This window comes from Robertmurraya massiliosenegalensis JC6 (assembly GCF_000311725.1).
Classification (GTDB): domain Bacteria; phylum Bacillota; class Bacilli; order Bacillales; family Cytobacillaceae; genus Robertmurraya; species Robertmurraya massiliosenegalensis.
In genome coordinates this window covers 27,089-71,897 of record NZ_HE978511.1, presented here as the reverse complement: position 1 = coordinate 71,897, position 44,809 = coordinate 27,089, and the positions used below count along the sequence as shown (strand labels likewise).

The following is a 44,809-nucleotide window of genomic DNA, read 5'->3' as shown; positions in this document are numbered from 1 at the left end:
GGAAAAGGAAAGAACGAAGCACCTCAATCCATATCAGCATAATGAATAAAAGTTATAAATGAGCAGTAGGAATCGTTCCTACTGCTTTTTGTCTTATATAATCTTTACACTTACTAATATCTCAAGAACTTTTAGTAGGATATATTCTTTTCTAATTGGTGTGTATAGAATCAAATGCTTTTCGTGACTATTGTACTGATCGAAATGTCGAATTTAAATGAAAGTTGAAGCGAAAAGACCATTTTAAAAAGAAGAGAATTTTATTATTTATTAGGGTCTTTTCGCAAACGTTGCTGTTAAGTCATAGATAGGAGAATAAAGCCCTAGTATTCCTCGTTAAATGAGGAGCAAGGAAGCGAAAATTTCCGCACAAAAACAATGTGTGTTCTTTAAACCTCATTTACGAAAACAGCGATTTATTAAAACGAGTACATAACATTTACATATTAAAACGTGTGAATAGATTATTGAAACCAAATCATGTATTCTTTATAAAGTGAGAACACGCAGGAAAGAAGGAATGTTATGCAGAATGTAGAATTCAACAGGAAAACGATTGTCATCCTTTTACTCGCTGGATCATTTATTGCGATTTTAAATCAAACGTTAATGATTACAGCAATCCCGCCGATTATGGTAGAGATGGGCATAACCGCAAATACTGCTCAATGGTTGACGACGGTATTTATGTTAGTAAACGGGATTATGATTCCTATCAGTGCTTTTTTATTAGAACGGTTTTCGACTAGACAACTATTTATCACAGCGATGAGTATTTTTGCAGCTGGAACATTAGTGGCAGCAATTGCTCCGAATTTTCCAATGCTCCTGATTGGTCGAGTGATACAATCTGCTGGTGCAGGAGTAATGTTACCGTTAATGCAAACTGTATTTTTAATGATTTTCCCTGTTAATAAGCGTGGGGCGGCAATGGGACTAATTGGTCTCGTTATTTCTTTTGCACCTGCCATTGGTCCGGCGTTATCAGGGTATGTGACAGAACATTATTCGTGGAGAGTGTTATTCTATATCATTTTACCTATTGCTATTATCGATATCATTATCGCCTTTTTTGCATTAAAAAATGTGACAGAACTACGGAAACCAAAGCTCGATATTCCATCGATTATTTTGTCTTCCTTCGGGTTTGGCGGACTTCTTTACGGATTTACGTCGGCAGGTAATAATGGCTGGTCCTCTATGCTGACGATTTTGACACTTACGGTTGGAGTAGTGTCACTTGTTGCGTTCATATTCAGACAATTAAAGCTAAAATATCCAATGTTGGAGTTCCGAGTTTTTACTTATTCGATTTTCCCATTTGCAGTGGCGATTGGAATGATCGCATTCATGGGGTTAATTGGGGTTGAAACGCTAATCCCTCTTTATATGCAAAACATGCGTGAATTTACAGCGTTTGAAGCGGGGCTTACCTTATTACCAGGTGCTGTCATTACCGGAATAATGTCCCCAATAGCTGGTAGAATTTTTGATAAATTTGGACCAAAGAAATTAGTGATGGTGGGCTTAACGATCATGACGCTTGCATCCTTGGCATTTGTCCGATTAGATACTTCAACTTCGTTAGTGTACTTGACTACAATGTATGGTTTCCGCATGTTAGGATTATCGATGGTGATGATGCCAATTGCGACGGCAGGCTTAAATCAACTACCGAAACGATTAATTCCACATGGAACAGCAATGGATAATACAATGAGACAAATTGCTGCTTCAGTTGGAACGGCCATTCTTGTCACGGTTATGACGACTTCTGAAGTGTCAGCAGCAAGAAGAGAAATCGTTAATCCTGATATCTATGGAGCGAATGTAGCTTTTATCGTAGTGGCAGTCTTATCATTTTTAGGACTGATTATTTCGTTTTTCATAAAAGACAAGAAAGTTTCCCAGGAAGAGCTGGAAGAAAGAGATAAAGAATTAGTAAGAGAATAAAAAATGACTTTCTTAAAAGGACCAGTTTCCAAGCATTGTACAGCTTCACAATGATGGAACTGGTTCTTTTTACGTAATGGTAGCTATATCAGGTACAATAATGTGTATAGTGATAGTCAAAATGACATTTCATGAATAAACTGTAAGAAGCAGTAGCTGACTTTAATCAAGAGGTGATGTCATGTTTTCTGTTTCCCAAATGCAAGAATTTTCTATGTTTTCATTTCCTCATATCATTACATTTTTACTATTCCTCTTTCTTTGTTTAGGATTAATAATGTACAGAATCAAGCTTAAGCCATTTCACTTATCTATTAAATGGACTTTGTTTAGTATTTTACTATTATGTGAGCTATCTTTTCACACTTGGTTAATTCTAACTAATCAATGGGACGTCAAGGATTTGCCACTACAGATGTGTTCACTAAGTACGTTTTTAGCGTTGTACTTATTCATAAAGAAAGATGAAAGAGTTTTTAATCTTCTGTACTTCATTGGTCTCCTTCCTGCCATTTTAAGTATGGTAACACCAGAGCTTGAATACCAATTTCCTCATTTTCGTTTTTTAAAATATTTCCTTCATCATTCCGCTATCCCACTAGCTGTTCTATATTTCATCTTATACGAGAACTACAGAGTACCGAAAATGGCAATTGTAAAAAGCTTCTTGATGTTGAACATTATTGCTTTCCCCATCTTTTTCTTAAATCAGCTTCTAGACACTAATTTCTTCTACTTAGCTAGTCCCACTGAATCGGAAACCATTTTATCCTTCTTCGGAAGCGGAATTTGGTATTATATCAATCTTGAAATCATCGGCTTACTGGTCTTTTACATTACTTATTTGCCTATGGGGATGTTGATCAAAAAGGAAGGCTATAATTTGTAACTACATTATAACGACCGTAATTATTTGCTATAATGGAACAATAACCCTATAGTGCTTATAGGAATAATCAAGAGTGCTCTAATGTAAAGGAGAGAAATTATGTCTTTAGAAGAAGGATTTATAGATGTTACTGGTGGGAAAGTCTGGTACCAAGTTCATAATAGTCATGTAGAAAATATCCCTGTTATTATTCTTCATGGCGGACCGGGCTCTTCCCACTATTCCTTACAAGGTTTAAGAATATTAGGGGAAGAGCGTCCGGTTATTTTTTATGACCAGCTTGGCTGCGGGAAATCCGATCGTCCGAAAAACCCCGAACTATGGAATCTTGATCGCTTTGTAGAAGAATTAAGTCAAATAAGGAAGGCTCTACATCTCGATAAACTACATATTTTAGGGCATTCATGGGGGACGACATTAGCTGCTGCCTATCTACTAACTAAACCTAAAGGAGTCGAAAGTGTCATCTTTTCCAGTCCATGTTTAAGTGCTCCACTTTGGGCAGAAGATCAGGAACGTAATCGAAAGCTTCTGCCCAAAGATGTACAGGAGACATTAATGGTTTGTGAAAAAAATGGCACAACAGATTCAGAGGAATATAGTAGTGCTACGAAAGAATTTAATAAACGATTTGTATGCCGTCTTGACCCCATGCCAGTCTTCTTAAAAGAAGGAGCTAAGTTTAAAAATCCTGAAGTATATAAGATTATGTGGGGACCATCAGAATTTCATGTTACTGGAAATTTAAGAAACTTTGATTGTACGTCTGAACTTAAGAATATTGACATACCAGCGCTCTATACATGTGGACGTTTTGATGAAGCTACGCCTGAATCTACTGCGTATTTTAAAAGCCTTACACCAAACGCCAAATTTCATGTCTTTGAAAAAAGTGCTCATATGCCATATCTAGAGGAAATGGAAGAATATGTACACGTGGTGAATGAATTTCTACACAATGTTGAAGAGTAAATAGATTAACGTGGGGAAAGAGGATACAATATATGAAAATTGATGCGCCCAAAATCACACCAGATTTACCGTCAAGGAATTTCTATGACATATTTAACAGTGAAGAACTAGAATTAGAAACCTGTGAAGTAGTGGATGCGACTTTTGAGTACGAAAAGACGGATCGGATTCGTTTATATGATGTGGTGTTTAAGAATGGTAGTTTTATGAATACAGATTTTAGTCAAATTGATATGACTGATGTGATCTTTGAGAATTGTGATTTATCGAATGCGAAATTGAATAAATCTTCTATTCATCGAGTGATTTTTAGAAATTGTAAGCTAGTTGGAGTAGACTTTACTGATTCTCGTTTTGGAAATGTGAAGATCATTGATTCTGTTTTAAATTTTGCATTATTTGGAGATTCAAAATTTGAAAAGGTACTTTATCTTAATAGTAGCCTAAAGGGAACAGATTTCTACAACTGCAAATTTAAAAAAATTCAATTTCAAGAATGCCAGCTTGATGGAGCGAATTACAGTGAAACCTCTTTAAAAGGGATTGATATCAGTACATCAACATTCGATGAACTAACGATTGATATAAAGGACTTAAGAGGATGTAAGGTCTCAAGTTTCCAGGCAATACAATTTGCAACTCTATTGGGGTTAATTATTAAAGACTGACAAAAATTTGAGTCAGTCTTTTCTAATGATTGTTTTCACATAGATTGTCGTAAATGTTTACGTTACGTTTTGGAGTTGGTGGACCGAAGTGGTGTATTTTGGTGGATTGATTGGGGACAATCAGGTATTTAATAGAGTCTAGTGACTGAGAAATTTCTGTCAGAGGCTCTTAATCAAGTCATTGAATCATTGTATTTTAGGCAAAAGGGAAGTGGAAAGATGTTAACTGGTTTTTTAGGTATTGGTATTGGATTTGGTTTGGCGACACAAACTGCCATTAATTCGCAATTAAGAAAATTTGTAGTTTCTCCATTTTTAGCTTCATTTATATCGTTTTTAGTCGGGACAGTTTTCTTGGCTATTGCGACATTCATGAGTGGTTCACGATTGGGAATTCCTTTAAGCATGTTCACAAGTCAGCCTGTTTGGATTTGGTTTGGAGGAATTTGTGGTGTTATTTTTCTAACGACCAATATACTGCTTTTCCCGAAATTAGGAAGTGTTCAAACAACGGTAATGCCTATTTTAGGGATGATTGTCATGGGGATGTTAATTGATCATTTCGGTTGGTTTCACTCGATAAAACAGCCATTTGAATGGAGTAGAATTTTCGGTGTTTTCTTTGTTTTATTAGGAGTTATTTTAGCTGTGGTTTTACAGGAAGTCATTCTTAATCGTCGTGAATCAGCTTCGCTCAAACATAATCATTTAAATCAGTGGATATGGCGTGTTGCTGGAATTGGAGCAGGAATGTTAGTAGCCATCCAAGCAGCAATCAATGGACAATTAGGTGTGGTTCTTGAATCACCTTTTCAATCATCTTTTATTTCATTCTTTATTGGTTCTTTAACATTATTAATTGTAGTGGTTATTAAAGAACGCAAATTTACGAATATGAAGGAACCTATTAAACAATCTGCACCTTGGTGGGTTTGGATTGGAGGATTAATCGGTGGACTATATGTATTAATTAATGTTTATCTTGTTGGTCAAATTGGCACAGGACAAACCGTAGTTCTTGCTCTTTTCGGTCAGATTGCTGGAAGTCTTATAGTGCAGCAATTTGGATTATTTAAATCGATTAAGAATTCCATTGCTTTCATCCAAATATTAGGTTTAATGATTATGCTTGTTGGAGTATTTTTAATAAAAATGGTCTAATGAATCGGAATGTAGAGTAGATCTATTTATATTCTTTTTTTATGTTGGTTTGAGGTTATAGTAATAAAGAAGTATTTAAAAAATACATATTAATCCATTTTTAAAGCTAGGCTATCATCTGACGAATTTGCTCATTTGAAACTTATCCATCTATCATCCGTACTAGCTTATATAGGTTCATTACAGGAGGAATATCTTATGAGTAATATCTATCTGTTTTCACTAATCGCTGGATTAGCTTCTGCACTAGTGCTAATTCCCTTTACGAGTAAAAAAACGAATAAAAAAGAAGAAAAGAAATCAAAAACGAAACTGCTTATTATCGCAATAATTTTTATTATCATGGCTATTTTTGCCTTCTATTATCTGACAAATCTAGACCGAAACTTTACGTCTTTATGGGGATTAGCGATTCCTGTTACCCTTTTGGGGACGCTTCTTGCTTCAGGTAAGGAAAGAATGATTAAAGGAGTATTATTCCTTGGAAGTTTAGTTGTTGGTGCAGTGTTCTTATCCGCATTCTTGTTTAATGCTGACGACAAATATGAGATTGCAAAGATGAACGAAAAAACTGAAATAGAAACATTTGATGAGACAGAAACACCAGCAAGTGTCCCACCAAAATTTGCGCGTAATAAAATGAAGAAAGCTTTTGGCCAAGTACCAAACACGAGCTATTATGAACTTGGGAACTTACAAATTCAAAAAGTTGATGGAAATTATGTTTATATTGCACCTGTTGAATTTTCTGGTTTCTTCAAATGGATGAATGGAGATACGACACCAGGTTATTTCACGATTAGTGCGACTGACTCAAGTGATAATCCAAAATTTATGAAAGCAGAAATGGAATACACACCATCCTCGTATTTTCATAAGAATTTAGAACGCCATATTCGGATGAAGTATCCAAATTACATTTTCTATGGGGATGTACAATTAGAAATTGATGAAGAAGGAAAGCCATTTTATATTCGTTCTTATGGTCAATTCATCTCTGGACGCAATGGTTTTGATGTGCAGGGAATTGTTATGGTAGATCCGAAAACAGGGCAAGCTAGCAACTATTCATTATCAGAAATTCCAGCTTTTATTGATGGGGCCGTTTCACCAGAAGTCGTCAGCTTACAAAATAGTTACTATGGTAATTATATTCATGGTTTTTGGAATAGTAAATTTGGCAAAAGAGATGTCAAACTTCCTTCTGATGAAGGGACAGAGGCAAATGTGAGCCCGATTTTTGATGAAAATGGGGAAATGTATTACTTCACTGATTTTACAAGTCCTAAAGAAGGTGTAGACTCAATGCTTGGCTACTCCCTTACGAATTCTAGAACAGGTGAAGCTACTTATTATACCGGTGATCTTGAACAATCCTATATGGATTCACAAGGTGCTCTACAAATTATTGATAAGCGATTTATTGAAAAGAAATGGAATGGCGAAATGCCGGTCCTATATAATTTTTATGGAGAGGCCAGTTGGTTGACCCCAGTACTTGATTCAAACGGGTTCTTACAAAATTATTTTATTGTGTCCGCTGCAAACCCTGAAATTTCGGTATATGCGAATACACCAAATGAAGCATTAAAGCTGTATAAAACAGCATTGCAACGAGGCGGTGGAAGTGTGGATGGAACTTCGAAAGCTGAGGAAAAGCAAGTAAGCGGTACGGTCGTCCGAGTCTACAAGGAAAAGGTTGGCGATTTTACGACTATCACTTTCTTGTTAGATAACAAGAAAAGTTATGTTATTTCATCTGAAAATAGTCCATTTGTTATCTACTTGCAGGAAGGCGATAAAGTGAATGTCCGCTACTTGGATACTGGAGAAGTGTTTATGCCAGCGAAAGAAGTTGTGATTGAAGGATTGGAATAAATTTTTGGAAGAAAGGCTGTTATCTCAATTGGGATAGCAGCCTTCGTATTTTATAGCAAATTTGCAATAAATGTGTAGGGAGGTATAAAAGAAGGAGAGTCAATATGTTATTTGACTCTCCAAATTTATCCCTGTTTAGGAAATGATCAGCCGTTTAATGATTTCTATTTGTTACGAATCTTTAGCACGTACTGTAAATTTGAAACGACTAAAATGAACACGATAATAAAAATCCCAAATAATTGTGAGACGCCTGTGATTACAGAGTAGGCAATCATTAAAAACAGCGCGAATAATAATAGAGCGTTCATACTTGTGAATGCCCCATATAAACCTTGAAGCATAACATGTCGTTCGCCTTCATCACTCATTTCCAATAACTTCTTTGCGTACTGTTTATCGTTTACAGAAGGGAGATTTCGTTCAGGTGAAATTTTATTTACCATTTCTAAGTAGACAAAATTTAGTATCATGCACAATAAAGAAAGAGCAAGGGTTATGAAAATAAATGCATTATGTTGTTCTGTCACTGCTACAATGGCTAACGTCAAGATAGAGAAATACAGAGCGGTGTTGATAGCAAAAGAGATATCACAATATGTTCGATATTGTTGTTCTTCACGGTTGTCTTCTTCCTCCCCAGACAACTCCTTCTTATTCATTCTCTTCATTCTGACATAACCACTCAAACTAAAAAGAATTAATAAAATGGTAATCACCATGAAAATAATCATTAATTCAGTGGACATAAATGGAATGTTTACATCCAGCTGAAAATCAAGCAATATATACATCAAAATAAATCCGACTGCGGCACCTGCTAACATCTGTCCAATTGTTTTTTTCACAATTCATCCTCCTCGAAAAAGAAAATATTCTCTATTGATTCATCGAAAATCTTTGCTATTCGAACTGCGATTAATAATGATGGAACAAATTCCTCACGTTCGATAAGACTAACTGTTTGCCGTGATATTTTGGCAAGTTTGGCAAGTTCTGTTTGATTAAGTCCATCTCGTGCACGAAGCTCCTTCAACCTTGTTTTCATTTCCTCACCTCATATGGCTATTGTAAGGTATCTTTTTCAATTTGACAAGTATATTTGTCAAACTGAATATTTAATTAGTCAATTTATTATCTATTGATAAAACAGATACATATCTATCGATTCTATTTGAATTTTGAATGAAACAATCGGATTTATGAATGTTAGAATTTGAGAATGTGAGGATCAACGTATAAAGGAATAGAATTTTTATCATCGGCATAGAAATCATCCAAGGAGAGGGATAACATGGAAAACAAAGTAATCTTATTATCATCAGATCAGCTCGGGATGGGAGAACCTGCGCTAGGAGAGAATATACTAGAAACGTTCTTTGCCATTCTTAAGCAAAAAGAAAAACTACCAAAAGCTATTTTCTGTATGAACAGAGGTGTTTTTACACTAACCGAAAGTTCGTTCGTATCCCTTCAGTTAGTTGAAATAGAGAAGAAGGGCGTCGATATTTTAGCATGTAAAACGTGTGTAGATTACTATGAGCTAGGGGAGAAGCTTGTTGCTGGAAATATCAGTAGCATGGCCCATTTTATTGAATTAGCTTCAAAATATGAAGTCCTGACTTTATCATAATTAAGTCTTTTTAAAAGGAGAAACATGAAAATGAATCTATACAACAAGATATTCAAACAATACTGGAATCCCTATTTTGCGATTGGAATTGCAGGATTACTAAGTGCACTGTATTTTGGTATAACCGGAACTGTATGGGCAGTCACAGGAGAGTTTACTAGATTAGGAGGACATGTTCTGCAGTTGTTCGGAGTTGATGTATCTGAATGGGCCTATTTTGAGTTAATCGGACTAAATGGCTCGCCTATTAACCGTACAGATGGTTGGATAGTGATCGGAATGCTTGTTGGAGCATTGATGATGATTTTGTTAAGTGGTAGTTTTAAAATCCGTATGCCTAAGCAAAAACGTCGTCTTGTACAAGGCTTTATTGGTGGGATTATCGCAGGCTTTGGCGCAAGGCTGGCAATGGGATGTAATTTAGCTGCCTTCTTCACAGGAGTTCCTCAGTTTTCCTTCCATGCTTGGATTTTTATGGTCATGACAGCGATTGGAACATACTTTGGTGTAAAAGTCGTTAATACGAAATGGTGGCTGGGAAAGCCGAACTTACAAAGCAATAAGGGAAAAAAAGTGATTAGAAAGAATCACGTTAAACAATCCAATATCCAGCCCATCTTAGGGTGGAGCGTAGCTATCTTGTATGGAGCAATTATTATTTATTTCCTAGCTACTGGAAAGGTTCTTCTTGCGGTGGGCGCACTTGCTGGGGCATTATTTGGTATTTTAATTGAACGTGGCCAAATTTGTTTCACATCCGCTTTCCGTGATCTATGGATTAGCGGGCGTGCCGTAATGTCAAAGGCGATTGCAGTAGGAATGATGGTGAGTGTTGTGATTACGTTCATTTTTATCCAAACAGGTTCTGCCCAAATTATCAAAATGGCTGCACCAAGTACGGTGATTGGGGGACTTTTATTTGGTTTCGGAATTGTTCTTGCTGGTGGTTGTGAAACTGGAATGATGTATCGTGCTATGGAAGGACAAGTGCTATTCTTCGTTGTCGGAGCGGGGAATATTGTCGGTGCTACGATACTATCTTACGGCTGGGATCACCTTGGCATCTTCAACGCACTGGCTGCTGGATGGCCACGGGTCAATTTAATCAATGAGTGGGGAGCAACTGGAGCCCTTTTTGGCACATTAGCGATGCTAGTACTCTGGTTCTTGTTCTCTAACTGGTGGGAAAAACGCTTCCGTTATGGCAAAGGGATCAAACAAGAACAAACAAAGCATATTGTCGTAAAGGAGGGGTAATTCATGTCTCAAGAGTTAGAAATTGACTATACTTTAGATATTCGCGGTGAGCCTTGACCATACCCAGTCATTTATGCGCTGGATGCGCTGAAAACCATGAGAATCGGAGAAGTGCTGGAGGTCATTGCGGATTGTCCTCAATCCTTCCGCAGTGTTCCTGAAGAAGCTGTTAAACATGGATATGAACTAGTCGAAGAGCCGGAAAAGGATGGACAAGATATTTACTTTTATATAAAAGTGGTAAAGTAGGACAAGGTGGGACGAAGAGCCCACCTTGTTTTTTTATTGTCAGGAATTTATAAATTCCCTCGACTTGTGGATAACGTATTCGTATAAACAGTTGGCGTATCGGCATGAAAAAATAACAGGAGAAATTCCGCTTAATGAGCAAGCATCATGAAAAAGAGCCAAAATAACAGGAAAATTTCCTGCTACTCCCTCAAAAAATGCCAAAATAAACGATTTTGCTCTCCATAAGCGGAAAATCTTCCGTTATTTCTCCTAAAAGGGGCTCCATCGAGGAGATAACAGGAAAAATTCCGCTTAAGGGGGAGAGATGGTTGGAACGAATGAGACAAATCGGAAGCTTCCTGCATTTTGTAGGAGCTTTGTTCGTAAATTTGAAAAACGTTCAGAATAACTTAACAGATTTTTTATAAGGTGAGTGAAAAGTTGAAGAAATGGATCAAAAAAAGGTTAGCTTATTTATATTCTGAGATATTATCTGCGATCATCGTCTTAATTCTTGTCAGCTGCTTATTACACGGTGCATTCCCCAATCTAGAATTGTATTGGTTACCCTCATTTTGGGCATTATTTATCCTTTTAGAATTTCTGCTTATACTAAAAATTTAAGAGTACTGCCCATTGGATATAAAAAAACTATGGTAAAATATTGGTGCGATGAACCTGAGAATAGGAGAGAAGAAATAAGTGAAGACAGTAGTAGTAATTGGCGGAGGTATAACAGGGTTATCCGCTATGTATGAATTGCAAAAATGGAAGAAAGCAAGTGGAACAGATGTCAGGTTAGTACTGATTGAGGCGTCCAATCAGCTTGGTGGGAAAATTCGAACAGTAAAGCAAAATGAGTTTTTGATGGAAACAGGGGCAGATTCGATTGTGGCTCGTAAACTGGATATAATGCCTGTGATAGAAGAACTTGGTTTGGAAAAAGAAGTTGTCTACAATGCGACGGGCCTTTCTTATATATACACGGATGGAGAAATAAAGCCCATTCCAGAGGATTCTGTCTTCGGTATTCCTGCAAGCATTGAATCACTCGTGAACAGCACGATCGTATCTGCCGAGGGAAAAGTGGCGGCATTGAAGGATTTGTATACACCTAACGAAACCTTCACGAAGAGCGATTCGGTCGGTCGATTTCTAGAATACTTTCTTGGGCAAGAATTAGTTGAGAAACAAATTGCTCCTGTTCTTTCCGGAGTCTATTCGGGAACACTTAATGACTTAACGATTGCCTCAACTCTACCTTATTTACTTGATTATAAAAATAAATATGGAAGTATGATACGAGGACTTGAAAAAAATAAACAGAAGTTTATAAGTGGCGAAAAGAAATTTCTTTCATTTCAAAATGGCCTAGATTCGTTAATTGATGCGTTCGAGGAAAAGCTTGCTGATGTAGAGATTTTAAAGAATACAGAGGTTCAAAAAATCAAAAAAGAAAACCGTCACTATCAGGTGTATGTGAACAATCAGGAACCAATAATAGCGGACAATATGATTCTAAGCATCCCACATTCAGGCGCTCAATCATTGTTTCATGCCCCGGAATTAAAGAGAGAATTTGCGAACCTCAAAAGTAGTTCACTTATTAGTGTGTACCTTGGTTTTAACGTATCTGACAGCATCCTTCCTGCAGATGGTACGGGCTTCATCACTGCGAATACTGAGGAATTATCCTGCAATGCTTGTACGTGGACAAGCCGGAAATGGAAGCATACCACAAAATCAGGAAATCTGCTTATTAGACTTTTTTATAAAAGTAGTCATCCTTCCTTCGATTCATTAATGAATATGAATAATGAAGAACTGCTTAAAATTGCTTTAACTGATATTCAAAAGAGCCTAGGGATAAAAGCTGAGCCCGTCGCCACTGAAGTTACCAATTGGACTAACCAAATGCCGAATTATTTGATTACCCATCCACAAAGTGTCGAAGCTCTGGAAAGAAAAATGGCAGCTGACTACCCAGGAATCATTCTTGCTGGTTGTTCTTATTATGGTGTAGGAATCCCAGACTGTATTAAAAACGGAGCAGATTCAGCCACGAAGATCATACAGAGAATTTAATAAATGGGGAATAGAAGTTTTACAAATGAGAGATGCGTGCAAAAGCCAGAAAGAAGAAATAGAATTTAGTAAAAAACACAAGTATGTGTTTATGATGGACCTAGGAAAGGTTGGATAGGATTAAAAAAGGGAGGCCTTTTCACCGACGCTGTGAAATATACATGGGGGAAAGGTTCCTTTAATAATCCTCTTTCTGTTTTGTGGTATTTTCCTGTTTTGCATCAAAAAGGTCGTGCGAAATTTCATTCAGTTTATTGAGAAATCGGTTAAAGCCAAACCCCACGAAAAAAGCGACACTTACTTGACCGTACGGAGCATCGATATGCTCTGTAAATTCAATTAAAAAAATTCCGCTTTGCACTAGGGTAACAGCGATGACGGACGTACCAGTTGCAAAAATCGGATAAAATATATACATCACCCAATCGCGATAATTGGTTAATTCACCCTTCCGATAATGCGAACAAAACATATAGAGATGCCGTAATGAGCCACCAATTGCCCCAGCTAAAAAGTAATACAAGAATACCTCAATCTTTGAAAGGATGGGAAACAACTCTTCAAGTGCACCCACCCATAATAACCCTACAGCAAAAAAACTTCCAAAGAACAAAAACGATAGGTAACCTAAAATCACAATTTTTAACCAACGTTTCAAATGATCACCCCATACCATTATGTTATGGGCGTTCGTTGCAAATGGTTCAAATTGATGTACTGAAAAATAGCAGGAGCTGGGTATTTTTAAAAGAGAGTTAATATGTCACTAAAAACATAAATTGCTATCTGCTATTGAGTCTGGACTTCAGTAATTTATTTGTATTTCGATTAGCAGGAAACGTTTGTTCTTATTTTTGGTTTTTGTTATAATGTGTTAAATGAATGACGTATAGAGCGATAAAATTTCTCATTAAGATATTTTTAAGGTAATAAATGAAAAGATTAAAATATGAAAGATTATTTTAGAAAAAACCTTTATAATATATTAATGAATTGTGGGGGTTTAGATAATGACTTTAAGTATATTGGAAAAAGAGTTACAAGATTCCGAAGAAAACATTGTAAAGAATAGAATTAAGACCCAAAAAGATATAAATCTATTATCTTTATTTTCTGGATGCGGTGGAATGGATCTTGGCTTTGAGGGTGGATTTAAAGTGCTTAAAGATTCACTTAATAAAGATATCAATCCTCATTGGTTCACGAAAGAAATTGATGAAAATTGGTCTATTCTTAAACAAACTAGATTTAAGACTGTATTCGCAAATGATATACGACCTGATGCAAAGTTAGCTTGGCAATCATTTTTTGGAAAAAGAGGAATTTCTAGCAAAACTTATCACTTAGAGAGTATTGTTGATCTTGTGAAAAAATATCATGATGAGGGTAATAACTCTTTTCCAGAGAATATTGATGTGGTTACAGGTGGATTCCCATGTCAAGATTTTTCAATAGCAGGTAAAAGGCAAGGTTTTAATTCGAATAAATCGCATACAGGGCTATTGTATGAGGCGTCTGAGCCGAGTGTTGAAAGTCGTGGACAGCTATATATGTGGATGAGAGAAGTCATTTCCATTACGAAACCGAAAGTATTTGTGGCTGAAAATGTAAAAGGGTTAGTTAATTTAGGTGATGTAAAAGAAGTGATTGAAAATGACTTTAGAATGATAGGCGGGAATGGATATCTCGTAATTCCAGCTAAAGTTCTTCATGCAGCAGAGTACGGTGTTCCACAATCAAGGGAGAGAGTCATTTTCTATGGTTTTAGAAAAGATGCATTAAATACCGGTACTTTACAAGAATTATCGAAGGATTTTATTTCAGATATGTACGATCCCTACCCTAAAAAAACTCATTTCTTACCAAACGATCAACCTAATATTTTTGCGATCAACGAAGAAGATCAACGGCGAAAGTTTGTTACCGTAAAACAAGCGTTTGTCGATTTAAAAGAACCAGAGGAAAGTGATGATTTAGCACAAAGAAGTTACTCTAAAGCTAAATTTATGGGAAAGCACTGTCAAGGCCAAACAGAAGTTAATCTTTCAGGGCTTGGACCAACCATTCGCTCAGAACACCATGGTAATATTGAGTTTAGAAGGTTATCAGAAGAAAATGGTGGAAAAATAGGAGAAGAACTTTCAAAAGGGATGAAGCAGAGACGTTTAACGGTTAGAGAATGCGCTAGAATACAAACATTTCCAGATGATTATGAATTTGTTTGGAAAAAGAATGAAAATACTAATGGTTTATCTGCATCTAGTGCCTATAAAATTATTGGAAATGCTGTACCGCCATTACTAGGATATCATATTGCAAAAAGATTGGAAGATAACTGGGACCTTTATTTTAAAGGGGAATAAACTATATGTTGATCTCAACTAACAACAAGCCTTCATATGAAGCATTTACCGAACTTGTGCATAAAACTTGCAAATATTTGAATGAAGATGCTGTCAGACGACCAGATTATTATTTAAGTAGAAATGGAACTAAGTTAGAGGAAGATATTTTTGAACTAATGGTAAGATTTGCTAAAGAAACCGTTTTTGAAGATACAATTGAATTAATATCTAATCAACGTTTTCCTGATATAATCGCATCAAAATATTATGGTGTTGAGGTAAAAACTTCGAAGGGGAAAAATTGGACAAGTACTGGAAGTAGTATTGTTGAATCTACAAGAATACAGAGTGTAGAACGAATATTTTTGCTTTTTGGCAAGTTATCAGAACCAGTTGAATTTAGAGCCAGACCCTATGAAGAATGCCTATCTGATATCGTTGTTACCCATTCTCCTCGGTATAAAATTGATATGAGTCTAAGCTCAGAAGATACAATATTTGAAAAAATGGATGTTGAATATGATCAATTTAGAAACAGTGAATCTTCGATAAATAGAGTTCAAGAATACTACAAAACTCAATTAAAACAAGGACAAAAGCTTTGGTGGATAACAGAAGGCGACCTTAAAGAAGAAAGTTCAGTATCTCCGATTGTTAAATTGTGGAGCTCTCTTGACGCAGAAGAAAAAAAGAGACTCCAGATCGAAGCATTTGCATGGTTTCCAGAGATTTTTGGAAGTAGCCAATTGAAATACAATAGATTAGCTTTATGGCTTGCTACACATAAATCAACTCTTAACACCTCACTGCGGGATCTTTTTTCTGCTGGTGGAAAACAAAATATTAATACGAATAGAAAAAAATGGGTATCTCAACCGCAAATATTTCATCAATTATTTTTGGTAAAAGACGATGTAATCGAATTGATTATTCATGCTGATGAAGAATGGTTAAGAGATATTTGGGAAATAGGTGAAAATCCTATTCAAGCTGATCGATTAAAGCAATGGATTGATCTAATAGTTTGTTATTCAGAAGAGTCTAGGGACATGTTGTATGATATCTTTGAATTATAAGAGGAGTTTATTCTCAATTATTTGGTGTTTGTACTTTTGAAGATGTTTTGTGAATAATGATACCTCCCAAACGATATCTAGTGTAAAATGTAATCAAAACCATATTTCGTTAGGAGGGTCGTTATGACTGGAATGATAACTGTCATCATGATTTTCTCTATCCCGCTGGTTGCGATTGTAACAGATCATTTTCAAAAACAAACGAAAATGAAACATAAAATGCTGAAGGACCAGTTGGAATTAGAAAAATTAAAGCATGAAAACTTTTTAATTGAGACAGAGAAAATGAGACTTGAGTTAGAACAGATGGTGAGCGAGGATAAGTTTGAGAAGAAAAAAATATTGTAAACCATTAGGCCACTCTATTATTTAGAGGGCTCTTTTCATGTTTCCATACAGTTAAAATATATCTGCCTATTCAATTTTGAATCTGACATGTCACAAATAGTACAAAAGTATTCAGAAAATGAGGTTGGGGCTTGAACAGATGGTAATAGCTGACCTTAAAGTCAAACTGGAGCATTTGTAGTCTGTGTGGCACTCTTGATTACAGGGTGGTTTTTGTTTTACTACTCCTTCATCAAGAAATATGCTACTATGATAGTAACGGAATAAAAGAGGTTCTAGCACCCCTCTCTAAAAAAACTAAGATGAAGCAGTACTTCGATCTTGGGGTACTGCTTTTTCTTTTGAAAAAAGGAGTTTTTTTAATGTTGAAAGATGAAAAAGCGATTGTTGTTTTTAGTGGTGGTCAGGATAGCACAACGTGTTTGTTTTGGGCTCTAGAAACATTTAAGGAAGTGGAGGTCGTTACGTTTAATTATAATCAACGGCATATCGAAGAAATTGAATGTGCCAAGGCGATTGCGAAAGAATTAAACGTCAAGCATCATCTATTGGATATGAATTTATTAAATCAGTTAGCGCCAAATGCGTTAACAAGAGATGATATTGAAATAAAAGAGGGCGAGGAAGGGGAGCTTCCATCTACTTTTGTTCCAGGAAGGAACCTCATTTTTTTATCCTTTGCAGCTGTCCTTGCTAGTCAAGTGAATGCAAAACACATCATTACTGGTGTTTGTGAAACAGATTTTAGCGGGTATCCTGATTGCCGCGATGCCTTTATTAAATCATTGAATGTAACCATTAATCTTTCCATGGATAAGCAGTTTGTGATTCATACACCATTAATGTGGTTAGATAAAGCTGATACGTGGAAAATGGCTGATGACTTAAATGCCTTGGAATTTGTCCGTGAAAAAACTTTAACTTGTTATAACGGTGTCATTGGTGATGGTTGTGGAGAATGTCCATCTTGTAAGCTAAGAAAGAAGGGACTTGACCGTTATCTTTCAACTCGAGTGGGTGTGGCAGAATAATGGATACATCTATGTTTGGTTTTCGTATCGTAGAACAATTACAAAAAATAGAACAAGATATCCAAAAAAATGAATTGAAGTATCACCAAAAACGTGTTCTTGTCAGCAAGGAGTTTACATTTGATGCAGCCCATCATCTTCATTGCTATGAGGGGAAATGCAAAAATCTCCATGGCCACACTTATAAAGTGGTACTAGGTGTGAGTGGCTTTGTCGATGAGATTGGCATTGTCATCGATTTTGGTGACTTAAAAAAAATCTGGAAAGAGAGAATTGAAGTTCATCTTGATCACCGATATTTGAACGAAACTTTGCCAAAAATGAATACAACAGCAGAAAATATGGTGGTATGGATTTATGAACAATTACAAGATGCACTCGTAAATTCACATCCTGATACGAGAGTAGAATTCATTCGTTTGTTTGAAACTCCAACAAGCTATGCAGAAGCAAGACGGGAGTGGATGGAACATGAGTAAAATTCCTGTCATGGAAATCTTCGGTCCAACGATTCAAGGCGAAGGAATGGTTATTGGGCAAAAAACGATGTTTGTCCGCACAGCTGGGTGCGATTACTCTTGCGCTTGGTGTGATTCTGCTTTTACTTGGGATGGTTCAGGTAAAGGGTTAATTAAACAAATGACCGCAGAGGAAATTTGGCAAGAGCTTAAAAGAATTGGCGGGGAAGGGTTTTCCTTTGTTACTTTATCTGGTGGAAACCCTGCTCTATTGAAAAACCTTACGTATTTAATCGATATATTGAAAGAAAATCAAATCGAAATTGGTTTAGAAACGCAAGGGAGTAAATGGCAGGAATGGTTCTTACAGATTGATCAGCTAACGATTTCACCAAAGCCTCCAAGCTCTAGTATGGTCACTGACTTTGATGCGTTAGACAAGATTATCAGCAGATATATTAATACCGATTCAGGCCATATTAGCTTAAAAGTTGTCATCTTTGATGACGACGATTTCTCTTATGCCAAAGAGATTCATCTTCGATATCCTAGTCTACCATTCTACTTACAAGTTGGAAATAATGATAGTCAAACAACTAATAAGAGTACACTTGTTCAACATTTATTAAATCAGTATGAATGGCTGATCAATAAAACGATTGAAGATAACGAATTGAAAAATGTGAGAGTACTCCCGCAACTCCATACTTTGATATGGGGAAATAAGCGTGGAGTGTAACTTATAGGTAACGAAAAGCTTATGAAAACCTATTGGTACTACAAATGTATCAACTTCTTTGATTTAATAAGGGAACTGTTGTTCTTCTTAAGAAATCAGGGGCCATTATTTGATGATGGAGGAGTTACGATGACAAGGAAGAAATTAAGAGAATTGGGGATCAAAGTTGGACAATTACCGCCTGGGAGCAAAAATTGTATTACAGATGTCAAAGGAGTACATATTGGCCATGTAACCCTCCATTATCCTCTAACTGAAGATGAGAATGAGTGGGCTTGTACAGGTGTTACAGCCATTCTTCCACATGGTGGAAATCTGTTCAGTAAAAAGGTGATTGCAACGAGCTTTGTTTTTAATGGATTTGGCAAGTCAACCGGATTCGTACAGCTAAACGAATTAGGAAGATTAGAATCTCCAATCATGTTAACCAATACGTTCGCAATTCCCGCTGTTACCCAAGGGACTTTAGAGTATGTGTTAGAGAAAAATCCCGAGATTGGTGAAACAACCGGTACTGTAAATATCGTGGTAGGAGAATGTAACGATAGCTATTTAAATTCGATTCGAATGATGCCGGTAAAACCAGAGCATGCAAAAGAGGCGATTAGAAAAGCTTCAACAAGTAAAGTTGAAGAAGGAGCTGTTGGAGCAGGGACTGGAATGGTGTGTCTCGGTTATAAAGGTGGAATTGGTTGTTCTTCCCGATTAGTCACAATAAATGACAATGAAGAAACGTACACGCTCGGTTGTTTAGTATTAAGTAACTTTGGCACTCAAGAAGAATTACACACGTATAATCGTTTTGTCGGAAACGAAATGAGCGATGTTGGTACTGATTCACAAACAGATGGTTCCATTATGATTGTGTTAGCGACAGATGCTCCAGTCAACGAACGGCAACTACAAAGAATCGCCAAAAGATGTGGGATTGGTTTGGGGAGAACAGGAAGTCATATGAGTCATGGTAGTGGAGACATTGTGATTGCTTTTTCAACTTCACAAACAATTCCTCATTTTTCAGAACAAAATAAGGAGCAACAGTTCCTTTTAAGAGAAGATAAATCTGTAATGAATTCTCTATTTAAGGCTGCAGCTGAAGCAACTGAGGAAGCCATTTTAAATTCATTAACTAAAGCAGAAACTAAAAAGGGTAGAAAAGGGAGAACAGTGAAAGAGCTTCCTTTTCATTTGTTGAAAAAGTAGTATAACAATTAGCTATATAAGTCTATTCATAAATAAGTATCGCTATTTTTCAAAAATAAGTGTATCATTAGAATAACAGGATTTTTGCTCTAAGCTTGCAGGCTAGTTTAATGAAAACAGGTCTGCAAGCTTTTTTATTATAAGAAATAGCTCCATTGTTAAGGTAATATCACCATGATAAGACAGATTTAGATGGAGGAATGTTTCCGCTGATTCGTTTTGGGGATACTGATTATTAATAAGATTCAAAAATATGGTTTGGAAATGGAGACTGTGCATATGAATGAGAAGGAAATTATCATTGAAATTGATAAAATTAAATCAGGCAAAGCGAATATCATTTCTTTTTACCGCAAAAATAGATTAATTGATCGTGCTCCACTAAAGCTTAAAGATAAATCAGACACGTATAACTACCAGCATCGTCACCATTTTGATGGAGATGATTTAATGAAAATTAGTGAGAAACAGTCATCTATTTCACCTTATGATGGCAGTGGAAAAATCAATGCGTGGGCAGATGAAACAAAGAGTTCATTGCAACAATTAATTTTGGACGGGAAATTCAATCGTGTTTTCAAGAAAGGGAATACGAAGTACAACGTTAAATTAGTTTGGGTGCCTGGAGAATAATATTAAAGCAAAAACTCTAGTTACTTTGACTAGGGTTTTTGCTTTAATATTTATGTGATCTCTTTCACAAATAGTTCATATAAATGCTCACTGATTCACAAAAGTTGAAGGTATAATTTGATTAGATTGAGGTTCATCCTTTATCCAAAATGAATCAGGAGGTTTTGTCATGAGTTTTGAACATGTGTTATCACCGATAAAAATTGGAAGCTTAGAGCTCAAAAACCGCTTCATCGTACCAGCTATGGGAACACATCTAGGAGAAGCAAATGGTCAAGTGTCAGAACGTACAATTGATTATTATCTTGCGAGGGTAAAAGGTGGATATAGTTTAATTTTTACTGAGTTTACCTGTGTCGATCCAGAAGGCTTAGCGATGCCTGGTCAATTATTGATTTGGGATGATACGTTTATTCCAGGACATTTAAAATTGACGTCAACGATTCATGAACATGGGGGGTTAATTTTTTGCCAACTGCACCATGCAGGTAGGGAAACATCTCAAAATTTCACAGGAAAGCAACCTGTAGGTGCATCGCCAATTCCAAGTCCTACTTATAAAGAGGTTCCTCGTGAACTTTCCACTGAAGAAGTTTATCAAGTGATTGAAAAATATATTGAGGCAGCAGTAAGAGCAAAAGAATCTGGCTATGATGGTGTGGAATTACATGGGGCACATCAATACATGATAGCACAATTTATGTCATCCTATTCCAATAAACGAATTGACGAGTTCGGTGGCTCTTTTAAAAACAGGATGAAGTTTGCGGAAAAAATCATCCAAGGTATTAAGGGTAGATGTGGACTCGATTTTCCAGTTAGTATCAGAGTCAGTGCGATCGAACCGGTAGCTGGTGGAAGAAAACTAGAGGAAACGAGAATGGTAGCAAAAACGCTTGAAGATGCTGGTGCAGATGTGATTAGCATATCAATAGGTGGTTATGGTGTCGCTCAATATACATTAGCACCTCAAGCAGTGATGCCTGGCTTTAATGCTGGAAATGCAGCATATATAAAAAAAGCGCTCACTGTTCCTGTTATCGTTGCAGGACGAATTAATGATCCATATTTGGCTGAAGATATTATTGCTTCAGGTTCTGCCGATTTACTTGCACTAGGAAGAACGTCTCTTGCAGATCCGGAGTTTCCAAATAAAGTAACCGAGAACCGAGTGAATGAAATTATCCCTTGTGTAGCCTGTCTGCAACGTTGTGCTGGGGCAAGAGGGAGAGATGAATGGGATACAGGTGTTTCTTGTACCTATAACCCTTTTACTGGAAAAGAAGGGCTGTTAAAAATTGAGCCTGTTGAGGAGCCAAAGAAAATTGCGATTTTCGGTGCTGGACCTGCTGGACTGGAAACGGCGTGGATTGCAGCAAAAAGAGGCCATCATGTTACATTAATTGAAAAAAAGGACCGCCCAGGTGGTCAGGTTGCTATTGGTGCGATGCCACCTCATAAACAAGAATTGATTAAAGCCATTCAGGCTTACGTGACTTTAGGAGAAAAATATGGTGTTACGTTCCAATTCGGACAAGAAGCAACCCCAGAAATGCTGGTGGAATTCGATGAAATAGTACTGGCAACAGGTGGAGTTCCCATTCGTCCTGCTTTTGACGGAATTGAAGAATCCGGAGTTCTAGATGCAGTCGATGTCATTGAAGGGAAAGAAAGAGTTGGGCATAAGGTATTAATTATTGGTGGCGGACTTGTCGGTGTAGAAACCGCTGATCTTTTAGGAGAACATGGACACGAAGTAACGGTCATGGAAATGAAAGAAGATGTTGCAATGGATGAGCATTTTGATGTGAAGAGCATGCTATTAGAGCGATTGAATCAGTATGGTGTTGAAATTTTGACTAATTCAAAAGTGAAAGCATTATCCAAAGGGGCAGTTCTTTTTGAAAGAAACGAACAAGAGGAAAAATTAGAAGGCTTTGATCATATTATTCTGGCTCTTGGAGCAACATCTAATAATCCACTTGAAGAGCAATTACTTTCCCTAAGAAAAAATATTACGGTTATAGGCGATGCTCTTCAAGCAAGAACCATTACAGAAGCTGTGTATGAAGGGGCTAAATTAGCGGTTAAAATCTAGAAATCAATAGAATGAATTAATCGTTTATAAGTGGAGCAACATATGTGACAGAATATTCATCAGTAGACCAAATCAAAATGATTTGGTCTTATTTCCATTTATAACAATGATTAATGCATGTTATTTAAATCGCTCTACCGATACCGAGAGGAGGTGAAAAAAATTTGCAAATATAGATATGTGTGTAATAGAAGGGAACATTTTTCTTGTACAATAAAAGAAAGAGGCAGTAATTTTTCTCCTGCACATCTATCAATTTCCCATTATTTTAAATGTTTCTTTAATCGTGCTGCTAGTGGAACAACGATAATACCAGCAATGACGACTTGCATAATGTTTCCTGGTACTGAACCAAATGGTAACATCCAGTTACTATAAAGGAGTACTTCCGCAAAATAATAACCTACCACTTTAATAATTAAAGCAACGGCAACAGCCATTGAATAAACGTATAGCTTTTTACCTGGAAGCTTTTCAGCGATTAAGCCAGCAAAATAACCCATCGCACCGACAATAACGAAAGTAAATGGGGCCCAGGCAGTCCAACCAGAAATAAGGTCAAATAACCCCATTCCAACAGCCCCAGCAATCGCTCCAGATTTTCTACCATAAAGAAAAGCAGCTATAAATAGGGGGACGTTTCCTAAGTGGATGAGTCCGCCATTTCCCATAATAGGGAGTCGGATATTAATAAACATCGTCGATACAAACACCAATGCAATAAAAAGAGCATTGATAACGAGGGTTTTTGTTTTCACTGATTGTTTTGGTGCCAAAGTTGAATTCATCTGTTAACCTCTTTCTAGTTTTTAATTATTATCATACTATGAAAATTGACGTAAATAAATATTAAATCATATTTTGTAAGAATATGTTATCGTATAATTACTAAACATCCAATTTTTTATTAGAACGGAGACCTTATTTCATGACTTGGAAGAAATTTGTATTCTATCAATCCATCATATTTATCGCCCTTATCCTAGTTGCTGTTTATTCCGATCCTTACATCGGTAAGCCGTTTTCTTATGTTGATTTAATCGCAATGTTTGTCACAGTACCATTATATATATTGCTTGTTGGTTTTAATGGTAAGCTATATAGCCGTATTAACACGAGCCTTAGAAACAAAATGTTCTTTTCAATTATCGCCTTCATTTTGGCATTCATATTGATCGTATCTACAGATAATATATGGTTTGAAGTCACAGGTAAAATGTTATTTAGTTAATATCCCGATATAAAAATTGAAAATTGAGAAATTTATGATACGATCAAACTAACAAGAATACTCTTGTTAATTTGGTTGAAAAGGGTGATGAAATGACAAAACGATGGGGCTTTACGTACATATTTTGTAATGATTTAGCGAAAATGAAACAGTTTTATACGGAAATTCTTCATCTAGATCTTATTTGGGAAAGCGATAAATCTCTCGCTTTTAAAATCGGTGATCATCAATTAAGTATCGATTTCCATGAATATTACACTCCATTTGCTTCCGGTTTCTCGATTCAACCAGGTTGGCAAGGTGGTACCGAACCAAGAATAAGTTGGTCATTAGAGTGTGATAATGAAGATTTCATCCAAATTGTACAATCTGCCATTCAAAATGAGATTCCCAAATACTATCATGAACCTAAATGGAACGGTTATTGGAGCTTTCCGATATTGGACCCAATGAATAATACAATCGAAATAACATGTTGAGAATAAGAGCTTGTTCTTTGAATAGGAGTAAATTGGAATGTACTAAGTCTGAGAGTGGTTATTATTGGACTCAATTAAGATAAAAAAATAAAAAAGGAGTCGTATTTACGCTAAAAAACGTCTAATACGACTCCTTTTATTATTGAAAACATTGAATGTTTATGTTAAATTTATATAGATATACATTGTATTTATTAATTTAAATCTAATATCCCTATTTTAATTATACAATGTAATTAATTTATTCGTCAACCTTTATATAAAACTTTTTTTAGGAGTGTTTGCCATGGAGTCAAATTTTCAGCAAGAGCAAAAGCGAGTAGACCTTGTAATGGGAATCATAACAGATGAGCTCAATCGATTGGAAGAAGAAAAGTCTAAACGTAAAAACGAAGTAGTCGATATCCGCAAGCACTTTTGGGATGAAGTAAAGGTGAACTTAGATTCCTTTGACGATTATCTTGAAACCATTATTGGTTTGAGACAAGAGGTTCAGGCCTTGTCCGTTAGCCAAAGTAGCCATAGACATGCAGCAAAGCGCTTGTCTACGTTACAACGAATGCATGAGGTTCCTTATTTTGGACGAATTGATTTATTAGAAGAAGGTACGACAAAAGCTGAACAAATTTATATCGGGATATCCACGCTCAGGGATCCGAGCAGTGATGACTTTCTAATATACGATTGGCGTGCCCCTGTCTCAAGTGTTTACTACGATTACCAACCAGGTCCTGTAAAATATGAAACGCCTGGAGGTACGATCCATGGAATTTTGGAGAAAAAGTGGCAATATTTAATACGTGATGGCGAACTCCAGTCGATGTTTGATACGAGTCTGACAATTGGAGATGAAATCTTACAGCAGGTTCTCGGCAAAGGGACAGATAAGAAAATGCATAATATTGTTGCGACAATTCAGCAGGAACAAAACAAAATCATTCGTCATGATCTTGGGAGGCTGCTCATTGTCCATGGGGCAGCAGGAAGTGGCAAAACTTCGGCCGCAATGCAACGAATAGCTTATTTGCTATACAAATATCGTGATCGCTTGAATGCTGATCAAATCATTCTCTTCTCTCCGAATACGATGTTTAATAGTTACGTATCTAATGTCCTACCTGAACTCGGTGAAGAGAATATGCAGCAGGTCACCTTTCAAGAATATTTAGACCATCGACTAAGTAAAGATTTTCGAGTGGAAACTCCATTTGAGCAATTAGAATATGTTTTGACAAGAGAGAAGACGCCTGAATACTTTACAAGATTAGCGAGTATCCAATTTAAAGCGTCCACTCGTTTTTTTGAAGCACTTCAATTATACAGACAGTCACTAGAAAACTCAGGTATGAAATTCAAAGATATTGTATTTAGAGAAAAAACGATTATCACAGCTGAGCAGATTGAAAACCACTTTTACAGTGGTGATCCTTCGATTCGTTTCCATAATCGACTTGATAATTTGAAGGATTGGCTTATCAAGCAACTAAAAGAACTTCATAAGGATGAATGGAAGAAACCATGGGTACAAGAAGAAATCGAGCTCCTAAGTGATGATGAATATCACCAGGCACATCTTCAACTTGCAGAAAAACGAGGCTTTAAAAGGGAAGAGACAGCAGATTATGAGATGGAGCCGAAAGCACTAGCTCGATTGATTGTTCAGCAAAAATTAAAACCAATAAGAAAACAAATTCGTGATTATCGTTTTATTCATATAACGGAAATCTACAAGCAACTTTTTGTAGAGGATGAGCAAATGATGAAGGGGTTAAACGCAGAGGTTCCGCCTGAGTGGCCAACAATTTGTCGATCAACAATAGATATGTTGGAGGATGGGAAGCTATATTACGAGGATGCTACTCCTTTTCTATTATTGAAGGAGCTGATAGAAGGCTTTCATATCAATAGCTCAATTAGACATATTGTTGTTGATGAAGCACAGGATTATTCTCCGTTTCAATTTGAGTTTTTGAAACGTCTATTTCCTGCAGCAAAGATGACGGTTCTTGGGGATTTTAATCAGGCAATATTTGCTCATGCAAGCGAAATGGTTGATTTCAACACTCTCTCCCATTTGTATGGACCAAGTGAAACGGAGGTGGTCAATATTGCACGAAGTTATCGATCAACAAAACCGATTATCGAATTTACACGTAGGCTTGTTCCGAATGGAGACAAAATTATTCCATTTGAACGAGATGGTGAGAAACCTATGCTCATTCAAGTCAACAACGATGAAGAACTGCACAGTTCGATTGTTTCCAAAGTCACTGAATTAAAAGAGCATAATTATCATAGCATCGCGATCATTTGCAAATCAGCAAAAGAAAGCAATTATGCTTATGAGGCTCTTTCTGAAATAAATGAGCTCAAACTTCTAAAGAGTACATCACTAGATTACGAGCAAGGTGTCGTCGTTGTGCCATCGTATTTATCAAAGGGGATCGAGTTTGATGCTGTCATTATCTATAATGCCTCACATAATGTTTACGATGATGAAAGCTTGCGTCGAACTTTTTATACAGTCTGCACGAGGGCAATGCACGAATTGATACTTTATAGTGTGGGAGAACCAACATCATTTGTAAAAGCTGTTTTGGAGCAAGGTTTCATTCAAAAGAAAATGATGTAATCTTTTCTTTCATGAAAATCAAGTATTACAATTATTATTTCAACAAAGTATAATCGGATATGGGAGTTGAGACAATTTGAATAAAGAGACCATTGCAAATATCCGAAAACAATTTAAATTAAATAACAAACATATGCAAATACGTGAGATTTTCAATGTTTATGTAAAAAAAGAATCAGGTGAAATCTATACGCATATTTGTCAACCGTTTGATATGCTTGAAAAAGAAGCACAGGAATTATTTTTGGCGAATTTTAAAAAGGTGTTAACGGGTCAGCTGGATACGAAATTATTTGAATTAAAATTTCAACGTGATGTGGTAGGGAGTACACAAGAAATATTGTTTGAATCTCTTCAAACAGACCTATCAGATGATTGGCAGCAACATATGCTCCAAATTGTTGAAAAAATGTTTTCCGTTAAAGTATATGAATTCGATACAGTCGTTACCTTTATCCGCGGTGAGTATCAAAAGCCGACAAGAAAGCGAGATCCTGAATCAGAAACAGGCGGGGATGATGAAGTATACTCCAGCTCTTTTGTTTTCTGTAGCTTTAACAAAGCGGATCAGCCGAAAAAATCATTAACCTTTGATTATATTGAAAGAGAATTTAAGCCAAATACAAACTTAGATCCTATTATCAATTTGACTGCGCCTTTAGCTGGTTTTATGTTTCCAGCCTTTCATGATAATATGGCTGATGTAAATCATATTCTATATAGTGCAGGCAAGGCAAATGAGCCGGACTATCGATTCATCGAAGAGGTTCTTAATTGCGAAGATATCATTACAGCTGAGGAAGATAAGGCAAGCTTCGAAATCATTTTGCAAAAAGTTATCGGAGATGAGCTCGATACGGAAACAATCTCGAATGTATATGAAGAAATTGATCGAGTTGTGCAAGAAAACGAGGAAAATGAAGAAAGCGAAGAACCGAAGATCGATTATAAAGATATTGAACGCATCCTGACTGTTAGCGGCGTTGAAAATGTCGATACGGAGAAAGTAGAATTTGCCTTTAAAGATGTGATCGAAGATGAAACACATGAATTCAAAGCAACAAATCTCGTACCAAAAAAAATCAAAATTAGCACGAACGTTGCGAATTTAACGATTAACCCAAAAGAAATGAAAAAAGTCAAATACATCATGTTCGAAGGAAAGAAATGCCTACTTCTTGAAATTGAAGAAGACATATTGTTAGAAGGCTTTAAATTAGAAACGATCACCCTGTAGTGGGACGTAGGGACAGGTACCTTGTCCCAATATAAGAGAAAATTCTAGTGCCTGTTGTTTGTCATTATTGACGAAGAACAGGCACTTTTTATATTTAAAACGAAAGATTAAAATTAGTTTTACGTTTTTCTGAACAAGTTTTCAGATGAAGGACTATACCTCTACTCTTTAAAAAACATATTTTATAGAAAGTTGAGTAGGAGGTGAGAGTGATGAGAAGATCTCCACGTTTTTGTATGTTTCCCGGTTATAACTGGTGTGGTCCTGGCTGCAGTGGTCCAGGAGCTCCAATAAACGAAGTCGATGCTGCTTGTAGACAGCATGATTTATGTTATCAATGGACAAGAGAACGATGTCGTTGTGATCATGACTTTATTGAGCGACTAGAACGCTTACAAAATCGCTATACAAGAGAAGGGCGACATGCGAGAGTGTTGCTAAATCATATGAGAATACTTAAAGGGATTAATTGTCTTTTCAGGTAATGGATTTAATGGATATAATTTTCAAAAAATGTAAAATAGAAGTAGGGGATATGACAGAAATTGAACTGTTAAGAGCAGCAGTTTTCAAACACGATTAAATGATCTACTTATTTGTCGTATACAAGTGATTGATAAAGTGATAAAAGATGAAGATGTGGATGTAGTGCTAGATTTACGTGCAGAAGCACCACAATTTTCTCATAATGAGGATGCAAAAAGAATACAAATTCCTTTGACCGAACCGAATCAAGTTGAATTCCTTCAAAAAAAGCATTTTAGCTAAAAATTATCGGAAAGGTGAAAAGATTATCATTCATTGAAAAGGTAGCGTAGCAGCGACTGTGTATTAGATCTAAATATCGTCAAATCCATTGAGGAAGCAATAGAGATGGTTAAAAAGGTGAGACAAGAAGTAGAAATTCATCCTGAATTTGTGAAGGATTTACGAATAAACTATCTCCTAAAAAGCTAAGAAGGGTGGACTATCCATTTGAGATAGTCTATTCTTTTTATGATTTTTATGAAAATTTCACATCCTTTTTTCTCTTAATTCGTCTAAATATTGATTCATGAAAAGGAGGGAAGTCTTTTGGAAAATGAAATAGAGGAATGGTACGACGAATATAGTTATCCAATTTTCAAGTATATCCTTTTGATGGTACATGATTATCAGCAAGCTGAGGATTTGACTCAAGAGACATTTGTGAAAGCATACAAAAATATGCAAGCGTATAAAGGAGAGTCGAGTCCGAAAACGTGGCTATTTCGAATTGCTCACAATGTTACGATTGATTATTTAAGAAAAAGAAAGCCGTTAACGATGATGAAAGAAATATTTCATTTGAAAAAAGATAGTGGAAAGCAGCCTGATGAATTGATGGTGATGAAGGAGAATTCGAAGGAACTTTATCTAGCTTTAAATGGCTTAAAGGACTCGTACCGCGAAGTCATTATTTTAAGAAAAATCAAAGGGTTTTCTACAGTTGAAACGGCTGCTATTTTAAATTGGACAGAAAGTAAAGTGAAAGCAACTTTACATAGAGCTATGCCAGCGTTGGAAAAGCAATTTGAAAAGGAGGGTTTTCTAAATGAAAAATTGGTATGATGAATCACTGAAAGCTCTTGATTCACAAATAGTTTGGCCAGAAAAACGCCGAAGAGAGGTAAAAGTGCGAATTTTCGCTCAAACGAATAAGCAAAGAATGAATAAGCCGATGATTTACATTTCAAGTATTGTTACACTTTCACTCATTATGATTATTGGCACACACTTTGCACAATATCCTAAAGAAACTTCTTTCATTGGCACAACAGCTAGCCAATCGACTTCACCTGTAATCAAAAAGGAGGATGTAGTTCAAAGTATAAACGGAGTTCCAAACGTCAATCTAACTCCTGAAGGTACGATTTCGATTAATTTGAGCGGCAGGGTGAACGGCATTAAAGGCATAGGAAGTTATTCAATTACGAAAGGAAGTCAGCCTTATGTATATTTATTTTATCCCTTTGAAGAAGAAGGAGGTATCCATCTCCATTCAACTAAGAATGAAACTGGTGAAATAAATATCATAGAAAAAAATACAATAGGTAAGGAAAAGATGTGGATCAAAGACCACTACGCAGAGTTAAATCCATATGCTCCTCAAGTGATTATTTATACGAAAAATTATATTTACTATATTAGTGGAGATAATGTCAGCAAGGAACAGGTTATTCAAGTGGCGGAACAAATCAAAATTAATGACCAGTAATAAGGGTCTTTTTAGTATAACTTTTTCTCATCAAAAATAGACTCTTGCCACTTAAAATAGCCATAAATGATGATAGAGAAAATCACAAAAATGATCCATCTTTCCCAGCTAGTGATATTAATTAATTCGTATATGCCTAATACATCTTCAAAAGGATAATTACCTGGAAAAATAGCAAACATGAAATCGAGAATCACATTTGTGAAAAAATAGACCAATAATCTCCCGTATGTAAAGTGGAAAATCCAAATTGTTAAGACAGGAAAAGCACCTAATACACCAGAAGCAAATAATGGCTTTTAGGCAGGCAAAATAGTTACCTGAAGCTCCCAATGCTTGTGATTAAAGGCAAATACATTATAGATAAGCATTAACAAAGTGGCGAATATACCAGCTGGCATATAATATTTGATATGTTCTTTCTTAAGAAAGAACAATGAAAACCAAGGTGCAATAAAAATTGTCCAAAGTATAATTTTGTTAAGCATGCCATTCCCATCCTTCTTAACTGTTCATGCCATTAGATTTCACTAGCGGTTCTTAACTTATGCATAAAACTCGATACAGCGCAAAACAAAGAAAACGAGTTGAATGATGTTTGCAAAAAAATAGCAGGAAAAATTCCGCTTAATGAGCAACCATCATGAAAAAGAGCCGATATAACAGGAAATATTCCTGCTATTCCCTCAAAAAAAGTCAAAATAAACGCTTTTGCTCTCCATAAGCGGAAATTCTTCCGTTATTTCCCCTAAAAGGAACTCGATAGAGGAGATAACAGGAAAAACTCCGCTTAAGAGTGAGAGATGTTTGGAGCGAATTAGACAAAACGGTAGCTTCCTACATGTTGTAGGAGATTTGTTCCTAATCTTATTGCTATTACTACTTTATTTTGTGTACGAAGAATAAGGTTGTTATTTCACATTATCTGAACTATATACAAATAAACATCATTTATTTTAAGTCCACCACATTTCTCCGAGTGATTCTTTAAATATAATTGGCTTCAATGTGCTAATCGCTTTCGTTAACCCCTCATCAATCGACATTAAGCCATCCTCATGTTCAATGCTTACGACATAATCGTAATCATAAAGACGTAGCGTACTCAACATATCGGCCCACACTTTTGCGTCATGTCCGTAGCCGACAGTGCGAAAATACCAAGAACGATTTTTCATGTCCGCATAAGAAGTCATGTCGGTGATACCGTTTCGATTTAGATTTGGTTGGTCCATAATCGTATCTTTTGCATGGAAATGATGGATCGCATTTTCACATCCTAATAGTTTGATTGCCTCAACAGGGTCAATTCCTTGCCACCACATATGACTAGGATCAAGATTTGCGCCAATGGCGGGACCGCATTCTTTTCTTAATCTTAAAAGAGTAGCAGGGGTATGAACAGAGAAGCCGCCATGTAACTCAAGACCAATTTTCACTTGATGCTGTTCAGCGAACCGAGCTTTCTCTTTCCAATAAGGAATGATTTTTTCTTCCCATTGCCATTTCAAAATTTCCTGAAATTCATTTGGCCAAGGGGCAACTGGCCAGTTAGGGTATTTGGCGTCTTCGTGATCACCAGGGCATCCAGAAAATGTATTGACAACCGGAATTTCTAAGGCGCTTGCTAGTTGAATGGTTTTCGTTAAAAGGATATCCGCTTCCTCCCGAATGGCTTTCTGTGGGTGTAGGGGATTAGAATGACAACTTAAAGCGCTTACAATTAATCCTCGACTTGTCACCTTATCAATAAATTCCTTCTGCTTCACTGCATCGGCTAATAATTGATCTATATGACAATGGGCATTACCTGGATAGCCGCCTGTGCCAATTTCTACTGCTTCAATTCCAAGAGATGTAACATGATCTAGCATTTCATCCAATGTTTTGTCTGAGTACAGAACAGTAAATACTCCTAATCTCATAAAATATACCTCCTTCATTGATTATGTAATCCGTTACATATTATTATAGCAAAAATATCATTAAATACTAAATAAAACTACTAATATATTCAATATATTATGATAGTTGACAAAAAAAGAATTGATTTTACAATTTAAATTGTAATCGATTACAAAACCTATTTGGTTGAAAGCGGGAAATTGAATGGCGAATATTCAAGAAGTAGCACAAAGAGCTGGTGTCTCAGTTGCGACGGTTTCAAGAGTCCTTAATAACAATTCAACTGTAGCTCCACGTACTAGAATAAAGGTGGAGAATGCAATAAGAGAACTGAATTATGAGCCAAGTATGCTCGGAAGAAATTTACGGAATTCAGAGAGTCGACTTCTTTTAGTCTTGATTCCAAGCATCTCAAATCCCTTTTACACAGAAATCATTAATGGGATTCAAAATACAGCTATTGCTCACCATTATAATATCCTGCTATGTGAAACCAATTCGAATCCTGAGCGAGAAAACATTTATTTTAATATGGTCAAAAACAAATTAGCAGATGGTGTTATTTCCATGGATCCGGCTGTTAATATGCAAAAATTGATTGAACTCGCTGAAAATCATTCTATTATTCTATGTAGTGAGTATGATGAAGGCAATATGATTCCGTATGTGAGTATTGATAACGAGTTGGCGGCCTATCATGCGGTCAAACATTTGATTAAATTAGGAAATGAAAAAATTGCACTCATTAATTCAGATGAGAAATTTCTCTATGCGAGGCAAAGAAGAAGCGGGTATGAAAGAGCATTGGCTGAGTTTCAGCTCCCACTCCGTGAAGAGTGGATTTATCATACAACTCAGCTCGATTTTCAAGATGGAGTTCAAGCAATGCGAATGCTCTTGAAATTAGAGAATCGACCTTCAGCCGTTTTTGCGGTATCTGATACGTTGGCGATTGGTGCGTTAAAAGAAGTCAATGCTCAAGGCTTACATGCACCTGATGATATCGCAGTGGTGGGTTTTGATAATATTAGCTTTTCCAATATGACGAATCCAACCTTAACGACGGTATCACAACCAATGTATAAAATGGGGCATACAGCTGCAACGATGCTAATCAGTAGCATCCAGGAAAAGAAAGTTGAAAGTATTTTGTTGGATCACGAATTGATTATCCGTGAGTCAACGATGGGATAAGGAGATGATCATTTTGGGCATAAAGGTTGCAATTATTGGGTGTGGCTCAATTGCCATGCACCGTCATGCTCCAGAATACAAAGCAAACCCTTATGTAGAGCAAATCGTTTTTTATGACCGTAATGAAGACCGAGCAAAAAAGCTTGCCAAAAAATTTGATGGTCAAGTAGCCAAATCAGTAGAAGAACTTTACAATGACCCGACAATTGTTGCGATTAGTGATTGCTCGACCAATGATGTACATCATATTCATACATCACAAGCGTTATTAAATGGAAAACATGTGCTATGCGAAAAACCATTAGCGACAACAGTGAAACGTGCGGAAGAAATTCTTAAAGCACAAGAAAAAACAGGAAAAAAATTAATGGTTGCCCATAATCAACGCTTCACGAAGGCACATCAAAAGGCTAAAGAGTTAATTGAAAGAAAAGAATTAGGTGAGGTATTAACTTTTAAGACTACTTTCGGTCATGGTGGTCCTGAATCATGGGGAGTGAACAAAAGTAATTCAACCTGGTTTTTTAAAAAAGAACGTTCGTTTACAGGTGTTGCAGGTGATTTAGGGATCCATAAAATTGATTTAATTCATTTTCTTTTGAATGATGAAATTGATGAAGTCCACGCCTTTCACGGTGCCTTAGATAAAGTGGATGAACATGGGAAACCAATAGAGGTTTGTGATAATGTTGTCTGTGCGTTGAAAACGAAAAAAGGAAGATTAGGAACTGCTTCATTTTCATGGACATATTACGGTTCTGAGGACAACTCTACGACCATATATTGTCAAAAAGGGACGATCAAGATCTACCAAGAACCAAACGTACCGTTATTGATTGAAACGAAGCAAGGGGAAGTTGTTAAATATCAATTAGAACCGATTCAAACGAATGATAATCAAACAAGTAGTGGAGTGATCGATGCCTTTGTTGATTCGATTATACATGACAAAGAGCCAGCTATCACAGGCCAACAAGCGATTGCGACATTAAAGGTAATTGAAAAATTGCTACAGTAGAAAAACGCTAAAATAAATGCAATTGACGAAGTCAGAATTTTCTTTTACTATAGATGTAACGGATTACATAACTTCTTATCATTTCATTTTTGATACCGTTTTCATCATTGTAATATTAATTTCACTATATATTGTAATCAATTACATGTTTGAAAGGAGGCTAATATGATCCATCAATTAGCCATTAATTCAAATACGTATCATGGTTTTTCTCTAGAAGATGCTGTTAAGGGGGCCAGTAGAGCTGGGTTTACTCAAATTGAAATGGCGGCTGTTAAGGACCATACTGCTCATGTATTACCTGACATGTCAGAGCAAGAATTAGATGACATTAAAGAACTGCTTCACGAATATCGAATGAAATGTATTGGCATAGGAGCTCATAGCAACGTCATGCGAGAAGAAGGCATTGCCAATTTATTAAAAAGTATTGATTTAGCGAGTGTATTTAATTGCAAATATATTGTCACTGCTACTGGGGATGCTCATGATGACAGCGATGTTATTGAAGATGAAAGAATATTAATACAAAATTTGCAACCTATTATCGAAAAGTGTGAACGATTAAATAAAGTGCTCGTGATCGAAACGCATGGAAATAACTATGCGACCGGGGTTGCTTTGAAAAAGCTGGTTCATTCTTTATCAAATCGAGTGAAGATTAACTACGATACGGCAAACGTTATCTTTTATGGCGATATCCTACCGTATGATGACTTGGAAGCATCCATAGAGTTTGTTGAGTTTATTCATTTAAAAGATAAATTAGGGAACAATTGCGAATGGAATTTTCCAGCTATCGGAGATGGAAATCTTGATTTTACGAGAATTTTCCATACCTTTACAAAAATGAATTATAACGGACCGATTAGTGTAGAAATTGAATTTACACCTGAAGGACCTCGTGATCTTCAAGAAGTGAATAAAAGTGTTCAGCGGTCCTTTCAATATCTTGCTCGTATTCTCCGTTAAATAGGGAGGGGAACCATGAAGAATATTGGATTAATTGGTTGGGGATTTATTGCTAAAACCCATTTTGAGGCATATCAGCAAATTGACAATGCTAACGTTGTCACCATTTGTACTAGAAACGAAGCACAGTCATTTCCAAATGATATAGTTCCTTCAACATACGAAGAAATCCTGAAAAATCCAAGTATTGACGTGATTGATATTTGTTTACCAACCTTTTTACATGAAGAATACATTATCAAGGCAGCCCAAGCAGGCAAAGATATCATTTGCGAAAAACCACTCTCATTGGCGGTTGAATCAGCGGAAAGAATCATGGTTGAGATTGAGAAATATAATGTGAGATTATTTATTGCTCACGTGTTACGATTTTGGCCAGAATATAAAACAATTAAAACATATTTAGACTCAGGAAAAATTTCGAACATCGATGTCATCCATGCAACTCGTCTCGGACAAACACCACAGTGGAGTGAATGGTTTAAGGACCCATTAAAAAGTGGTGGTGCCCTTTATGATTTGCATATTCACGATATTGATTTTATCTCCTATCTTTTAGGTGAGGTTGAAGAGGTATATGCAGTAGGTACGAAAAATTCACAAGGCGCGTGGGATCATATCGTGACGACTCTCACATTAAAAAATGGTGCGACTGCCTTTGTAGAAGCATCACAAAGAATGCCTGACACATTTCCATTTACCATGTCTTTTCGGGCACAGGCTCTCGATCAAACACTTGACTTCCACCTTTTTGCTGGGACAAATATAGAAAAAATCAGTCAAAGCTCCATGACCAACTACACGAAACATGCCATATCTACAATCGAATTTCCTCAAGAGAACGCTTTTCAAAATGAACTTAGTTATTTTATCCATTGTATTGAAAATAGTGAAGTGAACTCCGTTGTTCCGTTGAAAGATGTCCTCTATACGATGAGGGTCATGAAGGCGATTGAAGCCTCATTGGAAAAAGGAGAACAAATTCAAATGTAATACCGTGAATGTAAGCGCTTAAAATCGGTTTCTATTTCATGACATGCAAATGGTTATGAAATCGACTCAATAGATTCATCAATTAAATTAGGGGGTAATTTCGAATGAAAAAGGCGTTAAAACTATTTACGTTACTGATTCTCGTAGTGATACCTATTTTAGCCGCATGTAATAGTGAGTCAACTAGTGATAATTCAGGAGAAAGTGATGGGTCCAATGATGCAGGTGGAGATAAGTTGAAAATTGGGATTTTAGCACCAGCGGTTACCCATGGTTGGGTGGCAGCAGTTGCCTATCATGCTGAAGCACGCGCTAAAGAATTATCTGAAGAAATTGAGTATCAAATTCAAACAAGTACCAATGCAGAAGAGATGACTTCTCAGCTTGATGATTTAATGACATGGGGAGCAGAAGCGATTGTCGCATTTCCACAATGGGAAGGCATGGAGGTACCAATCCAAAGAGCGATTGATGAAGGAATTGAAGTTGTGAACTTTGATATCGCCATTAACGTTGACGGGGTATACCGAGTAGCTGGGGATAATGAAGATATGGGCGTCCAAGGAGCGAATTACATCGTTGATAAAATTGGAACAGAAGGAAATGTTGTGATTCTAGAGGTGCCGTCATCTGGTTCTGTTTCTGAATTAAGAGGAAAAGGGTTTGTTGAGACGATGGAACAACTAGCCCCTGATATGAATCTGTTAACCTATGCAACTCAATTTACAAGAGAAGATGGATTAAAGGACTTTGCCGACATTTTAACAAGTAATAGTCAAATTGATGCCGTGTTTTCAATGGATGATGAAACGTCGATAGGTGTATTGCAAGCGATTAGTGAAGCTGGACGTACCGATATTAAAGTCGTTACAGGTGGCGGCGGTATGCAGGAGTATTTCAAAATGATGCCAGAAAATGAAGATATCTGGATTCAATCTGCTCTTTATAGTCCAGCAATGGTCAAAGATGCTGTTGATATTGCTGTGAAGATATTAAATGGAGAATCAGTCGAGAAAGAAACGATTATCCCAACGACGATCGTGGATCGAGACAATTATGAGCAATTTATTGACGAGGGTTCACCTTATTAAGTTCGGTTAGAGAGGATATGGCGTGGCTGTAGCCTCTCTTTTCATACATAGTACAACACCCTTAAATCATTGTATGGAAGTGATAAGATGAAGGTTGAAATGAATGATATTCGCAAAGCTTTCGGACATAACGAAGTATTGAAGAATGTTTCTTTTTCGATCAAAGGTGGAGAAATATGTGCTTTGTTAGGGGAAAACGGTGCTGGTAAATCAACATTAATGAATATTCTTGGTGGTGTCATCAAACAAGATGCTGGCTCAATCGTCATCGATGAAGAGGCAATAAATTTTCAAACGCCAGCAGATTCACAGGAAAAAGGAATTGCATTCATCCACCAAGAGTTAAATTTAATCAATGACTTACCGATCTATGAAAATATGTTTCTTGGGAGAGAGCTTAAGACCAAAAAAGGGACTTTAGATCTTGAAAAAATGAAGCAGGAAACAGAAGCGATGTTTCGGAAGATGAATATCGATTTAAAACCGACAACGATGGTTCATGATTTGGACGCTTCCTATAAGCAAATCGTAGAAATTGGCAAAGCTATGATGGCAAACGCTTCTATCATTATTATGGATGAGCCAACGACCTCATTAACCGATCAAGAAATTGAACGCGTCTTTACGATGATGCGAACATTAAAAGAACACCAAGTAGGAATTATCTTTATCTCGCATAAATTGAATGAAGTGATGGAGATTTGTGACCGATTTGTGGTTCTTCGCGACGGAAATTTGGTTGCAGACGGGCATGTTGCCGAGACCACTACCGCCGAGTTAGCACGATTCATGGTCGGATATGATGTCCGAACAGAGCCTCTTAAACGGGAGAAAAAGATCGGAGAAGAAGTTTTGCGGGTAGAAGGGTTAACTTCGCAAACCTTTTTCAATAATGTAGATTTCTCCATTCGGGCAGGAGAAGTAGTTGGATTTACCGGCTTACTTGGTGATGGCCGAAGTGAATTGTTTCAAACCATTTTCGGTGCTGAAGGAATCCCTAAAGGAAAGATATTCTTAAATGGTGAACAAGTCACGATTCGAAGCACGACTCAAGCGATTGAAGAAGGAATTGCTTATCTTCCTCGTAATCGAAAAGAAAATGCGATTATTAAAGATATGAATATCATGGAAAATGCAGCAATTGTCACTTGGCCAACGTTTGCCAAGAGAGGGATCATTCATACTGAAAAACATATAGAAGTGTTTGAGGGCCATCGACAAGCGCTACGGATCAAAATGGGTGATCTGACAGACAGTATTAATAGTCTTTCAGGGGGAAATCAGCAAAAGGTTGTGTTAGCCAAATGGTTAGCAGCAAATCCGAAGCTACTCATCTTAGATAATCCTACACAGGGTGTGGATGTAGGGGCGAAGGAAGATATTTATGACATCATTTTGCAACTGGCTGATGAAGATATAGCTGTCGTTGTCCTATCTAGTGAAGCCCATGAAATAATTCGTGTTTGCGATCGTGCCCTTGTCATGTACCATGGTGTCATTCAAGGGGAGTTATCAGGACAAAACATGACCGAACATCAAATCATGACTCTGGCTACTGGTGGGAGATTGATAGAAGAAGAGGAGGGCGAACGCCATGAGCACATCGAATGTTGAAAATGAACGGAATTTCTTCCGTTGGTTTAAACATCAATGGTCGAATGAACCACTATTTAGCACCGCTATCGCACTTATTATTATGATTATCCTGCAAACATTTGTATTGGGATTTGACTATGATTCTTTTGGTAGTTGGTTTCAGTCGTGGACCAATAACTGGATTAATATTTTAAGAAATAATGCCAGTATTGCCATTATCGCTCTTGGGATGACCTTCGTCATTATGACTGGTGGGATTGATTTAGCGGTCGGATCAACATTGGTTGCAACGGGTGCCTTTTCGATGATTCTTCTTGACACCGGAACAAAAGGAGTCCTTGCAATGCTTGGAATGACTGGTATTCCCGCCTTTATCATCACGATTGTACTCGTGCTTATATTTGGTTATCTTCTTGGGGCACTAATTGGCGTTACTATTACAAAAGGGAATGTCCCACCATTTATTGTCACATTAGGTGCAATGCTAATTTTTAGAAGTGTGACCCAGCACTTTATGCAAGGCTATAACACAACGCTTCCTTCCGAGTTTTTGCAGATTGCAAGCTTTAAAATCGGAAACTATATGATTATGCCGATTCTCTATTGGGCAATCATTGCGTATATTCTCTACTATGTCTCTAAAAGGACCACCTTTGGAAGACAAATTATTGCAGTTGGTTCCAATGAGCGAGCGGCTAAACTATCAGGTGTGAACGTCGATAAAATCAAATTACGCGTCTATGCATTGATGGGCTTACTTGTTTCGATTGCAGCGATTATCCAAGTTTCTCGAGTTGGTTCGATGGATTTCTCCAACGCAGGAAGAGGAATGGAAATGGACGCGATTGCTGCTGCTGTTGTCGGAGGAACGAGCATGAGTGGCGGAAGAGGGTTCATCCTTGGAACCGTGTACGGCATGCTCATCATTGCCGTTATGAATAATCTATTAAACCTATTTGGTGTGCCACCATTTTTACGAGAAGCCTTTAAAGGCTTTATCGTTATTGGTGCAGTCTTGTTGCAACGCAAAGGAAATAAGGGGAATGGGGCACTTTCGGCATAAGTGATATTTACTATTTTCTGTATCTTTGAGATGGATTACGAAGGAAGGGAAAGGCGTGAGTGTTAATAACTTCCATTTCTGGGGTTGCACTCTTATATGGTTCTCTATCAAAAAAAGGGGAAGGAAATAAACTCACAGTTTGAAGTTTGGACATACTCTAACGGGGTAGCACAAAATATAAAAAGCGCAAAATAATGGAAGCACTATTCACAAAAGGGTAGTTCCATTATTTTGCGCTTTTAGTCATGTAGTCGACAGGCACGTCTATTTAGAAACTATATCGTTTTGCCCTTCTTCTTTGCATCAGAATCCAATCCGGTGCCTATTGCTAACCCTAAACACATTCCAATCGGTATTCCTAAAGCAATATTATCAAATATCGTTAATCCAAACACTACACCTAAACTTATTCCTAAGGACATGTAAATGGCAAGATAGTGTCCCTCTTGGATCAGTTTATGTTTTTTCTCAAGATGAGAAGTGATGTGAGATATTGATTGTTGGAAGAGCTTTATTTTTGTATCGTCTATTGTTTCTATATCTTCTTTTTAGATTAAGCTGATTCTCTAATTCAAGAAGTTGTACCTGACAATCTTCACAATTTGATGAAAAGGAAGCTAACTTCTCAGCAACTCGTTCACATTTGTTTAAATTAAGTTTCTTCAAAATGGGTTCACTAACAGTTCTTCGAAGCTCGCTTATCATGGATTTTACATGATCAGTTTGGTTATCCAATTCATTAACCTCCAAATGAGTAAAGTTACTTTGTTATATTCTACGGAACACTTGTTGAAAAAGTTTCAAGCTCATGAGGTAGTATCGTTCTCCCTAAAGGAATCAACAAATAGTTTTGATCCCCTAATCCTTTCCCCTCAACAGAAAACTAAATAGTTTATTTTTCTATGCTAAAAGGGATGCGAATCGGCATCCCTTCAGTGATAAATATAAACTTTTTTGTATTCCGATCTTTCTAAAGTCCAACTAGATATGTAGTTTTTCATTAATTTGATTTAAGTGATGTTCGTCATGCTCGAGGAACATCTCCGTAAAGCTTTCTGCGTAGAATTGTTCTTTTCCTCCACCAATCGTAAAGCGAATATCACTATCTAAATTCGACAGACTCTCTGTTAATTGTATTCGAGTTTCAACAAAATGCTCAATTATTGAAGTTGCTGAATCATCCTTTAAATACGAAATCGCTTCGGCATTGTACTGGTCATGGTCAGGAAATGGCGGTAAATTGGATCCATCTGTCATGAAAGGTACCATATTTTCTAATATGAATTTGTCCCAATAATAAAGATGTCCCACGATTTCTCTTATGGACCATTTTCCTTCACTTATTGCCACTAGATTCTTCTTTTAATTACATCACTTTGCTGCTTGCGATACGATTGACAAAAAACACCTTAAAAAAATATGGGTAACGTTAAGACCTTCTTATTTTACTTTTAATAAAATGGATGAAATGGTATTATATGTATATACATTCCTTTTATTAATGGAGGTTCATTCTAAATGTTTGAAGCATTAGGAGATTTATTGGGTGCAATAGCAAATGCCTTCTGGGGTAAAAGCTCTTCAAAGAAAGGGAAAAAATAACTATATCATAAATGTTTCATTAGAGGTTGTCTTTTCGTCAATCTCTTTTATTATGTTGCATCAAGAAAGCACTATATAGCTTACTAGATTATGGAGGGAAGGAAGAATAATAGTGTCTAAAACAACAGCAGGATTTGGCGTAAGGCTGCTAGCTGATTTTATTGATTTTTTAATAGTAAGTGTTCCTATTGCTTTGATGTTCTACTTTATCAGAGGGGAATATTCATTTGATTGGGCATTGAATTGGCAGTGGCAAATTATATATACATGCTATTTAACTATAATACCTTTACTGTGGGTGGATACATCATTGGAAAACGTTTGTTTAGAATTAAAGTTAAACGAATGGATGAAGAAAAATTAACACTAAGAAATACACTTTTAAGGGAAGTTGTCGGGAAGTTATTAGTAGTGTATTTAACAGTAGGTATATCAATTATAGTAAGTATTTTGATGGTAATTCTAAGAGAGGATAAAAGAGCTATTCACGATTTTATCGCTGGAACTTATGTTAGTTATGATAAATAGCATTACGAAAAAACTGCATGGTTCATTCAGTCATGAAAAACATCAAATTAGGAGATTATAATGGATTATTGAACCATCGAAGCAGGATAGTTATAAAAGATGTATATTACTTAGAAATCAAATGCTCAATTTGATGAATATGGTTATGTCATGTTTGAAGTAGAAGCCGACGAGCACTAATATTGAATTGAGGTAAGTTAAGATTTTCGCTCGAGTCTCACAATTAAGAGGAAGAAATTTTGTTAAAAGGGGCTTAGAATAGTGAACAAAACTATGTTAATTGTCATAAATGTAATTACTGGCCTATTTGTTGTGATTTCTAGTGTTCTTGGATACGGTATTAGCGGGATGGGTGAAGGTTCTACCAATGACTTTAAAATCTTTATTTGGTTGTTTATTTGGTTAATCGGTTTATTATTACAATTCAAACAAAAAACTAGGATAATAGGATTAATTATTTCGTTTATTCCAGTTGCTTACTTTCTTTATGTTTATATTGCCGCTGTACTGATGTAATTTTGTTCAATATTGGAGTCCATTAAAAAAGTAATGCAAAAATTAAGACGAGGTACATTAGTACTAATACATGACATTACTTATAAACATCTGGAGGTTACGTTATGTGGGTAATATTAGGGGTTCTTGCAATAGTAGCAACGCTTATAAATCTTTATATGTATGTATCAGGAAAGGATTATAAGCTTTATATGGCAATGGGATTATCATTTACAGCATTAACGCTTTGTGCAGAATACAGTCTTGTATCGGTGTGGGTAGAAGCGGAAGATTGGGCAGCTTTAATGGATGTAGTACCTGGTATGGAAAGGGCATTATGGTTTTTGACAATGGTTTCGATCTTACTAAATATAGCACCTATACTATTAGAACGATTACGGAAGAAATAATTTCTTATTGTCACATCATTTAAACAAGATGAAATTATTGTCTAAGTTTCATACAAAACGGGTACGTTTTTTAAAAAGGAGTTACTCTTTTCCACGCCAATTAATAGGATGGAAATATTAGTATATTAAAGATGGTTCCTTATTGGAGAATGCTTTCATAGGATATATACTACACTATTTACTTTGGAGGAACACCACTGCAATAGGACTTATTAAGGAAAAAAAGTTCTTGTTATATCCCGTTAAGGAAATATTATCAATCGGTGCTGTATTGAAGGAGTTGTATATATTGAATGAAAATAGAAGTACAGAAATAAAACGCTCTTTAAAAGCAGAAAGCATTCTATCTCAGATCAATAGTAAAACGAAGCTAGGCGACTTACGAAAAATCGCGAAGGACATTAAAAAAGATCACGCACTAGCTATGGAACTTTGGTTAACCGAAAAGTTTTTGCCCAGACTATTGGCAATCTTAATTATGGACAAAAAACTTCTTTCACCAGATGTCCTAAATGAGCTTGATAAGGATATTCAGACTCACACTTTTAATGAACGAATTAACTTAATGGATTGGTTAATGGCTAATCAGCTCACCAAAGACAAGAAGTTAATTGGATTGATGGAGTCATGGGAAAACAGCCCTTCTCCTCTTCAAAGGCGAACTTTTTGGTATTATCAAGCGCGCTTGAGATGGACTGGACAAACACCGCCTGATAACACCGCATACATACTATCTGCAATCGAAGCGAATATTGCGCAGGAAGAACCGGAGGTTCAATGGGCTATGAATTTCACGGCAGGCTGGATAGGTGTTTATGATGTGAAGAATCGTGCACGTTGTATTGAACTAGGTGAGAAAACGGGTCTTTATAAAGATGAAATCGTAGCAAAAGGATGTACTCCCAGCTATTTGCCGGAGTTCATTACAATTGAAGTTAAAAAACGACACAGTCAATAGTGTTCAACAATTGCCACAGTAAAGTATGCAATGTCACAATAGACTCTTCTGAATGCGAGACAATTTTTTAAACTACAAGAATCATTAAAAAGTTTCTACATCCAGCTATTCTTTACGAAAGAGAATGGCTTTTTTTATTCATGGGTGGAATGAGAGACAAAAGAGGAAACTTAATTGTTCTTCATTCGTAAGTATTAAATAGGAAGAAAAACTCTATAATTTAATTGCTATTTTTTTGTGATGGAAGAGGTCCGAAGCAACTGATGAAATGGTTACGGTTCTAATTAGACTGTAGTAAAGATAAACGGACAGGTAAATAGAATGACTAAACATACATAAGGGGTTTAGCAATGGAAAAGTGGGACTTATTTGATAAGCATCGTAATAAAATGGAGAAACAAATCACTCGTGGAGATGAAATGCATCCAGACGAGTTTCATTTAGTTGTACACGTATGTATTTTTAATTCAAAAGGTGAAATGCTCATTCAGCAGCGCCAGCCCTTTAAGCA

The 44,809-nt window shown here is 36.5% G+C and carries 46 protein-coding genes; 39 read left to right on the top strand and 7 right to left on the bottom strand.

Translation table 11 applies throughout. The features are described 5' to 3' along the window. Positions 1–525: 525 nt before the first annotated feature. From BMSHG_RS00455 to BMSHG_RS00430, 6 genes are all read left to right on the top strand, one after another. Complete coding sequence (locus BMSHG_RS00455; RefSeq protein ID WP_019152462.1) at positions 526–1,953, top strand: MDR family MFS transporter; 1,428 nt, start codon at positions 526–528, stop codon at positions 1,951–1,953. A gap of 181 nt (positions 1,954–2,134) precedes the next feature. Further along, the gene (locus BMSHG_RS00450) at positions 2,135–2,842 is read left to right on the top strand and encodes a YwaF family protein (protein WP_019152461.1); all 708 of its coding nucleotides are present in this window, start codon (positions 2,135–2,137) and stop codon (positions 2,840–2,842) included. A gap of 99 nt (positions 2,843–2,941) precedes the next feature. Then, positions 2,942–3,814, top strand: coding sequence for a proline iminopeptidase-family hydrolase (locus BMSHG_RS00445; protein WP_019152460.1), 873 nt, complete (start codon positions 2,942–2,944; stop codon positions 3,812–3,814). A 32-nt stretch (positions 3,815–3,846) separates the two neighbouring features. Then, positions 3,847–4,482 (top strand): pentapeptide repeat-containing protein, encoded by a 636-nt coding sequence (locus BMSHG_RS00440; protein WP_019152459.1) that lies wholly within the window; start codon positions 3,847–3,849, stop codon positions 4,480–4,482. A gap of 219 nt (positions 4,483–4,701) precedes the next feature. Beyond that, the gene (locus BMSHG_RS00435) at positions 4,702–5,643 is read left to right on the top strand and encodes a DMT family transporter (RefSeq protein ID WP_019152458.1); all 942 of its coding nucleotides are present in this window, start codon (positions 4,702–4,704) and stop codon (positions 5,641–5,643) included. 198 nt (positions 5,644–5,841) lie between these two features. Next, positions 5,842–7,521, top strand: a complete 1,680-nt coding sequence (locus BMSHG_RS00430) for a hypothetical protein (RefSeq protein WP_019152457.1) — start codon at positions 5,842–5,844, stop codon at positions 7,519–7,521. 164 nt (positions 7,522–7,685) lie between these two features. Here the strand turns inward: BMSHG_RS00430 and BMSHG_RS00425 are convergent, their stop codons facing one another. Both BMSHG_RS00425 and BMSHG_RS00420 read right to left on the bottom strand, forming a co-directional pair. After that, positions 7,686–8,369, bottom strand: coding sequence for a DUF3169 family protein (locus BMSHG_RS00425; protein WP_019152456.1), 684 nt, complete (start codon positions 8,367–8,369; stop codon positions 7,686–7,688). Continuing rightward, positions 8,366–8,569, bottom strand: a complete 204-nt coding sequence (locus BMSHG_RS00420) for a helix-turn-helix transcriptional regulator (RefSeq protein WP_019152455.1) — start codon at positions 8,567–8,569, stop codon at positions 8,366–8,368. Before BMSHG_RS00420 ends, BMSHG_RS00425 begins: the two co-directional genes overlap by 4 nt. A gap of 246 nt (positions 8,570–8,815) precedes the next feature. Between BMSHG_RS00420 and BMSHG_RS00415 the strand changes: the two genes are divergently transcribed. From BMSHG_RS00415 to hemG, 5 genes are all read left to right on the top strand, one after another. Beyond that, a complete protein-coding gene (locus BMSHG_RS00415) occupies positions 8,816–9,154 on the top strand; it encodes a hypothetical protein (RefSeq protein WP_019152454.1) in 339 nt (112 codons plus the stop codon). A gap of 30 nt (positions 9,155–9,184) precedes the next feature. Beyond that, positions 9,185–10,411 carry a selenium metabolism membrane protein YedE/FdhT gene (gene yedE, locus BMSHG_RS00410; RefSeq protein ID WP_019152453.1) on the top strand — a complete coding sequence of 409 codons (1,227 nt, stop codon included), beginning with the start codon at positions 9,185–9,187 and terminating at the stop codon, positions 10,409–10,411. Positions 10,412–10,480: 69 nt separating this feature from the next. After that, positions 10,481–10,660: a sulfurtransferase TusA family protein gene (locus tag BMSHG_RS28935; protein WP_262362252.1), complete on the top strand. Its 180-nt coding sequence runs from the start codon at positions 10,481–10,483 to the stop codon at positions 10,658–10,660. 423 nt (positions 10,661–11,083) lie between these two features. Beyond that, positions 11,084–11,266 (top strand): hypothetical protein, encoded by a 183-nt coding sequence (locus tag BMSHG_RS28075; RefSeq protein WP_148346778.1) that lies wholly within the window; start codon positions 11,084–11,086, stop codon positions 11,264–11,266. A 78-nt stretch (positions 11,267–11,344) separates the two neighbouring features. Continuing rightward, positions 11,345–12,727, top strand: coding sequence for a protoporphyrinogen oxidase (hemG, locus tag BMSHG_RS00395; RefSeq protein WP_019152451.1), 1,383 nt, complete (start codon positions 11,345–11,347; stop codon positions 12,725–12,727). 178 nt (positions 12,728–12,905) lie between these two features. Here the strand turns inward: hemG and BMSHG_RS00385 are convergent, their stop codons facing one another. Continuing rightward, positions 12,906–13,385: a hypothetical protein gene (locus BMSHG_RS00385; protein WP_019152449.1), complete on the bottom strand. Its 480-nt coding sequence runs from the start codon at positions 13,383–13,385 to the stop codon at positions 12,906–12,908. 352 nt (positions 13,386–13,737) lie between these two features. Between BMSHG_RS00385 and BMSHG_RS00380 the strand changes: the two genes are divergently transcribed. The 9 genes from BMSHG_RS00380 (at position 13,738) to BMSHG_RS00340 (ending at position 22,658) form a co-directional block, all read left to right on the top strand. Beyond that, positions 13,738–15,090, top strand: a complete 1,353-nt coding sequence (locus BMSHG_RS00380) for a DNA cytosine methyltransferase (RefSeq protein ID WP_019152448.1) — start codon at positions 13,738–13,740, stop codon at positions 15,088–15,090. Between the two features lie 5 nt (positions 15,091–15,095). Continuing rightward, positions 15,096–16,148, top strand: a complete 1,053-nt coding sequence (locus BMSHG_RS00375) for a hypothetical protein (RefSeq protein WP_019152447.1) — start codon at positions 15,096–15,098, stop codon at positions 16,146–16,148. Positions 16,149–16,271: 123 nt separating this feature from the next. Next, a complete protein-coding gene (locus BMSHG_RS00370) occupies positions 16,272–16,496 on the top strand; it encodes a hypothetical protein (RefSeq protein WP_019152446.1) in 225 nt (74 codons plus the stop codon). Between the two features lie 362 nt (positions 16,497–16,858). After that, positions 16,859–17,527: a 7-cyano-7-deazaguanine synthase QueC gene (gene queC, locus BMSHG_RS00365; protein ID WP_019152445.1), complete on the top strand. Its 669-nt coding sequence runs from the start codon at positions 16,859–16,861 to the stop codon at positions 17,525–17,527. Next, positions 17,527–18,006 (top strand): 6-carboxytetrahydropterin synthase QueD, encoded by a 480-nt coding sequence (gene queD / locus BMSHG_RS00360; protein WP_019152444.1) that lies wholly within the window; start codon positions 17,527–17,529, stop codon positions 18,004–18,006. Before queC ends, queD begins: the two co-directional genes overlap by 1 nt. After that, positions 17,999–18,724, top strand: coding sequence for a 7-carboxy-7-deazaguanine synthase QueE (queE, locus tag BMSHG_RS00355; protein WP_019152443.1), 726 nt, complete (start codon positions 17,999–18,001; stop codon positions 18,722–18,724). The genes queD and queE overlap by 8 nt, the downstream gene beginning before the upstream one ends. Positions 18,725–18,853: 129 nt before the next feature. After that, on the top strand, positions 18,854–19,927 hold the full coding sequence (locus tag BMSHG_RS00350; protein WP_019152442.1) for a DmpA family aminopeptidase: 1,074 nt from the start codon (positions 18,854–18,856) through the stop codon (positions 19,925–19,927). 279 nt (positions 19,928–20,206) lie between these two features. Next, positions 20,207–20,560 carry a hypothetical protein gene (locus BMSHG_RS00345; protein WP_026073262.1) on the top strand — a complete coding sequence of 118 codons (354 nt, stop codon included), beginning with the start codon at positions 20,207–20,209 and terminating at the stop codon, positions 20,558–20,560. Positions 20,561–20,729: 169 nt separating this feature from the next. Beyond that, positions 20,730–22,658 carry an NAD(P)/FAD-dependent oxidoreductase gene (locus BMSHG_RS00340; protein WP_019152440.1) on the top strand — a complete coding sequence of 643 codons (1,929 nt, stop codon included), beginning with the start codon at positions 20,730–20,732 and terminating at the stop codon, positions 22,656–22,658. 263 nt (positions 22,659–22,921) lie between these two features. Here the strand turns inward: BMSHG_RS00340 and BMSHG_RS00335 are convergent, their stop codons facing one another. Then, positions 22,922–23,446 carry an ECF transporter S component gene (locus BMSHG_RS00335; protein ID WP_019152439.1) on the bottom strand — a complete coding sequence of 175 codons (525 nt, stop codon included), beginning with the start codon at positions 23,444–23,446 and terminating at the stop codon, positions 22,922–22,924. A 140-nt stretch (positions 23,447–23,586) separates the two neighbouring features. On the opposite strand from BMSHG_RS00335, the gene BMSHG_RS00330 reads away from it, so the two are divergent. The 8 genes from BMSHG_RS00330 (at position 23,587) to BMSHG_RS00290 (ending at position 30,473) form a co-directional block, all read left to right on the top strand. Continuing rightward, the gene (locus BMSHG_RS00330) at positions 23,587–23,889 is read left to right on the top strand and encodes a hypothetical protein (RefSeq protein ID WP_019152438.1); all 303 of its coding nucleotides are present in this window, start codon (positions 23,587–23,589) and stop codon (positions 23,887–23,889) included. Positions 23,890–23,981: 92 nt separating this feature from the next. After that, positions 23,982–24,368: a VOC family protein gene (locus BMSHG_RS00325; protein WP_019152437.1), complete on the top strand. Its 387-nt coding sequence runs from the start codon at positions 23,982–23,984 to the stop codon at positions 24,366–24,368. Positions 24,369–24,654: 286 nt separating this feature from the next. Then, the gene (gene helD / locus BMSHG_RS00320; RefSeq protein ID WP_019152436.1) at positions 24,655–27,000 is read left to right on the top strand and encodes an RNA polymerase recycling motor HelD; all 2,346 of its coding nucleotides are present in this window, start codon (positions 24,655–24,657) and stop codon (positions 26,998–27,000) included. 76 nt (positions 27,001–27,076) lie between these two features. Then, positions 27,077–28,237, top strand: coding sequence for a DUF4317 domain-containing protein (locus tag BMSHG_RS00315; RefSeq protein ID WP_019152435.1), 1,161 nt, complete (start codon positions 27,077–27,079; stop codon positions 28,235–28,237). A gap of 212 nt (positions 28,238–28,449) precedes the next feature. Then, positions 28,450–28,722 (top strand): hypothetical protein, encoded by a 273-nt coding sequence (locus tag BMSHG_RS00310; RefSeq protein ID WP_019152434.1) that lies wholly within the window; start codon positions 28,450–28,452, stop codon positions 28,720–28,722. A 136-nt stretch (positions 28,723–28,858) separates the two neighbouring features. Next, positions 28,859–29,005: a hypothetical protein gene (locus BMSHG_RS28070; protein ID WP_019152433.1), complete on the top strand. Its 147-nt coding sequence runs from the start codon at positions 28,859–28,861 to the stop codon at positions 29,003–29,005. Positions 29,006–29,311: 306 nt separating this feature from the next. Next, on the top strand, positions 29,312–29,827 hold the full coding sequence (locus BMSHG_RS00295; protein ID WP_019152432.1) for an RNA polymerase sigma factor: 516 nt from the start codon (positions 29,312–29,314) through the stop codon (positions 29,825–29,827). Then, positions 29,811–30,473, top strand: coding sequence for a hypothetical protein (locus tag BMSHG_RS00290; protein ID WP_019152431.1), 663 nt, complete (start codon positions 29,811–29,813; stop codon positions 30,471–30,473). The genes BMSHG_RS00295 and BMSHG_RS00290 overlap by 17 nt, the downstream gene beginning before the upstream one ends. Before the next feature lie 956 nt (positions 30,474–31,429). Here BMSHG_RS00290 and BMSHG_RS00280 read toward each other — a convergent pair. Further along, on the bottom strand, positions 31,430–32,398 hold the full coding sequence (locus BMSHG_RS00280) for a sugar phosphate isomerase/epimerase family protein (protein ID WP_019152428.1): 969 nt from the start codon (positions 32,396–32,398) through the stop codon (positions 31,430–31,432). Positions 32,399–32,582: 184 nt separating this feature from the next. Here BMSHG_RS00280 and BMSHG_RS00275 point away from each other — a divergent pair, with 184 nt between their 5' ends. The 7 genes from BMSHG_RS00275 to BMSHG_RS00245 all read left to right on the top strand — a co-directional run bounded on the left by BMSHG_RS00275 (position 32,583) and on the right by BMSHG_RS00245 (position 40,305). Continuing rightward, entirely contained in the window at positions 32,583–33,572 is a 990-nt protein-coding gene (locus BMSHG_RS00275; RefSeq protein WP_019152427.1) for a LacI family DNA-binding transcriptional regulator, read from the top strand. Between the two features lie 13 nt (positions 33,573–33,585). After that, positions 33,586–34,590, top strand: a complete 1,005-nt coding sequence (locus tag BMSHG_RS00270; RefSeq protein ID WP_019152426.1) for a Gfo/Idh/MocA family protein — start codon at positions 33,586–33,588, stop codon at positions 34,588–34,590. A gap of 165 nt (positions 34,591–34,755) precedes the next feature. Beyond that, the gene (locus BMSHG_RS00265; RefSeq protein WP_019152425.1) at positions 34,756–35,562 is read left to right on the top strand and encodes a sugar phosphate isomerase/epimerase family protein; all 807 of its coding nucleotides are present in this window, start codon (positions 34,756–34,758) and stop codon (positions 35,560–35,562) included. A 15-nt stretch (positions 35,563–35,577) separates the two neighbouring features. Continuing rightward, positions 35,578–36,555, top strand: coding sequence for a Gfo/Idh/MocA family protein (locus BMSHG_RS25525; protein WP_019152424.1), 978 nt, complete (start codon positions 35,578–35,580; stop codon positions 36,553–36,555). Between the two features lie 104 nt (positions 36,556–36,659). Further along, a complete protein-coding gene (locus tag BMSHG_RS00255) occupies positions 36,660–37,646 on the top strand; it encodes an ABC transporter substrate-binding protein (RefSeq protein WP_019152423.1) in 987 nt (328 codons plus the stop codon). An 87-nt stretch (positions 37,647–37,733) separates the two neighbouring features. Then, positions 37,734–39,260: a sugar ABC transporter ATP-binding protein gene (locus tag BMSHG_RS00250; protein ID WP_019152422.1), complete on the top strand. Its 1,527-nt coding sequence runs from the start codon at positions 37,734–37,736 to the stop codon at positions 39,258–39,260. Further along, positions 39,241–40,305, top strand: coding sequence for an ABC transporter permease (locus tag BMSHG_RS00245; RefSeq protein WP_019152421.1), 1,065 nt, complete (start codon positions 39,241–39,243; stop codon positions 40,303–40,305). The genes BMSHG_RS00250 and BMSHG_RS00245 overlap by 20 nt, the downstream gene beginning before the upstream one ends. Positions 40,306–40,773: 468 nt before the next feature. Here BMSHG_RS00245 and BMSHG_RS00235 read toward each other — a convergent pair whose 3' ends face one another. Together BMSHG_RS00235 and BMSHG_RS25520 are read right to left on the bottom strand one after the other, a co-directional pair. Beyond that, a complete protein-coding gene (locus BMSHG_RS00235; protein WP_019152419.1) occupies positions 40,774–41,040 on the bottom strand; it encodes a hypothetical protein in 267 nt (88 codons plus the stop codon). A 246-nt stretch (positions 41,041–41,286) separates the two neighbouring features. Beyond that, entirely contained in the window at positions 41,287–41,655 is a 369-nt protein-coding gene (locus BMSHG_RS25520) for a DinB family protein (RefSeq protein WP_019152418.1), read from the bottom strand. Positions 41,656–42,138: 483 nt separating this feature from the next. On the opposite strand from BMSHG_RS25520, the gene BMSHG_RS25515 reads away from it, so the two are divergent. The 4 genes from BMSHG_RS25515 (at position 42,139) to BMSHG_RS00205 (ending at position 44,298) form a co-directional block, all read left to right on the top strand. Then, positions 42,139–42,435, top strand: coding sequence for an RDD family protein (locus BMSHG_RS25515; RefSeq protein ID WP_235776305.1), 297 nt, complete (start codon positions 42,139–42,141; stop codon positions 42,433–42,435). A 261-nt stretch (positions 42,436–42,696) separates the two neighbouring features. Further along, complete coding sequence (locus tag BMSHG_RS00215; RefSeq protein ID WP_019152417.1) at positions 42,697–42,951, top strand: hypothetical protein; 255 nt, start codon at positions 42,697–42,699, stop codon at positions 42,949–42,951. Between the two features lie 104 nt (positions 42,952–43,055). Beyond that, on the top strand, positions 43,056–43,340 hold the full coding sequence (locus BMSHG_RS00210; RefSeq protein ID WP_019152416.1) for a hypothetical protein: 285 nt from the start codon (positions 43,056–43,058) through the stop codon (positions 43,338–43,340). Positions 43,341–43,629: 289 nt separating this feature from the next. Next, positions 43,630–44,298, top strand: coding sequence for a DNA alkylation repair protein (locus BMSHG_RS00205; protein WP_026073260.1), 669 nt, complete (start codon positions 43,630–43,632; stop codon positions 44,296–44,298). Positions 44,299–44,809: the final 511 nt, after the last annotated feature.

What these genes read in the sequence shown, in the direction of transcription:
- BMSHG_RS00455 (WP_019152462.1), top strand. Translation starts at nt 526, where the DNA reads ATGCAGAATGTAGAATTCAACAGGAAAACGATTGTCATCCTTTTACTC.
- BMSHG_RS00450 (WP_019152461.1), top strand. Translation starts at nt 2,135, where the DNA reads ATGTTTTCTGTTTCCCAAATGCAAGAATTTTCTATGTTTTCATTTCCT.
- BMSHG_RS00445 (WP_019152460.1), top strand. Translation starts at nt 2,942, where the DNA reads ATGTCTTTAGAAGAAGGATTTATAGATGTTACTGGTGGGAAAGTCTGG.
- BMSHG_RS00440 (WP_019152459.1), top strand. Translation starts at nt 3,847, where the DNA reads ATGAAAATTGATGCGCCCAAAATCACACCAGATTTACCGTCAAGGAAT.
- BMSHG_RS00435 (WP_019152458.1), top strand. Translation starts at nt 4,702, where the DNA reads ATGTTAACTGGTTTTTTAGGTATTGGTATTGGATTTGGTTTGGCGACA.
- BMSHG_RS00430 (WP_019152457.1), top strand. Translation starts at nt 5,842, where the DNA reads ATGAGTAATATCTATCTGTTTTCACTAATCGCTGGATTAGCTTCTGCA.
- BMSHG_RS00420 (WP_019152455.1), bottom strand. Translation starts at nt 8,569, where the DNA reads ATGAAAACAAGGTTGAAGGAGCTTCGTGCACGAGATGGACTTAATCAA.
- BMSHG_RS00415 (WP_019152454.1), top strand. Translation starts at nt 8,816, where the DNA reads ATGGAAAACAAAGTAATCTTATTATCATCAGATCAGCTCGGGATGGGA.
- yedE (WP_019152453.1), top strand. Translation starts at nt 9,185, where the DNA reads ATGAATCTATACAACAAGATATTCAAACAATACTGGAATCCCTATTTT.
- BMSHG_RS00380 (WP_019152448.1), top strand. Translation starts at nt 13,738, where the DNA reads ATGACTTTAAGTATATTGGAAAAAGAGTTACAAGATTCCGAAGAAAAC.
- BMSHG_RS00375 (WP_019152447.1), top strand. Translation starts at nt 15,096, where the DNA reads ATGTTGATCTCAACTAACAACAAGCCTTCATATGAAGCATTTACCGAA.
- BMSHG_RS00370 (WP_019152446.1), top strand. Translation starts at nt 16,272, where the DNA reads ATGACTGGAATGATAACTGTCATCATGATTTTCTCTATCCCGCTGGTT.
- queC (WP_019152445.1), top strand. Translation starts at nt 16,859, where the DNA reads ATGTTGAAAGATGAAAAAGCGATTGTTGTTTTTAGTGGTGGTCAGGAT.
- queD (WP_019152444.1), top strand. Translation starts at nt 17,527, where the DNA reads ATGGATACATCTATGTTTGGTTTTCGTATCGTAGAACAATTACAAAAA.
- queE (WP_019152443.1), top strand. Translation starts at nt 17,999, where the DNA reads ATGAGTAAAATTCCTGTCATGGAAATCTTCGGTCCAACGATTCAAGGC.
- BMSHG_RS00350 (WP_019152442.1), top strand. Translation starts at nt 18,854, where the DNA reads ATGACAAGGAAGAAATTAAGAGAATTGGGGATCAAAGTTGGACAATTA.
- BMSHG_RS00345 (WP_026073262.1), top strand. Translation starts at nt 20,207, where the DNA reads ATGAATGAGAAGGAAATTATCATTGAAATTGATAAAATTAAATCAGGC.
- BMSHG_RS00340 (WP_019152440.1), top strand. Translation starts at nt 20,730, where the DNA reads ATGAGTTTTGAACATGTGTTATCACCGATAAAAATTGGAAGCTTAGAG.
- BMSHG_RS00335 (WP_019152439.1), bottom strand. Translation starts at nt 23,446, where the DNA reads ATGAATTCAACTTTGGCACCAAAACAATCAGTGAAAACAAAAACCCTC.
- BMSHG_RS00330 (WP_019152438.1), top strand. Translation starts at nt 23,587, where the DNA reads ATGACTTGGAAGAAATTTGTATTCTATCAATCCATCATATTTATCGCC.
- BMSHG_RS00325 (WP_019152437.1), top strand. Translation starts at nt 23,982, where the DNA reads ATGACAAAACGATGGGGCTTTACGTACATATTTTGTAATGATTTAGCG.
- helD (WP_019152436.1), top strand. Translation starts at nt 24,655, where the DNA reads ATGGAGTCAAATTTTCAGCAAGAGCAAAAGCGAGTAGACCTTGTAATG.
- BMSHG_RS00310 (WP_019152434.1), top strand. Translation starts at nt 28,450, where the DNA reads ATGAGAAGATCTCCACGTTTTTGTATGTTTCCCGGTTATAACTGGTGT.
- BMSHG_RS00290 (WP_019152431.1), top strand. Translation starts at nt 29,811, where the DNA reads ATGAAAAATTGGTATGATGAATCACTGAAAGCTCTTGATTCACAAATA.
- BMSHG_RS00280 (WP_019152428.1), bottom strand. Translation starts at nt 32,398, where the DNA reads ATGAGATTAGGAGTATTTACTGTTCTGTACTCAGACAAAACATTGGAT.
- BMSHG_RS00275 (WP_019152427.1), top strand. Translation starts at nt 32,583, where the DNA reads ATGGCGAATATTCAAGAAGTAGCACAAAGAGCTGGTGTCTCAGTTGCG.
- BMSHG_RS00265 (WP_019152425.1), top strand. Translation starts at nt 34,756, where the DNA reads ATGATCCATCAATTAGCCATTAATTCAAATACGTATCATGGTTTTTCT.
- BMSHG_RS25525 (WP_019152424.1), top strand. Translation starts at nt 35,578, where the DNA reads ATGAAGAATATTGGATTAATTGGTTGGGGATTTATTGCTAAAACCCAT.
- BMSHG_RS00255 (WP_019152423.1), top strand. Translation starts at nt 36,660, where the DNA reads ATGAAAAAGGCGTTAAAACTATTTACGTTACTGATTCTCGTAGTGATA.
- BMSHG_RS00250 (WP_019152422.1), top strand. Translation starts at nt 37,734, where the DNA reads ATGAAGGTTGAAATGAATGATATTCGCAAAGCTTTCGGACATAACGAA.
- BMSHG_RS00245 (WP_019152421.1), top strand. Translation starts at nt 39,241, where the DNA reads ATGAGCACATCGAATGTTGAAAATGAACGGAATTTCTTCCGTTGGTTT.
- BMSHG_RS00210 (WP_019152416.1), top strand. Translation starts at nt 43,056, where the DNA reads ATGTGGGTAATATTAGGGGTTCTTGCAATAGTAGCAACGCTTATAAAT.